The organism is Pseudomonas sp. Pseusp10, from assembly GCF_059492225.1.
Genome location: NZ_CP168528.1, coordinates 2,758,882 through 2,816,552, shown reverse-complemented (window position 1 = coordinate 2,816,552; position 57,671 = coordinate 2,758,882). Strand labels below are relative to the sequence as shown.

The 57,671-nt window shown below is 60.5% G+C and carries 45 protein-coding genes (2 of these 45 only partly in view); 27 read left to right on the top strand and 18 right to left on the bottom strand.

Translation table 11 applies throughout. The features are described 5' to 3' along the window. From ACEN8Z_RS12650 to nuoN, 15 genes are all read left to right on the top strand, one after another. Positions 1 to 116, top strand: the final stretch of a protein-coding gene (locus tag ACEN8Z_RS12650) for a secretin N-terminal domain-containing protein (protein ID WP_495597858.1). Its footprint begins 646 nt before the window's first position; 116 of the gene's 762 nt are visible here — the last part of the coding sequence; the start codon falls outside the window, past its left edge; its stop codon occupies positions 114 to 116. A gap of 476 nt (positions 117 to 592) precedes the next feature. Next, entirely contained in the window at positions 593 to 1,918 is a 1,326-nt protein-coding gene (aceA, locus tag ACEN8Z_RS12645; RefSeq protein ID WP_007970439.1) for an isocitrate lyase, read from the top strand. 643 nt (positions 1,919 to 2,561) lie between these two features. Then, positions 2,562 to 2,975 (top strand): NADH-quinone oxidoreductase subunit A, encoded by a 414-nt coding sequence (locus tag ACEN8Z_RS12640; RefSeq protein WP_003223812.1) that lies wholly within the window; start codon positions 2,562 to 2,564, stop codon positions 2,973 to 2,975. A gap of 10 nt (positions 2,976 to 2,985) precedes the next feature. Beyond that, positions 2,986 to 3,660 carry a NuoB/complex I 20 kDa subunit family protein gene (locus ACEN8Z_RS12635; RefSeq protein ID WP_007970441.1) on the top strand — a complete coding sequence of 225 codons (675 nt, stop codon included), beginning with the start codon at positions 2,986 to 2,988 and terminating at the stop codon, positions 3,658 to 3,660. A 72-nt stretch (positions 3,661 to 3,732) separates the two neighbouring features. Next, the gene (gene nuoC, locus ACEN8Z_RS12630; RefSeq protein ID WP_007981273.1) at positions 3,733 to 5,517 is read left to right on the top strand and encodes an NADH-quinone oxidoreductase subunit C/D; all 1,785 of its coding nucleotides are present in this window, start codon (positions 3,733 to 3,735) and stop codon (positions 5,515 to 5,517) included. A gap of 2 nt (positions 5,518 to 5,519) precedes the next feature. Next, entirely contained in the window at positions 5,520 to 6,017 is a 498-nt protein-coding gene (nuoE, locus tag ACEN8Z_RS12625; protein WP_007970445.1) for an NADH-quinone oxidoreductase subunit NuoE, read from the top strand. Then, complete coding sequence (gene nuoF / locus ACEN8Z_RS12620; protein ID WP_007993847.1) at positions 6,014 to 7,369, top strand: NADH-quinone oxidoreductase subunit NuoF; 1,356 nt, start codon at positions 6,014 to 6,016, stop codon at positions 7,367 to 7,369. The genes nuoE and nuoF overlap by 4 nt, the downstream gene beginning before the upstream one ends. Positions 7,370 to 7,506: 137 nt before the next feature. Next, the gene (gene nuoG, locus ACEN8Z_RS12615) at positions 7,507 to 10,221 is read left to right on the top strand and encodes an NADH-quinone oxidoreductase subunit NuoG (RefSeq protein ID WP_495597857.1); all 2,715 of its coding nucleotides are present in this window, start codon (positions 7,507 to 7,509) and stop codon (positions 10,219 to 10,221) included. Next, the gene (gene nuoH, locus ACEN8Z_RS12610) at positions 10,218 to 11,225 is read left to right on the top strand and encodes an NADH-quinone oxidoreductase subunit NuoH (RefSeq protein ID WP_007981269.1); all 1,008 of its coding nucleotides are present in this window, start codon (positions 10,218 to 10,220) and stop codon (positions 11,223 to 11,225) included. The genes nuoG and nuoH overlap by 4 nt, the downstream gene beginning before the upstream one ends. Before the next feature lie 12 nt (positions 11,226 to 11,237). After that, complete coding sequence (nuoI, locus tag ACEN8Z_RS12605; RefSeq protein WP_007981268.1) at positions 11,238 to 11,783, top strand: NADH-quinone oxidoreductase subunit NuoI; 546 nt, start codon at positions 11,238 to 11,240, stop codon at positions 11,781 to 11,783. Between the two features lie 9 nt (positions 11,784 to 11,792). After that, complete coding sequence (gene nuoJ / locus ACEN8Z_RS12600) at positions 11,793 to 12,296, top strand: NADH-quinone oxidoreductase subunit J (protein ID WP_007981266.1); 504 nt, start codon at positions 11,793 to 11,795, stop codon at positions 12,294 to 12,296. 2 nt (positions 12,297 to 12,298) lie between these two features. After that, positions 12,299 to 12,607, top strand: a complete 309-nt coding sequence (gene nuoK, locus ACEN8Z_RS12595) for an NADH-quinone oxidoreductase subunit NuoK (RefSeq protein ID WP_007946416.1) — start codon at positions 12,299 to 12,301, stop codon at positions 12,605 to 12,607. Next, entirely contained in the window at positions 12,604 to 14,457 is a 1,854-nt protein-coding gene (nuoL, locus tag ACEN8Z_RS12590) for an NADH-quinone oxidoreductase subunit L (RefSeq protein ID WP_495597856.1), read from the top strand. Before nuoK ends, nuoL begins: the two co-directional genes overlap by 4 nt. Before the next feature lie 39 nt (positions 14,458 to 14,496). Next, a complete protein-coding gene (gene nuoM / locus ACEN8Z_RS12585) occupies positions 14,497 to 16,029 on the top strand; it encodes an NADH-quinone oxidoreductase subunit M (protein WP_495597855.1) in 1,533 nt (510 codons plus the stop codon). 7 nt (positions 16,030 to 16,036) lie between these two features. Continuing rightward, a complete protein-coding gene (gene nuoN / locus ACEN8Z_RS12580; protein ID WP_204932922.1) occupies positions 16,037 to 17,500 on the top strand; it encodes an NADH-quinone oxidoreductase subunit NuoN in 1,464 nt (487 codons plus the stop codon). Between the two features lie 379 nt (positions 17,501 to 17,879). On the opposite strand, the gene ACEN8Z_RS12575 is transcribed toward nuoN, so the two are convergent. Genes ACEN8Z_RS12575 through ACEN8Z_RS12550 form a run of 6 tightly spaced genes read right to left on the bottom strand, consistent with a single transcriptional unit; the run spans position 17,880 to position 23,816 of the window. Next, complete coding sequence (locus ACEN8Z_RS12575) at positions 17,880 to 19,622, bottom strand: ABC transporter substrate-binding protein (protein WP_007981252.1); 1,743 nt, start codon at positions 19,620 to 19,622, stop codon at positions 17,880 to 17,882. Positions 19,623 to 19,669: 47 nt separating this feature from the next. Beyond that, positions 19,670 to 19,942 (bottom strand): DUF2160 domain-containing protein, encoded by a 273-nt coding sequence (locus tag ACEN8Z_RS12570; RefSeq protein WP_007981251.1) that lies wholly within the window; start codon positions 19,940 to 19,942, stop codon positions 19,670 to 19,672. Positions 19,943 to 19,952: 10 nt separating this feature from the next. Beyond that, positions 19,953 to 20,753: a carbohydrate ABC transporter permease gene (locus tag ACEN8Z_RS12565; protein WP_007981249.1), complete on the bottom strand. Its 801-nt coding sequence runs from the start codon at positions 20,751 to 20,753 to the stop codon at positions 19,953 to 19,955. 8 nt (positions 20,754 to 20,761) lie between these two features. Continuing rightward, the gene (locus ACEN8Z_RS12560; RefSeq protein WP_007981247.1) at positions 20,762 to 21,628 is read right to left on the bottom strand and encodes a carbohydrate ABC transporter permease; all 867 of its coding nucleotides are present in this window, start codon (positions 21,626 to 21,628) and stop codon (positions 20,762 to 20,764) included. Further along, positions 21,625 to 22,722 carry an ABC transporter ATP-binding protein gene (locus tag ACEN8Z_RS12555; protein WP_495597854.1) on the bottom strand — a complete coding sequence of 366 codons (1,098 nt, stop codon included), beginning with the start codon at positions 22,720 to 22,722 and terminating at the stop codon, positions 21,625 to 21,627. Before ACEN8Z_RS12555 ends, ACEN8Z_RS12560 begins: the two co-directional genes overlap by 4 nt. Further along, positions 22,722 to 23,816: an ABC transporter ATP-binding protein gene (locus ACEN8Z_RS12550; protein WP_495597853.1), complete on the bottom strand. Its 1,095-nt coding sequence runs from the start codon at positions 23,814 to 23,816 to the stop codon at positions 22,722 to 22,724. Before ACEN8Z_RS12550 ends, ACEN8Z_RS12555 begins: the two co-directional genes overlap by 1 nt. Before the next feature lie 373 nt (positions 23,817 to 24,189). Between ACEN8Z_RS12550 and ACEN8Z_RS12545 the strand changes: the two genes are divergently transcribed. Beyond that, on the top strand, positions 24,190 to 26,022 hold the full coding sequence (locus tag ACEN8Z_RS12545; RefSeq protein ID WP_495597852.1) for a sigma-54-dependent Fis family transcriptional regulator: 1,833 nt from the start codon (positions 24,190 to 24,192) through the stop codon (positions 26,020 to 26,022). A 207-nt stretch (positions 26,023 to 26,229) separates the two neighbouring features. Here ACEN8Z_RS12545 and cysS read toward each other — a convergent pair whose 3' ends face one another. Then, a complete protein-coding gene (gene cysS / locus ACEN8Z_RS12540) occupies positions 26,230 to 27,612 on the bottom strand; it encodes a cysteine--tRNA ligase (protein ID WP_310060017.1) in 1,383 nt (460 codons plus the stop codon). A gap of 21 nt (positions 27,613 to 27,633) precedes the next feature. Further along, positions 27,634 to 29,331, bottom strand: coding sequence for a glutamine--tRNA ligase/YqeY domain fusion protein (locus tag ACEN8Z_RS12535; RefSeq protein WP_495597851.1), 1,698 nt, complete (start codon positions 29,329 to 29,331; stop codon positions 27,634 to 27,636). A 251-nt stretch (positions 29,332 to 29,582) separates the two neighbouring features. On the opposite strand from ACEN8Z_RS12535, the gene ACEN8Z_RS12530 reads away from it, so the two are divergent. Continuing rightward, a complete protein-coding gene (locus tag ACEN8Z_RS12530; RefSeq protein WP_008001184.1) occupies positions 29,583 to 30,086 on the top strand; it encodes a peptidylprolyl isomerase in 504 nt (167 codons plus the stop codon). Then, on the top strand, positions 30,083 to 30,835 hold the full coding sequence (gene lpxH / locus ACEN8Z_RS12525) for a UDP-2,3-diacylglucosamine diphosphatase (protein ID WP_008001186.1): 753 nt from the start codon (positions 30,083 to 30,085) through the stop codon (positions 30,833 to 30,835). The genes ACEN8Z_RS12530 and lpxH overlap by 4 nt, the downstream gene beginning before the upstream one ends. 125 nt (positions 30,836 to 30,960) lie before the next feature. Here lpxH and ACEN8Z_RS12520 read toward each other — a convergent pair whose 3' ends face one another. The 7 genes from ACEN8Z_RS12520 to ACEN8Z_RS12490 form a co-directional block, all read right to left on the bottom strand. After that, positions 30,961 to 32,493, bottom strand: a complete 1,533-nt coding sequence (locus tag ACEN8Z_RS12520; RefSeq protein WP_495597850.1) for a DHA2 family efflux MFS transporter permease subunit — start codon at positions 32,491 to 32,493, stop codon at positions 30,961 to 30,963. Positions 32,494 to 32,663: 170 nt separating this feature from the next. After that, the gene (locus ACEN8Z_RS12515; protein ID WP_495597849.1) at positions 32,664 to 33,866 is read right to left on the bottom strand and encodes an HlyD family secretion protein; all 1,203 of its coding nucleotides are present in this window, start codon (positions 33,864 to 33,866) and stop codon (positions 32,664 to 32,666) included. A gap of 15 nt (positions 33,867 to 33,881) precedes the next feature. Then, the gene (locus tag ACEN8Z_RS12510) at positions 33,882 to 35,351 is read right to left on the bottom strand and encodes an efflux transporter outer membrane subunit (protein WP_495597848.1); all 1,470 of its coding nucleotides are present in this window, start codon (positions 35,349 to 35,351) and stop codon (positions 33,882 to 33,884) included. After that, positions 35,348 to 35,821, bottom strand: a complete 474-nt coding sequence (locus ACEN8Z_RS12505) for a MarR family winged helix-turn-helix transcriptional regulator (RefSeq protein ID WP_007999548.1) — start codon at positions 35,819 to 35,821, stop codon at positions 35,348 to 35,350. The genes ACEN8Z_RS12510 and ACEN8Z_RS12505 overlap by 4 nt, the downstream gene beginning before the upstream one ends. 237 nt (positions 35,822 to 36,058) lie before the next feature. Then, positions 36,059 to 39,730 (bottom strand): translocation/assembly module TamB domain-containing protein, encoded by a 3,672-nt coding sequence (locus ACEN8Z_RS12500; protein ID WP_495597847.1) that lies wholly within the window; start codon positions 39,728 to 39,730, stop codon positions 36,059 to 36,061. Next, positions 39,727 to 41,454 carry an autotransporter assembly complex protein TamA gene (locus tag ACEN8Z_RS12495; RefSeq protein WP_495597846.1) on the bottom strand — a complete coding sequence of 576 codons (1,728 nt, stop codon included), beginning with the start codon at positions 41,452 to 41,454 and terminating at the stop codon, positions 39,727 to 39,729. Before ACEN8Z_RS12495 ends, ACEN8Z_RS12500 begins: the two co-directional genes overlap by 4 nt. Before the next feature lie 65 nt (positions 41,455 to 41,519). Next, positions 41,520 to 42,170 carry a GNAT family N-acetyltransferase gene (locus ACEN8Z_RS12490; protein ID WP_150758938.1) on the bottom strand — a complete coding sequence of 217 codons (651 nt, stop codon included), beginning with the start codon at positions 42,168 to 42,170 and terminating at the stop codon, positions 41,520 to 41,522. Positions 42,171 to 42,480: 310 nt separating this feature from the next. Between ACEN8Z_RS12490 and xthA the strand changes: the two genes are divergently transcribed. After that, complete coding sequence (gene xthA, locus ACEN8Z_RS12485; RefSeq protein WP_495597845.1) at positions 42,481 to 43,293, top strand: exodeoxyribonuclease III; 813 nt, start codon at positions 42,481 to 42,483, stop codon at positions 43,291 to 43,293. Between the two features lie 196 nt (positions 43,294 to 43,489). Further along, the gene (locus ACEN8Z_RS12480) at positions 43,490 to 44,830 is read left to right on the top strand and encodes a phosphate ABC transporter substrate-binding/OmpA family protein (protein ID WP_495597844.1); all 1,341 of its coding nucleotides are present in this window, start codon (positions 43,490 to 43,492) and stop codon (positions 44,828 to 44,830) included. A 129-nt stretch (positions 44,831 to 44,959) separates the two neighbouring features. Here the strand turns inward: ACEN8Z_RS12480 and ACEN8Z_RS12475 are convergent, their stop codons facing one another. Next, positions 44,960 to 46,189, bottom strand: a complete 1,230-nt coding sequence (locus tag ACEN8Z_RS12475; protein ID WP_442099772.1) for an acyl-CoA dehydrogenase — start codon at positions 46,187 to 46,189, stop codon at positions 44,960 to 44,962. A 165-nt stretch (positions 46,190 to 46,354) separates the two neighbouring features. Here ACEN8Z_RS12475 and ACEN8Z_RS12470 point away from each other — a divergent pair, with 165 nt between their 5' ends. The 3 genes from ACEN8Z_RS12470 to ACEN8Z_RS12460 all read left to right on the top strand — a co-directional run bounded on the left by ACEN8Z_RS12470 (position 46,355) and on the right by ACEN8Z_RS12460 (position 48,937). Beyond that, positions 46,355 to 47,284, top strand: a complete 930-nt coding sequence (locus tag ACEN8Z_RS12470) for a LysR family transcriptional regulator (RefSeq protein ID WP_007970503.1) — start codon at positions 46,355 to 46,357, stop codon at positions 47,282 to 47,284. Between the two features lie 206 nt (positions 47,285 to 47,490). Beyond that, positions 47,491 to 47,892, top strand: a complete 402-nt coding sequence (locus ACEN8Z_RS12465) for a MerR family transcriptional regulator (protein ID WP_103395451.1) — start codon at positions 47,491 to 47,493, stop codon at positions 47,890 to 47,892. A 145-nt stretch (positions 47,893 to 48,037) separates the two neighbouring features. Beyond that, positions 48,038 to 48,937 (top strand): hydroxymethylglutaryl-CoA lyase, encoded by a 900-nt coding sequence (locus ACEN8Z_RS12460; protein WP_495597843.1) that lies wholly within the window; start codon positions 48,038 to 48,040, stop codon positions 48,935 to 48,937. 692 nt (positions 48,938 to 49,629) lie between these two features. Here ACEN8Z_RS12460 and ACEN8Z_RS12455 read toward each other — a convergent pair. Then, the gene (locus ACEN8Z_RS12455) at positions 49,630 to 51,327 is read right to left on the bottom strand and encodes an AMP-binding protein (protein WP_495597842.1); all 1,698 of its coding nucleotides are present in this window, start codon (positions 51,325 to 51,327) and stop codon (positions 49,630 to 49,632) included. 249 nt (positions 51,328 to 51,576) lie between these two features. Between ACEN8Z_RS12455 and ACEN8Z_RS12450 the strand changes: the two genes are divergently transcribed. The 4 genes from ACEN8Z_RS12450 to ACEN8Z_RS12435 all read left to right on the top strand — a co-directional run bounded on the left by ACEN8Z_RS12450 (position 51,577) and on the right by ACEN8Z_RS12435 (position 57,260). Further along, positions 51,577 to 52,740 (top strand): isovaleryl-CoA dehydrogenase, encoded by a 1,164-nt coding sequence (locus ACEN8Z_RS12450; protein ID WP_495025386.1) that lies wholly within the window; start codon positions 51,577 to 51,579, stop codon positions 52,738 to 52,740. A 12-nt stretch (positions 52,741 to 52,752) separates the two neighbouring features. Further along, complete coding sequence (locus ACEN8Z_RS12445; protein ID WP_495597841.1) at positions 52,753 to 54,360, top strand: carboxyl transferase domain-containing protein; 1,608 nt, start codon at positions 52,753 to 52,755, stop codon at positions 54,358 to 54,360. Between the two features lie 132 nt (positions 54,361 to 54,492). Then, positions 54,493 to 55,305, top strand: coding sequence for a gamma-carboxygeranoyl-CoA hydratase (locus ACEN8Z_RS12440; RefSeq protein ID WP_007999527.1), 813 nt, complete (start codon positions 54,493 to 54,495; stop codon positions 55,303 to 55,305). Continuing rightward, positions 55,305 to 57,260 carry an acetyl/propionyl/methylcrotonyl-CoA carboxylase subunit alpha gene (locus ACEN8Z_RS12435; protein ID WP_495597840.1) on the top strand — a complete coding sequence of 652 codons (1,956 nt, stop codon included), beginning with the start codon at positions 55,305 to 55,307 and terminating at the stop codon, positions 57,258 to 57,260. Before ACEN8Z_RS12440 ends, ACEN8Z_RS12435 begins: the two co-directional genes overlap by 1 nt. A 39-nt stretch (positions 57,261 to 57,299) precedes the next feature. Here the strand turns inward: ACEN8Z_RS12435 and ACEN8Z_RS12430 are convergent, their stop codons facing one another. Next, on the bottom strand, positions 57,300 to 57,671 hold the 3' portion of the coding sequence (locus ACEN8Z_RS12430) for a LexA family protein (RefSeq protein WP_108230168.1). Its footprint extends 276 nt past the window's final position; 372 of the gene's 648 nt are visible here — the last part of the coding sequence; its start codon lies off the right edge, out of view — the gene reads right to left on this strand; it ends in the stop codon at positions 57,300 to 57,302.

The following is a 57,671-nucleotide window of genomic DNA, read 5'->3' as shown; positions in this document are numbered from 1 at the left end:
TGCTGGCCGGGGTCAATGGCCAGACCCAGGCCGACAAACAGGGCCTTACCCGCAGCTACTCGACCCAGAGCCGCAACGACATGACTTTGCGGGTGAAAGTCGACACCCTGGACTAAAGCACCAAAAGCTGACTGGCGAGTCGTATTAGACCAAAGATGTAGTGCCTGAAAAAAAGCACTACAAAACGTTTGACGAGCCAAAAAAGCGAAGGCATGATGGCCTCGCTCCCGCTAATCAGGGGCCCTGGCAAGGGCCTTCGAGGCGACGTTCGCAACCTACCCCCGCGAACCGCTTCGTGTCTGTACCGCCCACAAGGTGTGTTTGACGAGGTTGTCGACTGGAACGAAGTTGTCCCGAGGGACGGAAGCGTAATTAGGTAACCCGGCAGCACACTGATGTTCGTACCAAGGCCCACGACGCCCGAATGCGCCCGCAGTTCGCCTTTACCTGCTCACTTCCCCTCGAGCCCATCGTTCATCCCGTCGCCCTCCCCGCCGAATCCGACTTGACCGCTTAAGCTTCTGGTCAGCGAGCGCAGGAATTTTCCACCGCAGAACAACTTTTCATAAAGACGCGACGAGGTTTATCTCCCATGGCACTGACACGCGAACAGCAAATTGCAGCCCTCGAAAAAGACTGGGCTGAAAACCCGCGCTGGAAAGGCGTGACACGCACTTACTCCGCTGCTGACGTCGTCCGCCTGCGTGGCTCGGTTCAACCTGAGCACACCTTTGCAAAAATGGGCGCCGAGAAGCTGTGGAACCTGGTCACCCAGGGTGCCAAGCCAGCCTTCCGTCCTGAGAAAGACTTCGTCAACTGCATGGGCGCCCTGACCGGCGGCCAGGCTGTACAACAAGTAAAAGCCGGTATCCAGGCGATCTACCTGTCGGGCTGGCAAGTGGCTGCGGACAACAACTCCGCCGAATCGATGTACCCGGACCAGTCACTGTACCCGGTGGACTCGGTTCCAACCGTGGTCAAGCGCATCAACAACTCGTTCCGTCGTGCTGACCAGATCCAGTGGAAAGCCGGCAAGAACCCGGGCGACGCTGGCTACATCGACTACTTCGCACCAATCGTGGCTGACGCCGAAGCCGGTTTCGGCGGCGTACTGAACGCTTACGAGCTGATGAAGAGCATGATCGAAGCAGGCGCCGCCGGCGTTCACTTCGAAGACCAACTGGCTTCCGTGAAGAAATGCGGCCACATGGGCGGCAAGGTACTGGTTCCTACCCAGGAAGCCGTACAGAAGCTGACCGCTGCCCGTCTGGCAGCCGACGTTGCCGGTACTCCGACCATCATCCTGGCCCGTACCGACGCTAACGCTGCTGACCTGCTGACTTCCGACTGCGACCCGTACGACCAGCCATTCGTGACTGGCGAACGTACCCAGGAAGGCTTCTACAAAGTGCGCGCCGGCCTGGACCAGGCGATCGCCCGCGGCCTGGCTTACGCTCCGTACGCCGACCTGATCTGGTGCGAAACCGCCAAGCCGGATCTGGACGAAGCCCGTCGCTTTGCCGAAGCGATCAAGAAGGAATACCCGGACCAACTGCTGTCTTACAACTGCTCGCCTTCCTTCAACTGGAAGAAAAACCTGGACGACGCGACCATCGCCAAGTTCCAGCGCGAACTGTCCGCCATGGGCTACAAGCACCAGTTCATTACCCTGGCCGGCATTCACAACATGTGGCACAGCATGTTCAACCTGGCGCACGACTACGCCCGCAACGACATGACTGCCTACGTGAAGCTGCAAGAGCAGGAATTCGCTGACGCCGCCAAGGGTTACACCTTCGTGGCTCACCAGCAGGAAGTGGGCACCGGCTACTTCGACGACATGACCACCGTGATCCAGGGTGGCTCGTCTTCGGTGACCGCACTGACCGGTTCGACTGAAGAAGAACAGTTCCACTGATCCGCTTCGACTGAGATATCAGCCGCTGCGGACCCGATAGAAAGCTAACCGCAGCGCTGCACATCTGACGCCCCGACTGGTTCGGGGCGTTTTTTTTGCCTGCGATTCAATGAGCACCCCTCTGTAGGAGCGAGCCTGCTCGCGATGAACCTGAGGACGCCGTGGGGTTTCAGGCCCCCCGGCGTCATCGTTGACCACCATCGCGAGCAGGCTCGCTCCTACAGGGAAAGCGGCGATCTGAAAACATTGATCCAGAGCGCTACGACTGTCAGAAAAATCCGCTAAAACGCACACCGCCGCTACTTGCAGTAACGCCCATATAAGACAACTTCCCGAGTATCCGCAGGACAAGCAGTTTAAAAACCGCGCCAAATAATATTGATTATCATTTATCAGCAACTATGTTCGTTACATTCCCTACAAAACATAATTGACGAAATGCCACCCAATGCCCAAGGCGCAAGGCCTGCAGGGGGTTTTAAGCGTGCTATGTCCTTATTCCTATAAATAATTTCGCTATAGGAATTTTACTTGCCGGGTGTTTAGCCATAAAATCAGCAGGATTGATTGCTGCGACATATCGTCACTGCTTTTGTTTCTTTTCAAGCTCAGAGACCCTTGCTCTCTGTTAAGGATTACCAGCATGCCCGAAGCGACAGGACTCATGGCCCATAACTGGGGCTTTGCCATTTTCCTTCTAGGCGTCGTCGGCCTCTGCGCCTTCATGCTCGGTGTCTCCAGCCTACTCGGGTCAAAAGCCTGGGGCCGCAGCAAAAACGAACCGTTCGAGTCCGGCATGCTACCTACAGGTGGCGCCCGCTTGCGGCTCTCAGCCAAATTCTATCTGGTCGCGATGCTCTTCGTGATCTTCGATATCGAAGCCCTCTTTCTCTTTGCATGGTCTGTGTCCGTCCGCGAAAGCGGCTGGACCGGATTCGTCGAAGCTCTCGTTTTCATAGCAATTCTGTTGGCAGGCCTTGTCTACCTATTCCGAGTGGGCGCCCTTGACTGGGCTCCGGAAGCTCGGCGCAAGCGGCAAGCGAAGCTGAAACAATGAGGCTTTGGCAATGCAATACAATCTCACCAGGATCGACCCCGATGCTCCTAACGAGCAGTATCCGATTGGCCAGCGGGAAACCGTTTCCGATCCGTTAGAAGATCAAGTCCACAAAAACATTTTCATGGGCAAGCTCGAAGACGTGCTTAACGGCACGATCAACTGGGGGCGCAAGAACTCCCTGTGGCCGTATAACTTCGGTCTTTCGTGCTGCTACGTGGAAATGACCACCGCCTTCACGGCGCCCCACGACATCGCGCGCTTTGGCGCCGAGGTTATCCGGGCATCGCCGCGTCAGGCGGATTTCATGGTTATCGCCGGTACCTGCTTCATCAAGATGGCGCCGATCATTCAGCGTCTCTACGAGCAAATGCTCGAACCCAAATGGGTCATCTCCATGGGTTCGTGCGCCAACTCCGGTGGCATGTACGACATCTACTCCGTCGTTCAAGGGGTGGACAAGTTCCTGCCCGTGGACGTCTACGTGCCTGGCTGCCCGCCCCGCCCTGAAGCTTTCCTGCAAGGCTTGATGCTGTTGCAGGAGTCGATTGGCCAGGAGCGTCGCCCACTTTCCTGGGTCGTTGGCGATCAAGGCGTGTATCGCGCCGAGATGCCTTCCGAAAAGGAAAAGCGCCGCGAACAGCGTATTCAGGTAACCAACCTGCGCAGCCCCGACGAAGTCTGATCCAGATCTGCTGTTTCAAAGAAACGAGAAGCTGGCTTCATTCTTTACGTTGACCGAAAGCGATAAATAACCATGACTACAGGCAGTGCTCTGTACATCCCGCCTTACAAGGCAGACGACCAGGATGTGGTCGTCGAACTGAACAACCGTTTTGGCCCGGAGGCGTTCACCGCCCAGCCTACCCGCACCGGCATGCCGGTGCTTTGGGTTGCCCGTGCCAAACTCGTCGAAGTCCTGACCTTCCTGCGTAACCTGCCCAAGCCGTACGTCATGCTCTATGACCTGCACGGCGTGGACGAGCGTCTGCGCACCAAGCGTCAAGGGCTGCCGAACGGCGTCGACTTCTCCGTGTTCTATCACTTGATGTCGATCGAACGTAATAGTGACGTAATGATCAAGGTCGCCTTGTCCGAGAGCGACCTCAGCCTGCCGACCGTCACCAGCATCTGGCCCAACGCCAACTGGTACGAGCGTGAAGTCTGGGACATGTTCGGCATCGACTTCAAAGGCCACCCGCACCTGTCGCGCATCATGATGCCGCCGACCTGGGAAGGTCACCCGCTGCGCAAGGACTTCCCTGCCCGCGCCACCGAGTTCGACCCGTTCACCCTGAACCTGGCCAAGCAACAGCTCGAGGAAGAGTCCGCGCGCTTCAAGCCTGAAGACTGGGGCATGAAGCGTTCCGGCCCGAACGAGGACTACATGTTCCTCAACCTCGGCCCGAACCACCCGTCCGCGCACGGTGCGTTCCGCATCATCCTGCAGCTGGACGGCGAAGAGATCGTTGACTGCGTACCGGACGTCGGTTACCACCACCGTGGTGCCGAGAAGATGGCCGAGCGTCAGTCCTGGCACAGCTTCATCCCGTACACCGACCGTATCGACTACCTCGGCGGCGTGATGAACAACCTGCCGTACGTGCTCTCGGTCGAGAAGCTGGCCGGTATCAAGGTGCCCGAGAAGGTCGACGTCATCCGCATCATGATGGCCGAGTTCTTCCGGATCACCAGCCACCTGCTGTTCCTGGGTACCTACATTCAGGACGTCGGCGCCATGACTCCGGTGTTCTTCACCTTCACCGATCGCCAGCGCGCGTACACGGTGATCGAGGCGATTACCGGTTTCCGCCTGCACCCGGCCTGGTACCGCATCGGTGGTGTCGCCCACGACCTGCCGCGCGGCTGGGAAAAACTGGTCAAGGACTTCGTCGAGTGGATGCCCAAGCGTCTGGACGAATACCAGAAAGCCGCACTGGACAACAGCATCCTGCGTGGCCGGACCATCGGCGTCGCCGACTACAACACCAAAGAGGCCCTGGAATGGGGTGTCACCGGTGCCGGCCTGCGTTCGACCGGTTGCGATTTCGACCTGCGTAAAGCGCGCCCGTACTCGGGCTACGAGAACTTCGAATTCGAAGTGCCGCTGGCCGCCAATGGCGATGCCTACGACCGCTGCATCGTGCGTGTCGAAGAGATGCGCCAGAGCATCAGGATCATCGACCAGTGCCTGCGCAACATGCCGGAAGGCCCGTACAAGGCGGATCACCCGCTGACCACGCCGCCGCCGAAAGAGCGCACCCTGCAGCACATCGAAACCCTGATCACGCACTTCCTGCAAGTTTCGTGGGGCCCGGTCATGCCGGCCAACGAATCCTTCCAGATGATCGAAGCGACCAAGGGCATCAACAGTTATTACCTGACGAGCGATGGCGGCACCATGAGCTACCGCACCCGGATTCGTACCCCAAGCTTCCCGCACCTGCAGCAGATCCCTTCGGTGATCAAAGGCAGCATGGTCGCGGACTTGATTGCGTACCTGGGTAGTATCGATTTCGTTATGGCCGACGTGGACCGCTAAGCATGAACAGCACGCTTATCCAGACAGACCGTTTCGCCCTGAGCGAAACCGAGCGCTCGGCCATCGAGCACGAGTTGCATCACTACGAAGACCCGCGCGCGGCGTCGATCGAAGCCCTGAAGATCGTCCAGAAGGAACGTGGCTGGGTGCCGGACGGCGCCCTGTACGCCATCGGCGAGATCCTCGGCATCCCGGCCAGCGACGTTGAAGGTGTGGCGACGTTCTATAGCCAGATCTTCCGTCAGCCAGTGGGCCGTCACATCATTCGCGTCTGCGACAGCATGGTCTGCTACATCGGTGGCCACGAGTCCGTGGTCAGCGAAATCCAGAGCAAGCTGGGCATCGGCCTGGGTCAGACCACCGCCGACGGTCGTTTCACCCTGCTGCCGGTCTGCTGCCTCGGCAACTGCGACAAGGCGCCGGCGTTGATGATCGACGACGACACTTTCGGTGATGTGCAGCCAGCAGGCGTTGCCAAATTGCTCGAGGGCTACGTATGACCCTGACTTCCTTCGGTCCAGCCAACCGCATCAAGCGTTCGGCCGAGACTCACCCGCTCACCTGGCGTCTGCGTGACGACGGCGAAGCCGTATGGCTCGACGAGTACCAGGCGAAGAACGGTTACGCCGCTGCACGCAAGGCCTTCGCCGACATGGCCCAGGACGACATCGTCCAGACCGTGAAGGATTCCGGCCTCAAGGGTCGCGGCGGTGCAGGCTTCCCCACTGGCGTGAAGTGGGGCCTGATGCCAAAGGACGAATCCATCAACATCCGCTACCTGCTGTGCAACGCGGATGAAATGGAGCCGAACACCTGGAAAGACCGCATGCTGATGGAGCAACTGCCCCATCTGCTGATCGAAGGCATGCTGATCAGTGCCCGCGCACTGAAAACCTACCGTGGCTACATCTTCCTGCGTGGCGAATACACCACCGCCGCCAGGCACCTCAACCGTGCAGTGGAAGAAGCCAAGGCAGCAGGCCTGCTGGGCAAGAACATCCTGGGCAGCGGCTTCGATTTCGAGCTGTTCGTCCACACCGGCGCCGGGCGTTACATCTGCGGTGAAGAAACCGCGTTGATCAACTCCCTCGAAGGTCGCCGCGCCAACCCGCGCTCCAAGCCGCCCTTCCCCGCCGCCGTTGGCGTGTGGGGCAAGCCGACCTGCGTGAACAACGTCGAAACCCTGTGCAACGTGCCGGCGATCATTGCCGACGGCGTGGACTGGTACAAATCGTTGGCTCGCGAAGGTAGCGAAGACATGGGCACCAAGCTCATGGGCTTCTCCGGCAAGGTCAAGAACCCGGGCCTGTGGGAACTGCCGTTCGGCGTGACCGGTCGCGAGCTGTTCGAAGACTACGCCGGTGGCATGCGCGACGGTTACAAGCTCAAGTGCTGGCAGCCTGGCGGCGCCGGTACCGGCTTCCTGTTGCCGGAACACCTGGACGCACAAATGTACGCCGGCGGCATCGCCAAAGTGGGCACCCGTATGGGTACCGGCCTGGCCATGGCGGTGGACGACAGCGTCAACATGGTGTCCTTGCTGCGCAACATGGAGCAGTTCTTCGCTCGCGAATCCTGTGGCTTCTGCACCCCTTGCCGCGACGGCTTGCCATGGAGCGTCAAGCTCCTGATGGCCATCGAGAACGGTGAAGGCCAGCCAGGCGACATCGAGACCCTGCTGGGTCTGGTCGGCTTCCTCGGCCCAGGCAAGACCTTCTGTGCTCACGCACCGGGCGCCGTGGAGCCGTTGGGCAGCGCAATCAAATACTTCCGCCATGAGTTCGAAGCCGGTATCGCGCCTGTCAGCGCCACCGTCCCGCCTCTGGCAAGGCCGATCCTGGTCGGCGCGTAAACGCTTAAAAAAGGCGAAGGGTCCGTGCCCTTCGCTTTTCGTGTGATGACGCCTTTAACGGCTGTGTTGATTCACACGGATAACAAGATTCCATTAGCCACGCCCGCTGACACCGGGCCAACGAAGAACTTTGAACCATGGCCACTATCCACGTAGACGGCAAAGAGCTCGAAGTCGATGGGGCAGACAACCTGTTACAGGCATGTCTGTCGCTAGGCCTCGATATTCCTTATTTCTGCTGGCACCCTGCCCTTGGCAGCGTTGGCGCTTGCCGCCAGTGCGCGGTCAAGCAGTACACCGACGAGAACGACACCCGTGGTCGTATCGTGATGTCCTGCATGACGCCTGCCACCGACAACACCTGGATCTCCATCGAAGATGAAGAGTCCAAGGCGTTCCGCGCCAGTGTTGTTGAATGGCTGATGACCAACCACCCTCACGACTGCCCGGTCTGTGAAGAAGGCGGTCACTGCCACCTGCAAGACATGACGGTAATGACCGGCCACAACGAGCGCCGTTACCGCTTCACCAAGCGTACTCACCAGAACCAGCAACTGGGCCCGTTCATTTCCCACGAAATGAACCGCTGCATCGCTTGCTACCGCTGCGTGCGCTTCTACAAGGACTATGCCGGCGGCACCGACCTCGGTGTGTACGGCGCCCACGACAACGTGTACTTCGGTCGCGTTGAAGATGGCGTGCTGGAAAGCGAGTTCTCCGGCAACCTCACCGAGGTCTGCCCGACCGGTGTGTTCACCGACAAGACTCACTCCGAGCGCTACAACCGCAAGTGGGACATGCAGTTCTCGCCGAGCATCTGCCATGGCTGCTCCAGCGGTTGCAACATTTCCCCGGGCGAGCGTTACGGCGAACTGCGTCGCATCGAAAACCGTTTCAACGGCTCGGTGAACCAGTACTTCCTGTGCGACCGTGGCCGTTTCGGCTATGGCTACGTCAACCGCGAAGACCGCCCGCGTCAGCCACTGCTGGCGGGCGGCGCCAAGCTAAGCCTCGACGAAGCGCTGGATAAAGCCGCCGACCTGCTGCGTGGCCGCAACATCGTCGGTATCGGTTCGCCTCGCGCCAGCCTCGAAAGCAACTACGCATTGCGCGAACTGGTCGGTGCCGAGCACTTCTACTCGGGTATCGAAGCGTCCGAACTGGAGCGCATCCGCCTGGTCCTGCAAGTGCTCAAAGACAGCCCGCTGCCAGTCCCGAACATGCGCGACATCGAAGACCACGACGCCGTGTTCGTCCTCGGTGAAGACCTGACCCAGACTGCTGCACGCATGGCCCTGTCCTTGCGTCAATCGGTCAAGGGCAAGGCCGAAGACATGGCCGATGCCATGCGCGTTCAGCCTTGGCTCGACGCCGCGGTGAAGAACATCGGCCAGCACGCGCTGAACCCGCTGTTCATCGCCTGCCTGGCTGAAACCAAGCTCGACGACATCGCCGAAGAATGCGTTCACGCAGCTCCCGATGACCTGGCCCGCATCGGTTTCGCCGTGGCTCACGCCCTCGATGCCAGCGCTCCAGCCGTAGAAGGCCTGGACGCTGAAGCCCTTGAGCTGGCCAAGCGCATTGCCGACGCCCTGCTCGCGGCCAAGCGTCCACTGATCATCGCCGGTACTTCCCTGGGCTCCAAAGCCCTGATCGAAGCGGCCGCGAACATCGCCAAGGCCCTGAAGCAGCGCGAGAAGAACGGTTCCATCAGCCTGATCGTGCCAGAGGCCAACAGCCTCGGCCTGGCCATGCTCGGTGGCGAGTCGGTCGACGCCGCGCTGCAAGCCGTGATCGACGGTAAGGCTGACGCCATTGTCGTGCTGGAAAACGATCTGTACACCCGTACCGACAAGGCCAAGGTCGATGCCGCGCTGACCGCCGCGAAAGTGCTGATCGTCGCCGACCACCAGAAGACCGCCACCAGCGATCGCGCGCACCTGGTTCTGCCAGCCGCCAGCTTCGCTGAAGGCGACGGTACCCTGGTCAGCCAGGAAGGTCGCGCCCAGCGCTTCTTCCAGGTTTTCGATCCGAAGTACCTGGACGCGAGCATCCTGGTTCACGAAGGCTGGCGCTGGCTGCATGCCCTGCGCGCCACCCTGCTGAACCAGCCGATCGACTGGACCCAACTGGACCACGTCACCGCCGCTGTCGCTTCCAGCACTCCGATTCTGAACCGCATTGTCGACGCCGCACCGTCCGCCGCGTTCCGCATCAAGGGCATGAAACTGGCCCGTGAACCGCTGCGCTATTCCGGTCGTACCGCCATGCGCGCCGACATCAGCGTGCACGAACCGCGTACCCCGCAGGACAAGGACACCGCGTTCGCCTTCTCGATGGAAGGTTACTCGGGTTCAGCCGAACCGCGTCAGCAAGTGCCGTTCGCCTGGTCTCCGGGCTGGAACTCGCCGCAAGCCTGGAACAAGTTCCAGGATGAAGTCGGTGGTCACATCCGCGCTGGCGACCCGGGCACTCGCCTGATCGAAACCAGCGGTGACTCGCTGAACTGGTTCGCCAGCGTTCCGCGTGCGTTCAACCCGGCCCAGGGCACCTGGCAGGTCGTGCCGTTCTTCCACCTGTTCGGCAGCGAAGAGAACTCTTCGAAAGCCGCTCCGGTTCAGGAACGCATTCCGGCTGCCTACGTCGCACTGGCCAAGTCCGAAGCCGACCGCCTGGGTGTCAATGACGGCGCCATGCTGAGCCTGAACGTGGCCGGCCAGACCCTGCGTCTGCCGCTGCGCATCAATGAAGAACTGGGCGCCGGTCTGGTGGCCTTGCCTGCGGGCATCGCCGGCATTCCGCCAGCAATCTTTGGCAAATCCGTTGACGGTCTGCAGGAGGCAGCTCAATGACCTGGTTCACTCCTGAGGTGATCGACGTGATCATCGCGGTCCTCAAGGCCGTGGTGATTCTGCTCGCCGTGGTGATCTGCGGCGCCCTGCTCAGTTGGGTCGAGCGTCGCTTGCTCGCCCTCTGGCAGGACCGTTACGGTCCGAACCGCGTCGGCCCGTTCGGCGCGTTCCAGATCGCGGCCGACATGATCAAGATGTTCTTCAAGGAGGACTGGACGCCGCCATTCGCCGACAAAGTGATCTTCACTTTGGCACCGGTCGTGGCCATGAGCGCCTTGCTGATTGCCTTCGCGATCATCCCGATCACCCCGACCTGGGGCGTGGCGGATATCAACATCGGCATCCTGTTCTTCTTCGCGATGGCCGGTCTGTCAGTCTACGCGGTGCTGTTCGCCGGCTGGTCGAGCAACAACAAGTTCGCCCTGCTGGGCAGCTTGCGGGCCTCGGCGCAAACCGTGTCGTACGAAGTGTTCATGGGCCTGTCGCTGATGGGCATCGTGATCCAGGCCGGCTCGTTCAACATGCGCGACATCGTTGAATACCAGGCGCAGAATATGTGGTTCGTCATTCCGCAGATCTTCGGTTTCCTGACCTTCTTCATCGCTGGCGTCGCCGTGACTCACCGTCACCCGTTCGACCAGCCGGAAGCGGAACAGGAACTGGCCGACGGTTACCACATTGAATACGCCGGCATGAAATGGGGCATGTTCTTCGTCGGCGAGTACATCGGCATCGTGCTGATCTCGGCGCTGCTGGTGACCTTGTTCTTCGGTGGCTGGCACGGTCCGTTCGGCATTCTGCCGCAGATCCCGTTCATCTGGTTCGCGTTGAAAACCGCGTTCTTCATCATGTTCTTCATCCTGCTGCGCGCCTCGATTCCGCGCCCACGGTATGACCAAGTGATGGATTTCAGCTGGAAGTTCTGCCTGCCGCTGACCCTCGTCAACATGCTGGTGACCGCTGCGATCGTGTTGCTCAACACGCCCGCCGTCGCGGCTCAGTGAGGATAGAGAATCATGAAGTACATTTTTGACATCGTGCATGGCTTCTTCACCCAGCTTCGCAGCCTGGTGATGATCTTCGGCCATGCCTTCCGCAAGCGCGACACGCTGCAATATCCGGAAGAGGCGGTGTACCTGCCGCCACGCTTCCGTGGCCGGATCGTGCTGACCCGCGACCCCGACGGCGAAGAGCGTTGCGTAGCCTGCAACCTGTGTGCCGTGGCGTGCCCGGTTGGTTGCATCTCGCTGCAGAAAGCTGAAACCGAAGACGGTCGCTGGTACCCGGACTTCTTCCGCATCAACTTCTCGCGCTGCATCTTTTGCGGCCTCTGCGAGGAAGCCTGCCCGACCACCGCGATCCAGCTGACGCCGGATTTCGAAATGGCCGAGTTCAAACGTCAGGACCTGGTTTACGAGAAAGAAGATCTGCTGATCTCCGGCCCCGGCAAAAACCCTGATTACAACTTCTATCGTGTTGCAGGTATGGCGATTGCCGGTAAGCCCAAAGGCTCCGCGCAGAATGAAGCCGAACCGATCAACGTGAAGAGCTTGCTGCCTTAAGGAAGAAAGATGGAATTCGCTTTCTATTTCGCATCGGGTATCGCTGTGGTGTCCACGCTTCGCGTGATCACCAACACCAACCCTGTGCACGCCCTGCTCTACCTGATCATTTCGCTGATCGCCGTGGCGATGACGTTCTTCGCCCTCGGCGCACCGTTTGCCGGTGTACTGGAAGTGATCGCCTACGCTGGCGCCATCATGGTGCTGTTCGTGTTCGTGGTGATGATGCTGAACCTTGGCCCGGCCTCGGTTCAGCAAGAGCGCGTCTGGCTCAAGCCCGGTATCTGGGGCGGCCCGGTCCTCCTCGCCGCGCTGCTGCTGGTAGAACTGCTGTATGTGCTGTTCTCCCACCATAGCGGCCAGGCCGTCGGCCACACCACCGTAGACGCCAAGGCCGTGGGCATCAGCCTGTTCGGTCCTTACCTGCTGGTGGTCGAACTCGCCTCGATGCTGCTGCTCGCCGCAGCCGTCACGGCGTTCCATCTGGGCCGTAACGAAGCCAAGGAGCAATGACGATGCCTGCTATCCCTATGGAGCATGGTCTGGCGGTCGCCGGCATCCTGTTCTGCCTCGGTCTGGTCGGACTGATGGTCCGCCGCAACATTCTCTTCGTGCTGATGAGCCTGGAGGTCATGATGAATGCCTCCGCCCTGGCGTTCATCGTTGCCGGTAGCCGCTGGGCGCAGCCGGATGGACAGATCATGTTCATCCTGGTGATCAGCCTGGCAGCCGCCGAGGCCAGTATTGGCCTGGCGATCCTGCTGCAACTGTATCGCCGCTTCCACACGCTCGATATCGACGCTGCCAGTGAGATGCGCGGATGAACCTTCTCTATCTGACTTTCCTGTTCCCTCTGATCGGTTTTGTGCTGCTGGCGTTTTCCCGGGGACGCCTCTCGGAAAACCTCTCGGCGCTGATCGGCGTCGGCTCCATTGGCCTGTCGGCGATCGTCGCGGCTTATGTGATCTGGCAATTCAACGTGGCTCCGCCGGAAGGCGGCCACTACACCCAGGTGCTGTGGCAATGGATGGCGGTGGAAGGCTTCACGCCGACCTTCGCCCTGTACCTGGACGGCCTGTCGGTGACCATGCTCGGCGTGGTGGTTGGCGTCGGCTTCCTGATCCACCTGTTCGCGTCCTGGTACATGCGCGGTGAAGACGGCTACTCGCGCTTCTTCGCCTACACCAACCTGTTTATCGCCAGCATGCTGTTCCTGGTCCTGGCCGATAACCTGCTGTTCGTGTACTTCGGTTGGGAAGGCGTGGGCCTGTGCTCGTACCTGTTGATCGGTTTCTACTACAGCAACCGCAACAACGGTAACGCCGCACTCAAGGCCTTCATCGTGACCCGTATCGGTGACGTGTTCATGGCCATCGGCCTGTTCATTCTGTTTGCCCAGCTGGGCACGCTGAACGTTCAGGAACTGCTGGTGCTGGCTCCGCAGAAATTCCAGGCCGGCGACTTCTGGATGGTCATGGCCACCCTGATGCTGCTGGGCGGCGCTGTCGGTAAATCCGCGCAACTGCCGCTGCAAACCTGGCTGGCGGACGCGATGGCCGGTCCTACTCCGGTTTCGGCACTGATCCACGCCGCGACCATGGTGACCGCCGGTGTCTACCTGATCGCCCGTACCCACGGCCTGTTCACCCTGGCGCCGGAAATCCTGCACCTGGTGGGCATCGTTGGCGGTGTGACCCTGGTTCTGGCGGGTTTTGCAGCCCTGGTCCAGACCGACATCAAGCGTATCCTTGCCTACTCGACCATGAGCCAGATCGGCTACATGTTCCTGGCCCTGGGCGTTGGTGCCTGGGACGGCGCGATCTTCCACCTGATGACCCACGCCTTCTTCAAGGCCCTGCTGTTCCTTGCTTCCGGTTCGGTAATCGTTGCCTGCCACCACGAGCAGAACATCTTCAAGATGGGCGGCCTGTGGAAGAAACTGCCACTGGCCTACGCCAGCTTCATCGTCGGTGGCGCGGCCCTGGCGGCCCTGCCTCTGGTGACCGCAGGCTTCTACTCCAAGGACGAAATCCTCTGGGAAGCGTTCGCCAGCGGCAACCACGGTCTGCTCTACGCAGGTCTGGTCGGCGCATTCATGACCTCGCTGTACACCTTCCGCCTGATCTTCATCGCGTTCCATGGTGAAGCGAAGACCGAAGCCCACGCCGGTCACGGCATCGCCCACTGGCTGCCACTGTCGGTGCTGATCGTATTGTCCACCGCCATCGGCGCGATGATCGTTCCACCGTTGCACGGCGTACTGCCGCAAAGCGTCGGCCATGCCGGCGGCGAAGCCAAGCACAGCCTGGAAATCGCCTCGGGCGCCATCGCCCTGGCCGGTATCCTGCTGTCCGCGCTGCTGTTCCTCGGCAAGCGTCGCTTCGTCACCGCCATCGCCAACAGCGGCATCGGCCGTATCCTCTCGGCCTGGTGGTTCGCTGCCTGGGGCTTCGACTGGATCTACGACAAACTGTTCGTCAAGCCGTACCTGGCGATCAACCACATCCTGCGCAAAGACCCGCTGGACCAGACCATCGGTCTGATCCCGCGTATGGCCAAAGGCGGCCACACCGCCCTGAGCCGTACCGAGACCGGTCAACTGCGTTGGTACGCCGCCTCGATGGCTGCTGGTGCCGTGCTGGTAATCGGCGCCGTCGTGCTGGTAGCGGTCTGATATGAACCTTGCGAACTTGCGAAAGGAATTGAGCCCGTCATGATTCTGCCTTGGCTAATCCTGATCCCCTTCATCGGCGGCCTGCTGTGCTGGATGGGTGAGCGCTTCGGCGCCACCCTCCCCCGCTGGATTGCGCTGATCACCATGTCCCTGCTGCTCTCCCTCGGCCTCTGGCTGTGGGCCAACGGTGACTATTCATTTGCACCAAAGCCTGGCGCCGATCCGACCTGGGCGCTTGAGTTCAAGCACGTCTGGATCCAGCGCTTCGGCATCAACGTGCACCTGGCCCTCGACGGCCTGTCGCTGTTGATGATCATGCTGACCGGTCTGCTGGGTGTCCTCTCGGTACTCTGCTCGTGGAAAGAGATCCAGCGTCATGTTGGCTTCTTCCACCTGAACCTGATGTGGATCCTGGGCGGTGTCGTCGGCGTGTTCCTCGCCCTCGACCTGTTCATGTTCTTCTTCTTCTGGGAAATGATGCTGGTGCCGATGTACTTCCTCATCGCGCTCTGGGGTCACAGTTCTTCGGACGGCAAGAAAACCCGGATCTACGCGGCGACCAAGTTCTTCATCTTCACTCAGGCTTCCGGCCTGATCATGCTGGTGGCGATCCTGGGTCTGGTACTGGTCAACTTCAACGACACCGGCGTGATTACCTTCAACTACGCCGACCTGTTGAAGACCAAAATGTCGACGACCACCGAGTACATCCTGATGCTCGGCTTCTTCATCGCCTTCGCGGTCAAGCTGCCCGTGGTACCGTTCCACTCCTGGTTGCCTGACGCTCACGCACAGGCGCCGACCGCAGGTTCCGTCGACCTCGCTGGTATCTTGCTGAAGACCGCGGCCTACGGCTTGCTGCGTTTCGCCCTGCCGCTGTTCCCGAATGCCTCGGCCGAGTTCGCGCCGTTCGCCATGACCCTGGGTCTGATCGGGATTTTCTACGGTGCGTTCCTGGCGTTCGCGCAAACCGACATCAAGCGTCTGATCGCCTTCTCGTCCGTTTCCCACATGGGCTTCGTACTGATCGGCATCTACTCCGGCAGCCAACTGGCGCTGCAGGGCGCGGTGATGCAGATGCTGGCGCACGGCCTGTCGGCGGCGGCACTCTTTATCCTGAGTGGCCAGCTGTACGAGCGCACCCACACCCGCGACATGCGCGAGATGGGTGGCCTGTGGTCGAAGATCGCTTACCTGCCGGCCCTCAGCCTGTTCTTCGCAGCCGCGTCCCTGGGCTTGCCGGTTACCGGTAACTTCGTCGGTGAGTTCCTGATCCTGATCGGCACCTTCCCGATCGCCCCATGGGTCACCATCATCGCGACGTCCGGCCTGGTGTTCGGTTCGGTCTACTCGCTGATCATGATCCACCGTGCCTACTTCGGCCCGTCGAAATCGGACGCGGTGCTGCATGGCATGGACGGTCGCGAAATGATCATGGTGGTCGGTCTGGCAGCGCTGCTGATTTACATCGGCGTCTACCCGCAACCGTTCCTCGATACCTCTGCCGCTACGATGCATGGCGTGCAGCAATGGCTCGGCACCGCCTTCACTCAACTCGCTTCGGCCCGGTAAGAGCGCTATGGAATTCACGACTCAACACTTTATCGCGCTTGCGCCGTTGTTGATCACCAGCGCCACGATCATCGTGGTGATGCTGGCGATCGCCTGGCGCCGCAACCACTCCCAGACCTTCCTGCTGTCGGTGGCGGGTCTGAACCTGGCTTTGCTGTCGATCCTGCCAGCCTTGAAGGTCGCGCCATTGGCTGTGACCCCACTGCTGCAAATCGATAGCTTCGCTTGCCTGTACATGGCGCTGATCCTGGTCGCCACCCTCGCTTGTGTCACCCTCGCCCACGCCTACCTCGGCGATGGCGGCACGGGTTACCCGGGCAACCGTGAAGAACTGTACCTGCTGATCCTGATGGCCGCTGCCGGTGGCCTGGTGCTGGTCAGCGCGCAGCACCTGGCCGGGTTGTTCGTCGGTCTGGAACTGCTGTCGGTGCCGGTCTACGGTCTGGTGGCTTATGCCTTCTTCAACAAGCGCTCGCTGGAAGCCGGCATCAAGTACATGGTGCTGTCGGCCGCCGGCTCCGCGTTCCTGTTGTTCGGCATGGCCCTGCTCTACGCTGACGCCGGTTCCCTGAGCTTCAACGGCATCGGCCAGGCCCTGGCGGCCACCGGCCTGCCAAGCTCGCTGGCGCAACTGGGCCTGGGCATGATGCTGATCGGCCTGGCGTTCAAGCTGTCGCTGGTACCGTTCCACCTCTGGACCCCGGACGTGTACGAAGGTGCTCCGGCGCCGGTGGCAGCGTTCCTGGCCACCGCTTCCAAGGTTGCCGTGTTCGCGGTGATGGTGCGTCTGTTCCAGATCTCGCCAGCGGCGAGCAGCGGCGTACTGAGCAACGTACTGACCATTATCGCCATCGCGTCGATCCTGTTCGGTAACCTGCTGGCGCTGACCCAGAGCAACCTCAAGCGTCTGCTGGGTTACTCGTCCATCGCCCACTTCGGCTACCTGCTGATCGCCCTGGTGGCGAGCAAGGGTCTGGCCGTGGAAGCCATCGGCGTGTACCTGGTCACCTACGTAATCACCAGCCTCGGCGCATTCGGCGTGATCACCCTGATGTCCTCGCCGTACAAAGGCCGTGACGCAGACGCCCTGTACGAATACCGCGGCCTGTTCTGGCGCCGTCCGTACCTGACCGCCGTCCTCACCGTGATGATGCTGTCCCTGGCCGGTATCCCGCTGACCGCGGGCTTCATCGGCAAGTTCTACATCATCGCCACCGGTGTCGAGTCGCACCAGTGGTGGCTGGTCGGTTCGCTGGTACTGGGCAGCGCCATCGGCGTCTTCTACTACCTGCGAGTGATGGTCACCCTGTACCTGATCGAACCGAACCTGCGCCGCGTCGACGCTCAACTGCACTGGGAACAACGTGCAGGCGGCGTGATGCTGCTGGCGATCGCGGTACTGGCCTTCTTCCTCGGCCTGTACCCACAACCGCTGCTGAACCTGGTTCAACAGTCGGGTCTGGCGGGTTGATCGCTTGAGCGATACTCGGCAGTAAACGGAAACGGCACCTTCGGGTGCCGTTTTTGCGTTTGATGCTTGAGCTTTTCGAATGCACTAATGGCTGAGGCTTCTGCTCCAGAGGGTTGCCAAGTGCAAAGATCTAGCTGATTGGACCTGACCTGCCCACCGCTGGAAATTAATGACTCATTGAGATGCTTGTTCGGCTAGAGATGCTTTGTGTCTGGTACGCCCTCATCGCGAGCAAGCTCGCTCCCACAGTGACCGAGGATGCCCTCGGATTTTGTGTACGACACAAAACCTGTGGGAGCGGGCTTGCCCGCGAAGGCGTAGGGACAGACTCAAACAAAAACGGCACCTTTCGGTGCCGTTAGCGTTTACGGTTTAGCTGTTATTTACGCGCATCCGCCCACGATTTCAGCAACTGGTTGTAGCTCACGGTTTCGCCTTTCGGCTTCTCGTTTTCCAGTTTAGGTTTCGGCGCGCCCGGCTGGTCGAACCAGTACTGGGCATCGCGCTCGGGATTCATTTTCGGTGCGCAGGTGGCTTGTGCCTTCGAACGCTCCAGACGGGACATGATCGCGTCCTGATCCTTGGCCAGACCGTCCAGTGCCTGTTGCGGGGTTTTGTCGCCGCTGGCGGCTTCGGCGATGTGGCTCCACCACAACTGCGCGAGGCGAGGATAGTCCGGCACGTTGGTCCCGGTCGGGGTCCATTGCACGCGGGCCGGGCTGCGGTAAAACTCCACCAGGCCACCGAGCTTCGGCGCCAGGTCGGTCATCGCTTGCGAGTTGATGTCCGACTCGCGGATGGGCGTCAGGCCGACGATGGTTTTCTTCAGCGACACGGTTTTCGAGGTCACGAACTGCGCATAGAGCCAGGCCGCCAGTTTTTGCTTTTCAGGCGTGGACTTCATGAAGGTCCAGGAACCGGCATCCTGATAACCGAGTTTCATGCCCTCCTCCCAATACGGACCTTTCGGCGACGGCGCCATCCGCCATTTCGGCGTGCCGTCGGCATTCATCACTGCCAGACCTGGCTTGGTCATGTCGGCGGTGAAGGCGGTATACCAGAAGATCTGCTGGGCGATGCTGCCCTGGGACGGCACCGGGCCGGATTCGGAGAACGTCATGCCTGCCGCTTCCGGTGGCGCGTACTTCTTCAGCCAGTCAACGTATTTAGTGGTGGCAAACACCGCCGCCGGGCCGTTAGTGTCGCCGCCACGCGTCACACTGGAACCGACCGGATGGCAATCCTCGACACGAATGCCCCATTCATCCACCGGCAAGCCGTTGGGAATGCCTTTGTCGCCGCCACCGGCCATGGAGAACCAGGCATCGGTGAAGCGCCAGCCCAGGGACGGGTCTTTCTTGCCATAGTCCATGTGCCCGTAGACGCGTTTGCCGTCGATTTCCTTGACGTCTTCGCTGAAGAATTTGGCGATGTCTTCATAGGCCGACCAGTTCACCGGTACGCCCAACTCGTAGCCGTACTTTTCCTTGAACTTGGCCTTGAGGTCCGCGCGCTCGAACCAGTCGGCGCGGAACCAGTACAGGTTGGCGAACTGCTGATCAGGCAATTGATAGATCTTGCCGTCCGGTGCAGTGGTGAACGAGATGCCGATGAAGTCCTTGATGTCCAGAGTCGGCGAAGTGAAGTCCTTGCCTTCATTGGCCATCAGGTCGGTGATCGACTCCGTCTTGCCGTAGCGGAAATGTGTACCGATCAGGTCCGAGTCGTTGACCCAGCCGTCATAGATGCTCTTGTCCGATTGCATCACAGTCTGCAGCTTTTCCACGACGTCGCCTTCTTGCAGCAGGTCGTGGGTGACTTTGATCCCGGTGATCTCGGTAAAGGCCTTGGCCAGTACCTTGGACTCGTACTCGTGGGTGGCGATGGTTTCCGAGACGACTTTGATGTCCATCCCGCGAAACGGCTCGGCGGCCTTGATAAACCACTTCAGCTCCGCCAACTGCTGATCGGCCGTCAGGGTGGACGGCTTGAACTCGCTGCCAATCCATTTCTTCGCGGCGTCTTCATAGGCATCGGCCCAGGCCGAAGCGCTCAAACCGCTGAGTGCCAGCATGGCTGCCAATGAAATGCTATGTCGCAGCTTATTGTTTTTGTCGAACATAGAGACCTCCTTATTGAGTTTCGGAGCAACATTGCCGAGCGATTCGACTAGCCCCAACGCATCACAGCCAACAGCCACACCAGGGACAACGCGAAGGCCACCCAGATGCTCCAGTCGGTGACGCCGATTACCAGCAAATGCAGGTAGGCGCTGCCGAGAAGACCGATAAACAACCGATCGCCACGGGTGGTGGCAATTGGTAGAACACCTCGCCGAAGCACGCTCGGCGAACGCAATTCCCAGGTGGTCATGCCCAGCAGGATCAAGGCAATAACGCCAAAGAACGCCGCCGTGGGGACCGTCCAACTCATCCATTCCATCATCAGCTCCTCATACCCGGCCCAGGGCAAAGCCCTTGGCCACGTGGTTGCGAACAAACCAGATCACCAGCATGCCCGGCAGGATGGTCAACACCCCGGCCGCCGCCAGTACCCCCCAGTCGATACCGGATGCCGAGACGGTGCGGGTCATTACCGCGGCGATCGGCTTGGCGTTCACCGAGGTGAGGGTTCGCGCCAGCAGCAGTTCGACCCAGGAAAACATGAAGCAGAAGAACGCCGTGACGCCGATGCCGGAGCCGATCAGCGGGATGAAAATCTTCACGAAGAACTTGGGAAAACTGTAGCCATCGATGTAGGCGGTTTCGTCGATTTCCTTGGGCACGCCGGACATGAAGCCTTCGAGAATCCACACCGCCAGCGGCACGTTGAACAGGCAGTGAGCCAGGGCCACGGCGATGTGGGTGTCGAACAACCCGATCGAGGAATACAGCTGGAAGAACGGCAACAGGAACACCGCCGGTGGCGCCATGCGGTTGGTCAGCAGCCAGAAGAACAGGTGCTTGTCGCCGAGGAAGCGATAACGCGAAAACGCATAGGCCGCCGGCAGCGCCACGCTCAGGGAAATCACCGTGTTCAGGCTCACGTAGTACAGCGAGTTGAGGTAGCCGGTGTACCAGCTCGGGTCGGTGAAGATCACCTTGTAGTTGTGGAAGGTGAAATCCTGGGGAAACAGCGTCAGGCCACCGAGGATTTCGTTGTTGCTCTTGAAGGACATGTTCAGCAGCCAGTAGATCGGCACCAGCAGGAACAGGATGTAGAGCAGCAGTGGAACCAGCTTTCTCTTGCTCATGACGGGCCTCAGCGGTTGGCGTCGGAGTGAGTCATGGCGGTGTAGAACAGCCAGGACACCAACAGGATGATCAGGAAGTACACCAGCGAAAATGCCGCTGCCGGCCCCAGGTCGAATTGCCCTACCGCCATCTGGGTCAGGGTCTGGCTGAGGAAGGTCGTGGCATTGCCCGGACCACCGCCGGTGAGTACGAACGGTTCGGTGTAGATCATGAAACTGTCCATGAACCGCAACATCACAGCGATCAGCAGCACACTCTTGAGCTTGGGCAACTGGATATGCCGGAACACCGCCCAGGCCGAGGCACGGTCGATCCGCGCCGCCTGGTAATACACATCCGGAATCGCCCGCAACCCGGAGAAGCACAACAGCGCCACCAGCGACGTCCAGTGCCAGACGTCCATCACCAGCACGGTGACCCAGGCGTCCATGGTGTTCGCCGCGTAGTTGTAGCTGATGCCCATGGCGTTGAGGCTCGAACCGAGCAAGCCGATGTCGGCGCGGCCGAAGATCTGCCAGATGGTGCCGACCACGTTCCACGGGATCAGTAGCGGGATCGCCAGTACGATCAACACCACCGAAGACCAGCGGCCCTTGGTCGGCATGGTCAGGGCGATGGCGATGCCCAGAGGGATTTCGATCAGCAGCACACAGGCGGAATAGATGAACTGGCGCAGCAACGAGTCATGCAAGCGAGGGTCGAGCAGCACCTGCTTGTACCAGTCGGCGCCGACGAAATAGCGGCTGGACTGGTCGAAAATGTCCTGCACCGAATAGTTGACCACGGTCATCATCGGGATCACCGCACTGAACGCCACCAGCAGGAACACCGGTAGCACCAGCCACCAGGCCTTGTTGTTCTGCACCTTGTTCATGGCAGCACCTCCAGCAAGTAATCATCGGCGTAGACCATCAGCCACTGCCCCGGGAAACTGATGTACGCCGTGCCGTCGGGCACCGGTTTGTCCTCGGCCAGGCGTACTTTCAGCAGCACGCCGTCGAGGTTCAGGGTCATGATTTTGTAGGTGCCCAGGTCCTCGACGTGTACGACCTTTGCCTGCAACGCGTCATCAAAGGCCTCCTCCCACACATGGACGAACTCCGGACGGATGCCGACCTTCAGGCTTTTCCATTCGCTGTCGGCGATGCGTTTCTGCATCGCGTCGGACAACGGCAAGTGAGTCCCGGCAAAACCCACACCGCCGTCCTGAGGCTGCACCTCGATCAGGTTCATCCCCGGACTGCCAATGAAGTAGCCAACAAAGGTGTGGCTCGGCCGCTCGAACAACTCCCTGGGTGTGCCGAACTGCACGATCTGCCCGCCGTACATCACCGCGATCTTGTCGGCGAAGGTCGAAGCCTCGAGCTGATCGTGGGTGACGTAGACCATGGTGATGTTGAACTGTTCGTGAATCTGCTTGAGCTTGCGCCGCAGCTTCCACTTCAAATGCGGATCGATCACCGTCAGCGGCTCGTCGAACAGGATCGCCGACACGTCATCGCGCACCAGCCCACGGCCCATGGAAACTTTCTGTTTTTCATCGGCGGTTAGGTTTCGCGCCTTCTTGTACAGCAGCGGCTGCAGATCGAGGACTTCGGCGATTTCCTGCACCTTGCTATGCACCTTTGCCTCGGTCAGGCCTTGATTGCGTAGCGGAAAGGCCAGGTTGTCGAACACCGTCATGGTGTCGTAGACCACCGGAAACTGGAAAACCTGAGCGATGTTGCGCTTCTCCGGGGTCAGGTCATTGACCGCTTTGCCGTCGAACAGTACATGCCCCTGGGACGGGCTGAGCAGCCCGGAAATGATGTTGAGCAAGGTTGATTTGCCACAGCCCGATGGACCGAGCAACGCGTAGGCGCCGCCTTGCTCCCAGATGTGGTCCATCTCGCGGATCGCGTAGTCCTCTGGGCCTGCCGGGGTCCTGGTGTAGCTGTGGGCGAGATTCTGCAAACGGATTTCGGCCATCAGGCAACCCTCGCGATACGCCGGCCCGGCGCCTGGACCAGCCGCCCCTGCGTATCGAACACAAACAGTTTATGGGTCGGGATGTAGATACGGATCGGCGCGTCGACGTCGTACTCGTGAACACCCGGCAAGTGCAGCACCAGCAGGAAATGCTCGTTGCGCACGTGAAGAAAGGTTTCCGAGCCGCTGATTTCCGCGACTTCGACAGTCACCGCCAGTTCGAGATCATCATCGTTGCTCGGCACCAGCGAGATATGGCTGGGCCGTACGCCGAAGCGGAACTCGCCCTCGCCCACAGGGCGCAAATCGACGTTCAGCGGGAAGTGCACGAAGTTGGCGAAACTCACTTCGTTGCCGGCAATGCGACCCGGCATCAGGTTGATCGGCGGCTCGGAGAACAGCTCGGCCGCCAGCACGGTTTGCGGCTGGTGATAGACCGAAGAAGACCGGCCGCTCTGGATCACCCGGCCTTCATGAACAATGGTCGTGGTGCCGCCCAGAGCCAGGGCTTCGTTGGGTTCGGTGGTGGCGTAGATGGCAATGGTGTGGTGCGCCTTGAACAACTCGCGCATTTCCTGGCGCAGCTCTTCACGCAACTTGTAGTCGAGGTTGACCAGCGGTTCGTCGAACAGGATCAACTCGGCATCCTTGACCAGCGCCCGGGCCATGGCCGTGCGTTGTTGCTGACCGCCGGAGAGCTCCAGCGGATAGCGCTTGAGAAACTTTTCGATGCGCAGCATCTTCGCGGTTTCCAGCACCTTGCTCTGGATCAGATCATTGGATACACCGGCCTGGCGCAGCGGCGAGGCGATGTTGTCGAACACCGTCATGGTCGGGTAATTGATGAACTGCTGATAAACCATCGACACATTGCGCAAGCGCACCGGCCGTTGGGTAACGTCGACGCCGTTCATCAGGATGCGGCCGCTGTCGGGCTTGTCCAGACCGGCCATGAGGCGCATCAGGCTGGTTTTGCCGGACAAGGTGCGACCCAGCAAAACGTTGAAGGAACCGGGTTCAAAACTCAGGCTGGCATCGTCGATCCAGATCTGGCCCTCGACGGTGCGGCTGACGTGCTCCAGGGTGAGTGACATGGCTCGGCCTTTTATTATTGGAGTCAAGCGACTGGAGCGATAAAGCGACATCCGTGCCAAAAATTCCAAGCCATTGATTCAGCTAGAAATGAGTGAAAACCACAGCCCGTCGACGTTCGTTGCTGAACACAAATGAACAATCTGAAATGAACAATTGAACAGTTCACCCATTGACAGTGAACAATAGTGAACAACACTCTACGGACTGTTCACGGCCCTTGTAGGAGCGAGCTTGCTCGCGATGGACGTTAACGTTGACGAGGGCAGCCTGAATAAACGCGGCGCTCTCACGTGCATCGCGAGCAAGCTCGCTCCTACCGGGATCGGCACTACCCCATAACAACAATAAAAGCCTGTTCAGAGATCGACTGCCATGGCCGCACCCGCATTGCCGCTGTCCCACGACGCCATCATCCAGGACTCCTGGTCCCGTTGCCGCGCGTTCGGCCTCAGTCATCAGAGCACGCCGGCATTCGACCAATTGCCGGCCGCGGGCATCGCGCAATTGCTGGAGAGCCAGCATTCACTGGTGCAAACCACCCATCAGGAGGTGCTGCCCTACTACGAGAACATCCTGAGCAATTCCAATTGCCTGATCATGCTCGCCGACCATCAGGGCCAGGTGCTCACGTCATGGGGCACTCAGCGCTTTATCGAACCCAAACTGGCCCGGGGTTTCAGCGCCGGCGCCAGCTGGATGGAACGTTGCACCGGCACCAACGCCATCGGCACCGCCCTGGCTTGCGAGCAAGCGGTGCACATCGAGCACGACGAGCATTTCCTCAAGGCCAACCGCTTCATGACCGGTTCCGCCGCGCCGATTTTCGATGCCGAGCGCAAGGTGATCGCGGTGCTGGACGTTTCAAGTGACAGTTACCTCCCGCCATCCCACACCCTGGGCATGGTCAAGATGATGAGCCAGACCGTGGAAAACCGGCTGATCCTCAATCTGTTCCATGGTCAGCATTTCCAACTCACGTTCAACACCGGGCTGAACAACCTCGACAGCCAATGGGCCGGTCTGCTGATATTCGATGAAACCGGTCAGGTGCTGTCGGCCAATCGGCGGGCCGACAATCTACTGGGCATCAGCCTGTCGCGGGTCAGTGTCGAGAGCCTGTTCAAGGTCTCGCTGCTGGAATTGCTCAATCAGCCCGAAGGCCTGCCCTTTGCCCTGCAAACCTCCGGGCGCAACCGCTTCCAGTGCCTGTTGAAGCGGCCGAAACAGGCATCCATTCAACCCCGAGTGTTCACCGAGCCGGTTGTAGCTACACCCGCGGCCATCAGCCTCAACTCCCTGCATTTCGGCGACAGTCGCGTGGAAAAAGCCGTGCGCCAGGCCGAGCGATTGCTGGAAAAAGACATTCCACTGCTGATCCACGGTGAAACCGGGGTCGGCAAGGAAGTGTTCGTCAAAGCCCTGCATCAGGCCAGTTCGCGCAGCAAACAAGCGTTCATCGCCGTCAACTGTGCAGCGATTCCTGCCGAACTGGTGGAGTCTGAGTTGTTCGGTTATGAGAAAGGCGCGTTCACCGGCGCCAACCAGAAAGGCAGCATCGGGCTGATCCGCAAGGCGGACAAAGGCACGCTGTTCCTCGATGAAATTGGCGACATGCCACTGCCAACACAGGCTCGACTGTTGCGGGTGTTGCAGGAGCGTTGCGTTCAGCCAGTGGGCAGCAGCGAGTTGTTCCCTGTGGACCTGCGCATCATTTCAGCGACCAATCGCTCGCTACGGGAACAAGTACAACTGGGGCGGTTCCGTGAAGACCTGTATTACCGCATCGGCGGCCTGACCCTGGAGTTGCCGCCCCTGCGCGAACGCAGCGATAAGGATGCACTGTTCAAACGCCTGTGGGAGCAGCACCGCGAACCATCGCAATGGGCCGGTTTGAGCCAGGAAGTGATGGCGTTGTTCGGCCGCCACCCGTGGCCGGGCAACTTGCGCCAGGTCAGCAGCGTGATTCAGGTGGCCCTGGCCATGGCCGAGGAACAGCCGGTGCGACCCGAGCATTTGCCGGATGATTTTTTTGTTGATCTGGAAATGGAACCGGTGGAGACGCCGGAACCATTGGCCGTTGACCTCAACGATGTCGAGGACTTGAACCGACAGTTGCAGGCGGTCGGGGGGAATATTTCGTACCTGGCGCGGCGGTTGGGGGTTAGTCGCAATACCCTGTACAAGCGGTTGCGTCAGGCTGAATGACAAGTTGGCCGAATGGGCCTCTTCGCGAGCAAGCCCGCTCCCACATTGAATTTGCGTCGTACTCAAACTCAAACACACCAAAGATCAACTGTGGGAGCGGGCTTGCCCGCGAAGGCGTCAGTCCTGTCGCCAAAGAACGAACAGCCAACCCCGAAAAACAAAAACCCGCACAAGGCGGGTTTTGTTTTTTAGCCAATACAGCCGCTGTCAGTCAGCCAGACGCCAGGTCGTGCCGCCCTTGCCGTCTTCCAGCACCACGCCCATGGCGGTGAGCTGGTCGCGGATGCGGTCGGATTCGGCCCAGTCCTTGCCGGCACGTGCCGCCAGGCGAGCTGCAATCAGCGCCTCGACTTCAGCTGCATCCACGCGCCCTTCGGCACCGGCCTGCAGGAAGTCATCGGCTTCGAGCTGCAACACACCCAGCACGCTGGCCAGTTCTTTCAAACGGGCTGCCAGACCGGCCGCTGCATCGAGATCGCTCTCGCGCAGGCGGTTGATCTCGCGGACCATCTCGAACAGCACCGCGCAGGCTTCCGGCGTGCCGAAGTCGTCGTTCATCACCTGGGTGAAACGCTCGACGAAGGCTTCGCCGCCCGCCGGCGCCACGTTCGGCAGGCCTTTCAACGCGTGGTAGAAACGCTCCAGTGCGCCTTTGGCGTCCTTGAGGTTGTCTTCCGAGTAGTTGATGGCGCTGCGGTAGTGGCTCGACACCAGCAGGTAACGCACGACTTCCGGGTGGTACTTGTCGAGCACGTCGCGAATGGTGAAGAAGTTGTTCAAGGACTTGGACATCTTCTCGCCATTGATACGGATCATGCCGCAATGCATCCACGCGTTGGCGTAGGTCTTGCCGGTGGCCGCTTCGCTCTGGGCGATTTCGTTTTCGTGGTGCGGGAACTCAAGATCGCTGCCACCGCCATGAATGTCGAAGGTTTCGCCCAGGCAGCAGGTCGACATCACCGAGCATTCGATGTGCCAGCCCGGACGCCCGGCGCCCCACGGCGATTCCCAGCTCGGCTCGCCCGGCTTGGTGGCTTTCCACAGCACGAAGTCCAGCGGGTCCTGCTTGGACTCGTCGACTTCGATGCGCGCGCCGATGCGCAAGTCTTCGATCTTCTTGCGCGACAGCTTGCCGTAGCCCATGAACTTGGCGACGCGGTAGTACACGTCGCCATTGCCCGGGGCGTAGGCATAACCCTTGTCGATCAGGGTCTGGATCATGCTCAGCATGCCCGGGATGTGATCGGTGGCACGCGGCTCCATGTCCGGCTTGAGGATATTGAGGCGTGCCTCGTCCTCATGCATGGCGGTGATCATACGCTCGGTCAATGCGTCGAACGGCTCGCCGTTCTCCCGGGCCCGATTGATGATCTTGTCTTCAATGTCGGTGATGTTGCGCACATAAGTCAGGTTGTAGCCACTGAAGCGCAACCAGCGGGTCACCAGGTCGAACGCGACCATGCTGCGGCCGTGGCCAATGTGGCAGTAGTCGTACACGGTCATGCCGCACACGTACATGCGCACATTGTTGCCATCGAGCGGCTTGAAGACTTCTTTGCTCTTGGTGAGCGTGTTGTAGATCGTCAGCACTTTAATTTCCTTGACGCTGAATCACTGGCCCCACGAATCACGCAGGGTCACGGTACGGTTGAATACCGGCTGACCTGGTTTCGAGTCCTTGAGATCCGCAACGAAGTAACCTTCGCGCTCAAACTGGAAACGGTCTTCCGGCTGTGCATTGCCAAGCGAAGGCTCAGCACGACAACCAGTGAGTACCTGCAGCGAGTCAGGGTTGATGTTGTCCAGGAAACTGGCGCTGTCTTCGGCCTTCTCCGGGTTCGGAGAACGGAACAGACGATCGTACAGGCGCACTTCGCACTCGACGCTGGCAGCGGCCGGCACCCAGTGGATCACGCCTTTGACCTTGCGGCCTTCCGGGTTCTTGCCCAGGGTGTCCGGATCGTACGAGCAGCGCAGTTCGATGATGTTGCCATCGGCGTCCTTGATCGCTTCGTCGGCGCGGATCACGTAGCTGCCACGCAGACGCACTTCACCGGCCGGCTCCAGGCGCTTGTAGCCCTTTGGCGGCTCTTCCATGAAGTCTTCACGGTCGATGTAGATTTCTCGGGCGAACGGCAAAGCGCGCACGCCCATGTCTTCCTTCGGATGACGCGGCAGTTCGAGGTTCTCGACCTGGCCTTCCGGGTAGTTGGTGATCACGACTTTCAGCGGACGCAGCACGCACATGGCACGCGGGGCACTCTGGTCGAGGTCGTCGCGGATGCTGAATTCGAGCATGCCGAAATCGACCACGCCGTCGGAACGGTTGGTGCCGATCATTTCGCAGAAGTTGCGGATCGATTTCGGCGTGTAGCCACGGCGGCGGAAACCCGACAGCGTGGACATGCGCGGGTCATCCCAACCGTTGACGTGGCCCTCGTCCACAAGCTGCTTGAGCTTGCGCTTGCTGGTGATGGTGTAGTTCAGGTTCAGACGGCTGAACTCGTACTGACGCGGGTGCGCCGGAACCGGCAGGTTGTCGAGGAACCAGTCGTACAGCGGACGGTGGCTTTCGAACTCCAGGGTGCAGATCGAATGGGTGATGCCTTCGATGGCGTCCGACTGACCGTGGGTGAAGTCGTAGTTCGGGTAGATGCACCACTTGTCGCCGGTCTGGTGGTGGTGAGCGTGACGGATGCGATACATGATCGGATCGCGCAGGTTCATGTTCGGCGAGGCCATGTCGATCTTGGCCCGCAGCACCCGTGCGCCGTCCTTGAACTCGCCGGCTTTCATGCGCGCGAACAGGTCCAGGTTCTCTTCGACGCTGCGGTCGCGGAACGGGCTGTTCTTGCCCGGTTCGGTCAAGGTGCCACGGTATTCCTTGGCCTGCTCGGGGGTCAGGTCATCGACGTAGGCCTTGCCGGACTTGATCAGTTCAACGGCCCAGTCGTGCAACTGGTCGAAATACTGCGAGGCGTAGCACACTTCACCGGACCACTCGAAGCCCAGCCATTTGACGTCGCTTTCGATCGCGTCGATGTATTCCTGGTCTTCCTTGGCCGGGTTGGTGTCGTCGAAACGCAGGTGCGTGACGCCGCCGAACTCCTGGGCCAGGCCGAAGTTCACGCAGATCGACTTGGCGTGACCGATGTGCAGGTAGCCGTTGGGTTCAGGCGGGAAACGGGTGACGATTTGCGTGTGCTTGCCCGAGTCCAGGTCTGCCTGGATGATCGGCCGCAGGAAGTTGACCGGCACGGCAGGGCCGGTCTTGGCATTCGAGGTAGGGTCGACAGTGGGCTTGCTCATAGGATCCTTGAACGTACAAGTGCGTGGCCGTAATGAAGGCCGGACAAAACAAAGCCGCTATCATAGCCGATGCCGTCAAGTACCTGACAGAGCGCACCCTGTAAACCGTCGTATTTAATAGGCTGCAAATGAAAAAACAGCCTCGAAATTCGCGTCTGGCACGCTAAACTGCGCACCTTGGCCGAGACAGGCTGAACCGGTTGCGGGATGGAATGTCCCAAAACCACGAATTCCTTCATTGAGTAACGATCATGACCCAAGTCAAACTGACTACCAACTTCGGCGACATCGTCCTCGAACTGAACGCCGACAAAGCCCCGATCACCGTGGCCAACTTCGTTGAGTACGTTAAAGCCGGTCACTACGAAAACACTGTTTTCCACCGCGTCATCGGTAACTTCATGATCCAGGGCGGCGGTTTCGAGCCAGGCATGAAAGAAAAGAAAGACAAGCGTCCAAGCATCCAGAACGAAGCTGACAACGGTCTTTCCAACGACAAGTACACCGTCGCCATGGCCCGCACCATGGAGCCGCATTCGGCTTCCGCACAGTTCTTCATCAACGTGGCGGATAACAGCTTCCTGAACCACAGCGGCAAGAACGTACAAGGCTGGGGCTATGCGGTATTCGGTAAAGTGACCGCAGGCACCGACGTTGTCGATAAGATCAAAGGCGTGGCCACCACTTCCAAGGCCGGCCACCAGGACGTACCGGCAGACGACGTGATCATCGAGAAAGCCGAGATCATTGAGTGATATTGCTGATTTCAGACTTGCATCTGGAAGAGGAGCGCCCGGACATCACCCGGGCGTTTCTGGATTTGCTCGCCGGACGCGCCCGCTCGGCGAGTGCGTTGTACATTCTGGGCGACTTCTTCGAGGTGTGGATTGGCGACGACGCCATGACGCCCTTCCAGCGTTCCATCTGCCAGGCCCTGCGCGACCTCAGCGACAGCGGCACGGCCATTTTCCTGATGCACGGCAATCGCGACTTCATGCTCGGCCAGGCCTTTTGCAAACAGGCCGGCTGCACCTTGCTTAAAGACCCGAGTGTCGTGCAACTCAACGGCGAGCCGGTGCTGCTGATGCACGGCGACAGCCTCTGCACCCGCGACGAAGGCTATATGAAGCTGCGCCGCTACCTGCGCAACCCGATCACCCTGTTCATCCTGCGCAACCTGCCCTTGCGCACCCGGCACAAGCTGGCACGCAAACTGCGCAGTGAAAGCCGCGCCCAGGTGCGGATGAAGGCCAATGAAATAGTCGACGTCACGCCCGAAGAGATTCCGCGGATCATGCAGGAGTACGGCGTGAAGACCTTGATTCACGGGCATACCCATCGTCCCGCGATTCACAAGTTGCAGCTTGGCGAGCAAGCAGCCCGGCGCATTGTGCTGGGGGACTGGGATCGTCAAGGGTGGGCATTGCAGGTGGATGAGCAAGGGTTTGCGCTGGCGCCCTTTGATTTCACTCCGCCACCGCAACTCGCCGCACCCGCGAACTGAAGGCTGTAGGAGATCCCTGTGGGAGCGAGCTTGCTCGCGATAGCGGATTAACATTCAACATCTCTGTTGACTGATCCACCGCCATCGCGAGCAAGCTCGCTCCCACAGGAGTTCCACCGTGATTGTCAGTGTCCCGCAGAGGCCGCAGGCCCGGCCTTCGCCGTAAACGGCGGCTTGGCCAGCCACACAATCAGGATCAGCCCCATGAACATCCAGCCCAGCAAGGTGAAGTAATCCACCGTGGACATGATGTACGCCTGGCTGATCACCATTTGATCCAGCTGCGTGTAGGCCTTGGCCCCTGCCCCGCCCAGCTGGGTAATCGCCTCGCGGGTCGCCGGATCGAACCGGGTGATGCTTTCGGTCAGGTACGCGTGATGCTGATCGGCCCGACGAATCCAGATCCAGGTCGTCAGTGACGCCGCAAAACTGCCGCCCAAGGTCCGCAGAAACGTGGCCAGCCCCGAACCGTCTGCGATCTGGCTCGGCGGCAGATCCGAGAGCAGGATGGTCAGGGTCGGCATGAAGAACAGCGCCACGCCGATCCCCATGAACAACTGCACCATCGCGATGTGCTGGAAGTCCACTTCATTGGTGAACCCGGCGCGCATGAAACAGCTCAGGCCGATGGCCAGGAATGCCCCGCCCGCCAGCACCCGCATGTCGAATCGCGGTGCGTACTTGCCGACGAACGGTGACAACAACACCGGCAGGATCCCCAGCGGTGCCACGGCAAAACCGGCCCAGGTCGCGGTGTAGCCCAAGCGCGTCTGCAGCCACTGTGGCAGGATCAGGTTGATCCCGAAGAACCCGGCATACCCCAGAATCAGCACGATGGTGCCGTAGCGAAAGTTGCGATGGGCAAACAGGCGCAGGTTGACCACCGGGTGCTCGTCGGTCATTTCCCAGATGATGAAAAAGGCCAGGGCTACCACCGAAATCACGCTGCCAATCACGATGAAGCTCGATTCAAACCAGTCGGCATCGTTGCCCTTATCGAGCACGATCTGCAGGGCCCCGACGCCGATGATCAGCGCGATCAACCCGACGTAATCCATCGGTTGGCGGCTGGTGACCACCGGGCGTTTTTTCATCTGCTGGGTCACCACCCATGCCGCGAACAAGCCAATCGGCACGTTGATGAAGAAAATCCACGGCCAGCTGTAGCTGTCGGTGATCCAGCCGCCGAGGATCGGCCCGGCAATCGGCGCGACCACCGTGACCATCGCCAGCAACGCCAGTGCCATCCCCCGCTTCGCCGGGGGGTAAACCGCAATCAGCAGGGTCTGGGTCATCGGGTACAACGGCCCCGCCACCACGCCTTGCAAGACCCGAAAGCCCACCAGCTCCGGCATGGACGTCGAAATACCGCACAAAAACGAGGCCAGCACGAACAGCAGCGTGGCCCAGACAAACAGCTTCACCTCGCCAAATCGGCGACTGAGCCAACCGGTCAGCGGCAAAGCGATGGCGTTGCTCACCGCGAACGAGGTGATCACCCAGGTGCCCTGTTCCGAACTCACGCCCAGGTTGCCGGAAATCGTCGGCAACGCCACGTTGGCGATGGTGGTGTCGAGCACTTGCATGAAGGTCGCCAGCGACAGGCCGATGGTGCTCAGTAACAGGCTTGGCGGTGTGAAAGACGCGTTATTGCTCATCGCGAATCCTTTGAAACTGGTCTGGCGCTGCGCCTCACAGACGCAGCTATCCCGGTGGGAGCGAGCTTGCTCGCGAAGGGGCCGTGGCAGTCGACATCATCATTGAATGACCCACCGCATTCGCGAGCAAGCTCGCTCCCACAGGGTCGGTGTGATCGCGGATTGGCGAATCAGCGGTTCGCGGTCTTGCTGACCGCTGCGCTGTTGTCGTGGATCAACTGAGTGATCATCGCGTCGGCCTCGGCCAACTGACGGTCGTAGACGTTGGTGCTGAACGAAGCCTTCTGCGGCGGCTGTTGCGCCAGCACCGGCCCGCTCTGGTCGCGCAGGTTCACATCAACCATGGTCGACAGGCCGACCCGCAACGGGTGTTTGGCCAGTTCTTCGGCGTTGACGTGGATCCGCACCGGCACGCGCTGCACGATCTTGATCCAGTTGCCGGTGGCGTTCTGCGCCGGCAACAAGGCAAAGGCGCTGCCGGTGCCGGCGCCAAGGCTGTCGATGGTGCCGCTGTATTTAACGTCGCTGCCGTAGAGGTCGGTTTCGATCTCGACCGGTTGGCCAATGCGCATGTCACGCAGCTGGGTTTCCTTGAAGTTGGCATCGATCCACAGCTGATCCAGCGGAATCACCGCCATCAGCGCAGTACCCGGCTGCACACGCTGACCCAGCTGTACAGAACGCTTGGCCACGTAACCGGTAACCGGTGCAATCAGCACGCTGCGCGAGTTGTTCAAGTAGGCCTGACGCAGTTGCGCAGCGGCGGCCATCACGTCCGGGTGCGATGAAACCACGGTGTCATCGACCAGCGCGCTGGTGGTTTTGAGTTTTTGTTCGGCGTTGGCCAAAGCGTTTTGCGCCGAGGTCAGGTCGTCGCGGGCGTGGGACAGTTCTTCCTGGGAAATCGCCCCGCCAGCGGCGAGATTCTTGCGCCGGCTGAAGTTGTCCTGGGCTTTTTGCACTTCGGCTTTCTGGGCGTTGACCTGGGCTTTCATGCCATCCACATCGCTGTACAAGCCGCGCACCTGACGCACGGTACGCGCCAGATTGGCCTGGGCATTTTGCAGACCGATTTCGGCGTCATTCGGGTCGAAGTTCACCAATACCTGGCCTTCATGCACCAGATCGCCATCGTCGGCGCCGATGCTGACCACGGTCCCCGTGACCAGCGGCGTGATTTCCACCACGTTGCCGTTCACATAGGCGTCGTCGGTGCTTTCGCTCCAGCGCCCGTAAAACTCGTGGTAGGCCCAGACGCCCGCGCCGCTCAGCACGACGGCGGCAGCCAGGACCAGCAACATGAACTTGCGCTTGCCCGAATTGGGGTTGCCTTGAGTGTTTTCAGGAGGTTGAGTTGTATCGGCAGTGGCCATGACAGGTACCTTGAATTAGTGGGTCAGCGTGGCTGGCGTGGCGTTGGCCGAGGCGATGGCCTCAGGCTGGAAACCGCCGCCCAGCGCCTGCATCAGCTGGATCGACAGGTCGATCTGCTCGGCATTCAGGTTGGCCAGCTGACGCTGGGCCTGGAGCAATTGCTGCTCGATGCTGAGCACGTCCAGGTAGTTGCCGATGCCGGAACCGTAACGCTGGACCACGGTGTTGTAGGAATCCTGGGCGATGTCGGTGGCGTGCTGCTGGGCAGCGATCTGCCGGCCGATATCGCGTAACTGGTTGATGCTGTCGCTGACGTCACCCAGCGCCTTCACCAGGCTTTTGTTGTACTGCGCCACCGCGAGGTCGTAGTCGGCGTCGCGCGAATCGAGGTCGGCGCGCAGGCGGCCACCGTCGAAAATCGGCACAGAGATCGTCGGTGCAATGTTGAAGAAGCGGCTGGCCGAACCAAACATCGCATCGCCCAACAAGGATTCGGCACCGGCAGCGGCGCTGAGGTTCAAGTTGGGATAGAACCGGGTCTTGCCGGCGTCGATACTTTTGCTCGCCGCCTCGACCCGCCAGCGCGCGGCCACCAGGTCCGGGCGACGCCCGAGCAGTTCGGCCGGCAACACCGAAGGTAGCGCTACCGCGCTCGGCTGAAGAATGTTCGGGCGGGCAATTTCATTGCCGCGGTCCGGGCCTTTGCCGAGCAGTACCGCGAGGGTGATTTTCGCGCTGTTCAGGCGCTTTTGCGCATCGATCAGGTTGGCTTGGGAAGTGGCTTCCAGGCTTTCGGTCTGCTGGAACTGGTACTGGCTGTCGATCCCGGCAGTCAGGCGCCGCTGGCTCAGGTCGAGCATTTGTCGGGTGCGCTTGAGGTCTTCACTGGACAGGTCATAGACGATATGCGCCTGCCCCAGATCGCTGTAGGCACGGGCGACGTCGGCGGCCAATGTCAGCTGCGCAGCCTGCTGGTCGACTTCGGCAGCACGGGCCTGGCCGAGGGCGGCTTCCCAGGCATCGCGCTGGCCGCCCCACAGGTCGAAGTTGTAGTTGAAACTGGTGCTGATGTTGCGAACGGTGGCGTAAGCATCGCCCTGCCCGCGCGGGTCCTGGTCCCGGGCCAGGCGCGAGCGGCTGACACCGGCGCTGGCATCCAGGGTCGGCATCCGCGCGGCGTCCGCAGCGTAAGCGGCTGCGCTGGCCTGATGGGCACGGGCGTCGGCGATTTGCATGTCCGGGCTATCGCGCAAGGCCTCGCGGATCAGACCGTCGAGTTGCGGGTCGCCGAGGCTTTTCCACCAGTCGCTTTTCGGCCAGGCGGCCGGCGACAACGTCACGCTGCCGAGGGATTGCCCGGCCTTGAGGTTTTTCGCGTCGAGGCTGACACCTTCGGCTTTCAGGCCGCTGTAGCTGGCGCAACCGGCCAGACTCATGGCCAACAACACCAGGCTCAGACCGGTACGCAAGGGTTTACTGCTCATTTGTCACCTACCCGCAGCAGGGTGATCGAGTCACCGGCTGCTACCAGAATTTTCTTCAGAATCATCTCCAGGGTTTTCAGCTCATCTGGAGTGATGGCACCGGCCAGTTCATTCATGGCTTCGGCACCGATGTGCGGCAACAGCCCGGCAAGCTTCTGCCCTTCTTCCGTGAGTACCAGCTGCACCTGGCGGCGATCCGCCTCGGAGCGCTGGCGGGCGAGGAAACCTTTCTGTTCCAGGCGATCGAGCATTCGGGTCATCGAACCGCTGTCCAGGGACAGGTGGCGGCACAGTTCGCCCGGCGAGTCGACGCCGTACTGGGCCATGATGATCAACACCTTGAACTGCGCGGCGGTGATGCCGTGGGGTTCCATGTGGGTGTCGATGATCCGGTCCTTGAGCAGCGCGGCACGCCCGAGCAACAGGCCGAGATGGCAATTGTGGAAATCGTCTGGAGAGAAATGTTTCATCTGACTACCAATTAGCTGCCTAGGCAGTGAATGTATGTCGAGATGTTACTGCCTAGGCAGCGAATGTCAACGTAATAGTTAGCATGCTTGGTAAATAGTTGATAAATGGTGTCGGGATTTGTGCTGCCCACACGGACGCCATCGCGAGCAAGCTCGCTCCCACAAGGATCGCATTGGACCTTGTGGGAGCGAGCTTGCTCGCGATGGGGGCAACTCGGTTTTAAAGAAAACGCAGGCCTAGAAATCCCGCTTATAGAAGATGTCCAACGAACTGGCCACGCCGCCAGCGGCTTCGAGGTAGACCTTTTTGCTCAGCTTGTAGCGCAGGGCAATGGTGTTGGCCGGTTCGAACACGCCAACGCCATAGCGCAGGCTGAGTTTCTCGGAGAGATTGCCGCTGGCCACCACACTGGTGGCAGTCCCGCTGCCCTGGGTGTCGAGCTGGAAGTCCTGGATGCCCAGGTTCTTGGCCAGACCGCTGGTGACCCCGGAGCTGCCCATCAAGCCCAGACCGAGGGCCGCCTGGGCGAGCATGTTGTTGTCTTCGCCATTGCTGCTCAGCGGACGCCCGAGCACCAGATAGGACAGGGCCTGCTCCTGGCTCATGGCCGGTTCGGAGAAAATCTGCGTGGTCGGCTGCTCGGCGCTGCCACTCAGGCGGATGCCGGCGATGATGTCGTCGGTCTTGCGAATGGCTTCGATGTCCAGGTACGGCTGATCGATGGGGCCGGCAAACAGCAAGCGAGCCCGGCGCACCGAAAGCCGCTGGCCGTAGGCGCGATAACGCCCGTCGTTGAGCCACAGTTCACCACGGGTGTCCATGTTGTCGCCGATGTGCACATGCCCCTGCACATTCGCGGTCAGGCCGAAGCCTGCGAAGCTCAGCTTGTCCTCGCCGACCACCACTTCGATGTCCATCCTCATCGCCAGCGGCGGCTTGCCCTCCTCGGTCTGCTGACCGACGATCACCGTGTCATCGGAGACCTTGACCGTCGACGGCGGCAACTCGCGAATGGTGATTTCGCCCTTGGGCACCAGCACTTTACCGGCGATGGCCAACTCGTCGCCCTGCACCGAGATCTTCAGGTCCGGTGCCACTTCAAGCTTGGCGTAAGGCTCGACGGTGACCGGCAACTGCGAGCCTTTGAGCGCCAGGTCCACCACCAGCGCCTGGCCCCAGGCGATGTTGCCGTTCAAGCTGCCCTGCCCGGCCTTGCCGCTATTCCAGCCGCCGTTCAGTTGTACGCTTTCACCGGCGATGAGCGCTTGAAGGTGCAGGTTTTGCAGCTCCATCGGCAATTCCGGCCCGGAGATCACGCCATCGCTGAGTTGCAGACTGCCATTGACCTGCGGCGCCAATAGCCCGCCGGAAATCGTGCCGCTGCCATTCAAGCGCCCGGCCAGCTTCTCGACCATCGGTACAAATGGCCGCGCCACCGACAGATCCAGCCCGCTCAAACGGAACGAGCCGCTCAACGGTTTGTTCTTCGGCAAGGGATTGAGCTGCGCCTGAACCATCAGTTCGCCGAGTTTGCCACCGACGAAGTTGAGTTCGGTGTCGATGCGTTTGGGCGTGAGTTTGCTGGTGAGTTTCAGGGTCTGGTACGGGAAATCCAGCCACTGGTCCTTTTCCTTGATGCGCAACGTGCCGCCGCCGGCATCGACGCTGATCTGGCCGTTCGGGCCATTGGCCGGCAGGTCCAGTTGCAGGTCGGCATTGAGCCGGCCCTGCCAGGCGAAATCCTTCGGCAACCACTGGGCGAGGCTGTCGATCGGGAATTGCTTGAGGTGATAACGCAGCTTCGGCTCGGGCATCAGGCGCGAGTCCTCACCGCACAGGCTGGCCTCGCCGGAGGCCCAGCAGTGGGCGCCGAAGTTGATTTTGCCGTCGGCCAGGCGTTCGAGTTTCGCCGGCCCTTGCAGCTTCCAGTCCTGGCCACCGGCCTGGATATCACCGCTGGCCAGGCGCCCACGCCAATTGCCTTTGTCCAGCGCACCGTCCAGGCCAAGCGCCAGTTTCAGCTTCGGTCCTTGCAGGTCGAGGCTCAGTTTCTGGTTTTTTATGTCGCCCTGGCCACTGGCGGTCAGCGCGCCCAGTGAAGTGTCGCCCGCCCGGATGCCGCTGCCCTTGAGGTCGATTTTCGCCCGTTGCGCACTGTCCAGAGTGGCGTCCAGGTTCAGGCTTTGCAGGCGATTGTCCTGGAAGGCCAGTTGCGAGCCTTGCAGGTCAAGCTTGCCTTGCGGTGCCTTGAGCGTGCCGGCGACATCCACGCGGCCATTGAGCTGACCGCGCAGTTGTGGCCAGAGTTGGGCCAGGCTCGGCAGCTTGAGATCGATCTGCCCAACGAGTTTCTGTTGCAGGCTACCTTTGCCGCTGATGCTGTTGTCGCCCAGGCGAACTTGCAGGGCGTTGAGGTTCCATTGCTCACCACGCCCATCGGCCTTGGCCTGGATCACCGCCGGTTGACCGCGCAGCTTGCCTTTGAGGTCCAGGTCGGCATTGAGGCTGAGCGTTTCATTCTTCATTTCGCCCTGGCTGCGCAACGGCCCGGCCAGCGTGCCCGGCAGCTCCGCGACCCAGTACGCCGGGTTGATCGCCGACAGGTCCAGCGCGGTGTCCCAGGCAATGCCGTCGGCGAATTGCAGGTTCAGGTGCCCTTCGGCCTTGCCTTGCCCGGCCTGGAGTTGAATCTGTTGCAGGTAGATTTTCGTCAGGTCGCCCGCGAACGGGCTGACCAGGGTGAAGGCCCCGGCCGGACCATCCAGTGCGGCGTCGAAATGACCGAGGTACTTGCCGTCGGTATAGGACACCTCACCGTTGAAGCGGCGCAACGCCACTTCCGGCTCGTCGATCAATGGATAGAGGCGGTGCCAGGGGAAATCCAGCCAGTCGATTTTCGCCTCGGCGCTCAGGCCTTTGCTCCAGTCCACCTGCCCGGTGAGCTTGAGGCTTTGCTGGTCGTTGGCGGTCAAGTCCAGTGCGGCGATCTGCGCACCCTTGGCATCGACCTTGCCTTGCAGCGCCAGTGCGACCGGCCCTTGTTCTGCGGGCAACGTGGCTTTGCCTTGTAGCGCATAGCCGTTTTTCAGGTCACCCGTACCGGTGAGTTCCAGTTGATTGAGTTGCAGGGTGTCCGGCATATCGGCACCGGGTTTGAAGCCGTCGGCGGTGATCCGCAGCTTGGCCGGCAGGTTTTCCACCAGCGGTTGCAGTTCGCCGGTCAGTTGCCCGTTGAGGTAGCCGCTGCTGTCGGCCTTCAGATTCAGGGTTTTCAGCAGGTCGCCGTCGATCTTCATCGCCAGCGCCAAGGGTTCAGGCGTCGATAATAGAGTCAGCTTACCTTCGGCGTTGAGCGGCCAATTACCGCTTGGTTGCAACAGGCCGGACAGGTTCAGGCTCAGGTCATCGCGCTGTAACGATATCGCGTCGATTTTCAAACCGGCCGCCGTCCAGTGCGCCGCCAATTGCAGCCCCTTGAGTTCTTCGCTGCCGTTGAACAGCAGGCGGCCGACCTTGATTTCTCCCAGCTCGATGGCCAACGGTAGCTTGAGCTCCGGGAGCGTGATCGGGCCGCTGTCTGGTTCTTCGGCACCCGGCGGGAACGTCAGGCTGACCTGATCGGCCTGCAATTGCTCGATGCACAAGGTCATGCGGGTCAGGCACATCGGCGACCAGGCAAAAATCACCTTGTTCAGTTCAACCCGGCTGGTGTCCTGCTGCCACAGCACCCGGTCGGCACTCCACTGCCCGCCCAGCCGGCCCTGGAAGTTTTCCAGGGTCAACCCCGGCACAAACCCCAATGCCCAGCGGCTGCCCGTCGCCGTGCCCAACACTGTGGCCAGCGTCAGGATAACCAGCATCAACAGCGCCAGAATCGCCAACAGCGTTACTTTCAAACCACGCTTCACAGCTCGGGCCCCATGGAAAAGTGCAGTCGAATGCCGCCATCGTCGTCCAGCGCATGGGCCAGATCGAGGCGGATCGGCCCCACCGGCGACACCCAGCGCACGCCGATACCGACCCCGGTCTTGAGGTTCGGCAGTTCGAGTGTATTGAAAGAGTTGCCCTGATCGACAAAGGTCGCGACCCGCCATTTTTCGGCGATCGAATATTGGTACTCGGCGCTGGCGGCGACCATGTAGCGCCCACCGATGCGGTCACCGTCGGAATTTTCCGGGGACAGGCTCTGATAGTCGTAACCGCGCACGCTCTGATCGCCACCGGCGAAGAAGCGCAACGATGGCGGCACCGATTTGAAGCCGTTGGTGGCACTGCCGCCGACCTGCACGCGCCCGAGAAAGCGGTGGTTGTCGAACACTGTGGTCAGGCCTTTGACCAATGCCGTGCCGTAGAGCAGGTTGCTATCGGAACCCAAACCTTCCTTGGCCACTTTGGATTCGAATTGCAGCCGATAGCCGTTATGCGGGTCGATGCGGTTGTCACTTTTCAGGTACGAGTAGTTCACACCGGGCATCAGCAGATTACTGAGTCCCGAGTCGTCGCCGAGCTGATAATCCTCGCGCTGCCACTTGAGCGACACCACCCGCTGCCAGCCGCTGGGCAACTTGCTGTGCCATTCGGGGCCGAGGGTCAGCAACTTGCTGTGGGTGTCGGTGCCGGCGATGTCTTCATTCTGATAGCCGCCGGCAAAACGCAGTTTGTCAGTCAGCGGTGGGTCCAGCGGAATATCGTAGAACAGCCCGACGTTTTGCCGAGGCGCCGAGACTTCGGTCTCCCAGCCGTAACTGTGCCCCTGCGCGTTGACCCAGTGCCGGGTCCAGTTGGCCTTGGCCCGTGGGCCGACGTCGGTGGAGAAACCCAGGCCCAGGCCCATGGTCCGCGGCTTGCGGGTCTCGAGTTTGACGTCCACCGGGATCGCATCGTCCCTGGATGCCGTCGGCGCCGCGTCCACCCGCACACCTTCGAAGTAGCCGCTCGATTGCAGGTTCTGATTGAGTTCGGCGATCAGTTCCGAGTCATATGGCGCACCGGCCTTGAACGGCACCATGCGTTGCAGCAGCTCATCGTCGAACGGCGTGTCGCCCTCGAAACTGACTTTGCCCAAGGTGTAACGCGGACCACTTTCATAGATCAGTTCGATATCGGCGACGCCGGCACGCGGGTCGACCGACAATTTTGAACGAGTGAAGTGGCCGCTGAAAAAGCCATAACGCGAAGCCTGATTCTGGATCAGGCGCTTCGCATCCTCGTAATGCCCATGATTGAGCACCGCGCCGGGCTTGAGCGCGTCGCTTTTGGGAACTCGAAAGGATTTGAGGGAGGCTGCCGGGCCGTCGACACGCACCGTGACGTTGCGCAAATGCACCGGCTCACCGGGGTCGACCGTCAGCACCAGGCGCGGGTCCTTGCCCCCCTTCACCTCACTGTCGATGTGCGGCTGGTAATAACCCAAGGCCTGGGCGGCCTTGCGCGCCTGTTCTTCGGCGCCACGGCTGAAGCGCAGCAAGGCCTGCTCGTCACGATCGCCGAGGCTGCCGATATAGCCTTCTATATTGGCCTTCAGCTCATCATTGGACGGTTTGATCCGTACATCCAATTCACTTTGTGCCAGCGCTGCGCAGCTGGTCATCAGCATCAGCGCACCGCTGGTAATTCTTCCTGGAAACTTCATAGGCGCGGATGCTATCACGAGCTTGAGAGCGTGATAGAGCCTGGCACGCAAGGAAAGTTCGCCATTCAGGCCGATGCGGTGTGCAACACCTGGGGATTGGGGTGAAAAAACACGTGCTCGCGAATCGGTCCTACGGCAACTTCACCGATTTCCTCATAGCCCTGACGCTTATAGAACTCCAGATAGCGAGGATTCCCGGTATCGAGGATCACACCCTGTGAGTTTTCATCCACGGCGCACCAGTTGTGCACGGCTTGCAACAGTTGTTCGCCGAAATGTTTGCCCTGGAACTGCGGATGAACCCCCAGCAACGGCAGGACGTGCACCGAGTCGTTCGGCACGCAGGCCTCCACGGCAGCGTGATATTCAAGGTAGCGCCGGGTGCAGCGAAATCCCGTACTGAGCACCATGCGCAGGCGCCAGGCCCAACTTTCGGTGACGCCAAGACGACGTTGCGGCGGCGCGATCAGGGCGATGCCGATCAGGCGATCGTTGACCAGCAGGCCGATGGCAGGCAGGTCCTGGAGAAAATGCTGGGTCACCAGTTCGCGCACAGTGGCGCGAACCCGTTGTTCGTAACCGGGACGCTCGGCTTCGAACAAATAGCCGAAGGTCGGCTCGTGTCGATAAGCCTGATACAGCAGGGAGCGCGCCTCACGGGCGTAGCCGCTGTCGAGCATGTGAATATCGGCGATGGCGGTCGAGGTTTCGGGCATGACGGTTGATCTCCCCGGCACAGCTCGGGTGGCTGCGCTCTTGTTGTTGCGAGCTGATCGGTGCTGACACAGTTCCTTACAGATTCGCAATCAGTGTAGGCAATGAAATCGCCTTCGCGAGCAAGCTCGCTCCCACAGGTTATGCGCCTGCCTTTGCTTTTGTGGGAGCGAGCTTGCTCCGGGCGGCGTTCCGACGATGAGGCCATCACTGCCCACACAAGACTGCCTGGCAAAACCGAATCATCTCACCCCACACTGGCCCGATTCCCACATGTCAGCTAGCATCGCCCTTTTGCCAGGACTGCCGACCATGAAGATCGTCTCCTTCAACATCAACGGGCTGCGCGCCCGTCCCCATCAGCTGGCGGCGCTGATCGAAAAGCACCAACCCGATGTGATCGGCTTGCAGGAAACCAAGGTCCATGACGACCAGTTTCCCCTCGATGAAGTCAGAGCACTGGGCTACCACGTGTATTTTCACGGGCAAAAAGGCCACTACGGCGTCGCCCTGCTCTCGCGCCAGGAGCCGCTGGCCCTGCATAAAGGTTTCGCCACCGACGACGAAGATGCCCAGCGACGATTCATCTGGGGCACCTTCGCCGACGGTAACGGCGTGCCGGTGACCATCATGAACGGCTATTTCCCCCAGGGCGAAAACCGCGACCACCCGACCAAATTCCCGGCCAAGGAACGCTTCTACAGCGATTTGCAGCAACTGCTGGAAAGCCAGTTCAAGAGCGACCAGCCACTGGTGGTGATGGGCGATGTGAACATTTCCCCCGAAGACTGCGATATCGGCATCGGTCCGGACAACATGAAGCGCTGGCTGAAAACCGGCAAATGCAGCTTCCTGCCGGAAGAACGCGAGTGGATGGCCCGCTTGAAGAACTGGGGCCTGGTGGACAGTTTCCGTCACCTGAACCCGGACGTGACCGACACCTTCAGCTGGTTCGACTACCGCAGTCGTGGTTTCGAAGACGAACCCAAACGTGGCCTGCGCATCGACCTGATCCTCGCCTCCCACGGCTTGCTGCCGCGGGTGAAGGCCGCGGGGGTGGACTACGAACTGCGCGGCATGGAAAAACCTTCGGACCATGCGCCGATCTGGCTTGAGTTGAGCTGATCCCTCCCGGCCACCTCAATACCCTGTGGGAGCGAGCTTGCTCCGGGCGGCGTTCCGACGATTGCGGCATAACATTCAACATGATGTTGATTGACCCACCGCCATCGCGAGCAAGCTCGCTCCTACAAGTGTCATTTTTCGGAAACCTTACTGACTTAATCTCCCGACACCTCCTTTGGCTATGTAAGGTGCCGGCATGATGCTGCGCGTGCTGTTCCTGTTGATGCTGTGCATGGGCTTGCCGCAGGTGGCTTCGGCCGGTGGATTACCGACACCCGAACACGGCCCGGTGCTGCGCATTCAGGGTTCCAACACCATCGGCGCGGCATTGGGGCCGGCGCTGGTCGAGGGCCTGCTGAGCGAACAGGGCCTGCGCAAGATTCACCGCGAAACACCGGACACCGCCAACGAACTGCGCATTGTCGGCGAAACCGTTCAGGGCCGTAGGGTCGTGGTGGAGGTGACAGCCCATGGTTCCAGCACCGGTTTCAATGCGCTCAAAGCCGCCAGCGCCGATCTTGCCGCCTCATCGCGCCCGATCAAGGACAGCGAACTGGCCAACCTCCAATCCCTCGGTGACCTGAAAAGCCCAGGCGCCGAACAGGTCATTGCCATCGATGGCCTGGCGATCATCCTTCATCCGGACAATCCGCTGAACCAACTCGACACCGTGCAACTGGCGCGCATCTTCAGTGGCGAGGTGAAAAACTGGGAAGACGTCGGTGGCCGCGGCGGGCCGATTCATCTGTATGCGCGGGATGATCAGTCCGGGACCTACGATACTTTCAAGGAACTGGTCCTCAGTGGCCGAGGGAAAACCCTCGGCAGCGCGGCGAAACGCTTCGAGTCAAGTGAACAACTGTCCGATGCGGTCAGCGCAGACCCGCAAGGCGTCGGTTTTATCGGTTTGCCCTACGTGCGCCAGGCCAAGGCCGTGGCCATTGTCGACGGTCAATCGCAAGCCATGCTGCCGCTCAACAGCCTGATTGCCACGGAAGACTATCCGCTGTCCCGTCGATTGTTCTTCTACCTGCCACCCAACGGAAAAAATCCCTGGGCCGATGCGCTGGTAGCCTTTGCCCAAAGCAACAACGGTCAGGCCATTGTGGCCGCCAACGGTTTTATTGCCCAAACCGTCCAGGCCATGGCCGTTACCCCCAATGCGTTGATGCCCGAGGGTTATCAGGCGCTGAGTCGACATGCTCAACGGCTGTCGGTGAACTTCCGCTTCGAGGAAGGCAGCGCCAGCCTGGACAACAAGGCCCGACAAGACCTGTGGCGGGTGCTCGACTATATAAAGCAGCACGGTAAAACCGAAGGACAGGTCACGCTGGTGGGGTTTGGCGACGACAAGAGCGACCCGGCGCGCGCCGATCTGTTGTCGAAACTGCGGGCCATGGCGGTGCGGCGGGAGCTGGTGAAGAGCGGCGTAGTGTTTCGCGAAATTCGCGGATTCGGCGCCGAAATGCCGGTGGCGGCCAATAGCGCCGATGAAGGGCGGATCAAGAATCGGCGGGTTGAGGTTTGGGTGTATTGAGTCTGAAGTTGACAGGTTGAATCGGCTGATGCCATCGCGAGCAAGCTCGCTCCCACAGGGATCACACTGAGCCTGTGGGAGCGGCGGTGCGGCGATCCGGCTTGCTCGCGAATGGCAGGCGCCGCGGTCTTACTGCCCGCTACGCATCATCTCTTTCGGCACATATTTGCCGATTTCAAACTTGCCGATCGCCGCGCGGTGCACTTCGTCCGGGCCGTCGGCCAGGCGCAGGGTGCGCTGCATCGCGTACATGTAGGCCAGCGGGAAATCGTTGGAAACCCCTGCCCCGCCATGGATCTGGATCGCCCGGTCAATCACCCGCAACGCAACGTTTGGCGCGACAACCTTGATCTGCGCGATCTCGCTGCGGGCCACTTTGTTGCCGACCGTGTCCATCATGTACGCCGCCTTCAGTGTCAGCAGGCGTGCCATGTCGATCTCCATCCGCGAGTCGGCAATCTTGTCGACGTTGCCGCCCAGGCGTGCCAGGGGCTTGCCGAACGCCGTACGGCTCACCGAGCGCTTGCACATCAGTTCCAGCGCACGCTCGGCCATGCCGATCGAACGCATGCAGTGGTGAATCCGGCCCGGGCCAAGGCGACCTTGAGCGATTTCGAAGCCGCGTCCTTCGCCCAACAGGACGTTTTCGTACGGTACCCGGACGTTTTCGAACAGCACTTCGGCGTGACCGTGAGGAGCGTCGTCATAGCCGAACACCGGCAGCGGACGCAGGATTTTTACCCCGGGGGTGTCCACCGGCACCAGAATCATCGAGTGCTGGGCGTGACGTGGCCCGTCCGGATCGCTCAGCCCCATGAAAACCAGGATTTTGCAGCGCGGGTCGCAAGCACCCGAGGTCCACCATTTCTTGCCGTTGATCACCCACTCGTCGCCATCGCGCACTGCACGGGCGGCCATGTTGGTGGCGTCGGAGGACGCGACATCCGGTTCGGTCATGGCGAATGCCGAGCGAATCTCGCCACGTAGCAATGGCTCGAGCCAGCGTTGCTTCTGCTCTTCGTTGGCGTAACGCACCAGCACCTCCATGTTGCCGGTGTCCGGTGCCGAGCAGTTGAAAGGCTCCGGCCCCAGCAGCGAGCGGCCCATGATTTCCGCCAGCGGCGCGTATTCGAGGTTGGTCAGACCGGCACCGAGTTCAGACTCAGGCAGAAACAAATTCCACAGACCTTCAGCCTTGGCCTTGAGTTTGAGTTCTTCCATGATCGCCGTCGGCTGCCAGCGGTCGCCCTCGGCGACCTGACGCTCGAACACGGCTTCGGCGGGATAAACGTAAGTATCCATGAACGCTGTTACGCGCTCACGCAGTTCCTGAACCTTGGGCGAATAAGCGAAATCCATGAGCGAGATACCTTCTTGGGGGAGGTTGTTTAGATCATGCAATCGATGCTAGAACAGCCATGAAAATTTACCTAGCCTATTCTCGGCGTGTATAAACATTCATCACCGATATATGATCGGCTGATCATCAGGATCAGCCCGCCCACACAATAAGAGAGCCGCGTAATGAATCTGAGCAAGGTCGATCTCAACCTTTTCATCGTCTTCGACGCGATCTACACCGAAGCCAACCTGACTCGCGCCGGGCAGATTGTCGGCATCACCCAACCGGCGGTGTCGAACGCCCTGGCCCGCCTGCGCGAGACCTTCAACGATCCGCTGTTCGTACGCACCGCCCAGGGCATGGTGCCGACGCCCATGGCGCAGAACATCATCGGCCCGGTGCGCAATGCGCTCTCACTGCTGCGCGTGTCGGTGCAGGAAAGCCGCATTTTCAACCCGCAGCAAGCGGTCAAGACCTATCGCATCAGCATGACCGACCTCACCGAAGCGGTGATCCTGCCGCCGCTGTTCCAGCGCCTGCGCCGCCTGGCGCCGACGGTGATCATCGAGAGTTTTCTGTCCAAACGCCGCGAGACCACCAAGGAGCTGGCAGCCGGCCGCCTGGACTTTGCGGTGGATGCGCCGCTCAACACCGACCCGCAGGTGCGTCACGTCAAGTTGATGGAAGACCGCTACGTGTGCGCCATGCGCAAGGGGCATCCGCTGGCGGGAAAAGAGAAACTCACACTGGATGATTACCTGAGCCTGACCCACATCCATATTTCCAGCCGCCGCAGCGGCCTCGGCTATGTCGACCTGGCGCTGGGCAAGATGGGCATCCAGCGCAAGATCGCCCTGCGTTCCCAGCATTACCTGATGGCCTCGCAAGTGTTGCAACAGACGGACATGGTCATGACCGTGCCGGAACGTTTCGCCCGCCGTAACGACCTGCACGCCTTTTATCTGCCGGTCAACGATGTGCCGCCGGTGGAAACCCACCTTTACTGGCACGAAAGCACTGACCAGGACCCGGCGAACCGCTGGATGCGCGAGCAGATGATCGAGCTGTGCCAGCAGGTGACGGCGCAGGAGAAAAAGCTCGAGAAGGTGTAAGGCTCGATACCGGGGTACCCCTATCGCGAGCAAGCTCGCTCCCACATTGGATCTGCCGTGAACACGAAATCTGTGTACTACGAAGATCCCCTGTAGGAGCGAGCCTGCTCGCGATGGGGCCAGCAAGAGCAGCAGAAATCGCTGCCCCTTGACGTAAACGTCAACCTGCCATTAGCTTAGCGCCATGACCTTTTGCGAGCGCTTCCATGAGCAGCCAGACCTACAGTATTTCCGATCTCGCCCGCGAGCTCGACATCACCACCCGCGCCATTCGCTTTTATGAAGAGCAAGGCCTGCTCAGCCCCGAGCGCCGTGGCCAGGAACGCATTTACTCGCCCCGCGACAAAGTCAGCCTGAAGCTGATCCTGCGGGGCAAACGCATCGGTTTCTCGCTGGCTGAATGCCGCGAGCTGATCGAGCTCTACGACCCGTCCAGCGGTAACACCAAACAGTTGCACAGCATGCTGGCGAAAATCAGCGAGCGCCGTGAGCAGCTTGAACAGCAGTTGCTGGACATCGAACAGATGAAACTGGAGCTGGATACTGCCGAAGAGCGTTGCGTGCAGGCGCTGGAGCAGACCCTCAAAAGCCAGGAAGTCATTCAGTAAAACCCGCCCCTTGTAGGAGCGAGCCTGCTCGCGATGGTCGTTAACGATAACGCGTGTTTGCTGGATAAACGCGGTGCCTGAGAACCCATCGCGAGCAGGCTCGCTCCTACAGGGTTCTCCGAACAATCAGCACAGGTCGAAGCCCATGTCCCTCCCCACCCACGTACGCATTGTCGAAGTCGGCCCACGCGACGGCCTGCAAAACGAAGCCCGGCCCATCAGTGTTACCGACAAGGTGCAACTGGTCGATGCACTGACCGCAGCCGGGCTCGGCTATATAGAAGTCGGCAGCTTCGTGTCACCCAAGTGGGTGCCGCAGATGGCCGGCTCCGCCGAGGTCTTCGCGCAGATCCGGCGCAAACCGGGCGTGGTCTATGGTGCGCTCGCTCCCAACCTGCGCGGCTTCGAAGATGCCCTCGCCGCCGGGGTCAAGGAAGTGGCCGTGTTTGCGGCGGCGTCTGAAGCGTTTTCCCAGCGCAACATCAATTGCTCGATCAGCGAAAGCCTGACGCGTTTCGTACCGATCATGGAGGCCGCCAGACAACATGGGGTGACCGTGCGCGGTTACGTGTCGTGTGTGCTGGGATGCCCCTATGAAGGTAACGTCGCCCCGGAGCAAGTCGCCATGGTCGCCCGCGAGCTCTACGCCATGGGCTGCTACGAGGTCTCGCTGGGGGACACCATCGGTACCGGCACCGCTGGCGCGACCCGGAAAATGTTCGAAGTGGTATCAAAGGATGTACCCCGTGAAAAACTCGCCGGGCACTTCCACGACACCTACGGTCAGGCTGTGGCCAACATCTACGCCAGCCTGCTGGAAGGTATCTCGGTGTTCGACAGCTCCATCGCAGGTCTCGGCGGCTGCCCCTATGCCAAGGGCGCCAGCGGTAACGTCGCGACCGAAGACGTGGTTTACCTGCTAAACGGCCTGGGCATCGACACCGGAATCGATCTCGACGCCCTGATGCTCGCCGGTCAGCAGATTTGCACCGTATTGGGCCGCCCTACCGGTTCCCGCGTGGCCAAGGCCCGTAGCGCACAGTGAGTGCGCTGAGTGTGTCCGGGTGTTACCGCTGTGTCTGAAACGTGGGTGCAAGCGAGTAACACGGAAACAAAATGTGGGGTTTTGCCTGAGGCGAAAAAACCTAAAAAACTCCAAAGCATTGATTTTAAAGGCTTTTAAAAAACTGGCACGGCTCCTGCTATATCTATCGCACAACAAGAATAAAAAAATTGCGGCAAACCTAATAAAAACAAGACGTAACGACTCTGACATAACAAAAACAACACGGCAGAGACGCAGCTAACAGATTTTTTTGGAGAAGATGTGCTTTTCAGGGTGCTTTTCGGAGTTACCCGCAACCGGACAGAGAATAATAAAACTACCTTCAGGTAGCTCCCGAATCGGTTGGATCGCTTGGCGAGAAAGTAGATCAGCGCTCAAAAAAATACGTTTGCTCTTGATCCCGGTTGGGGATCGCCAAAAACAGCGGTAAAGGGCAACGGTTGCCAAAAACAACAACAGACCGACCCTCAATAATAAAAAAAGAGCACGCGCAACGAAAATTAAAGGGGAGCTTCGGCTCCCCTTTGTGCTGTCTGGCATTTGAGATTTCCGCAGCCCTTTGTAGGAGCGAGCTCGCTCGCGAAGAACACAAGGACACCGCGTATTTCCAGACTGCACGCATTATCGTTGACGTTCTTCGCGAGCAAGCTCGCTCCTACAGTCGGCCTTCGTCAGACCTGCTTGCTACGCAACTCCTCGATACTGATCTCGCGCATCCGGAACTTCTGGATCTTGCCAGTAACGGTCATCGGAAATTCCTCGACGAACTTGAAGTAGCGCGGCGTCTTGAAGTGCGCGATGCGCTCCTTGCACCAGGCTTGCAGTTCCTGCTCAGTGGCGCTATGGCCTGGATGGAACTTGATCCAGGCAACAATCTCTTCGCCGTAGCGCGAGCATGGAATCCCTATCACTTGCACATCCGCAACGGCCGGATGGGTGAAGAAAAACTCTTCCAGCTCCCGCGGGTAAATATTCTCACCGCCACGGATGATCATGTCCTTGTTGCGCCCGGCAATGCACACATAACCCTCGTCATTCATGCTCGCCAGGTCGCCGGTGTGCATCCAGCCTGCCTGATCGATGGCTTCTGCGGTGCCTTCGGGGTTGTTCCAGTAACCCAGCATCACGCTGTAACCACGAGTGCACAGCTCACCGATGGTGCCCCGCGGCACCAGGTTGCCCGCTTCGTCGATGATCTTGCTTTCAAGCTGCGGCTGGGTACGGCCGACGGTGGTCACGCGCAGTTCCAGGTCGTCCGACGGACCGGTCTGCAACGACACCGGGCTGGTTTCCGTCATGCCGTAGGCAATCTGCACTTCGCTCATGTGCATTTCGCTGATGACCCGGCGCATCACTTCGATAGGACAGGTCGCGCCCGCCATGATCCCGGTGCGCAGGCTCGACAGATCGAATTCGGCACGTTGTGGTTGATCGAGCATGGCGATGAACATGGTCGGCACGCCGTACAGCGCCGTGGCTTTTTCGTCAGCCACAGTGCTGAGGGTCAGCAACGGATCGAACGCATCGTTTGGATAGATCATCGTGCTGCCATGGGTGATGCAACCGAGGTTGCCCATGACCATGCCGAAGCAGTGATACAACGGTACCGGGATCACCAGGCGATCGGCTGCCGTCAGCCCCAGGCTTTCGCCGACCATGTATCCGTTGTTGAGAATGTTGTAGTGACTGAGGGTCGCGCCCTTGGGGAACCCGGTGGTGCCGGAGGTGTACTGGATATTCACCGGCTGATCGAAATGCAGGCTGTCCTGGCGCTCATGCAACTGCTCGACCGTGACGCTGCCAGCCAGATCGGCCAGTTGCGACCATGGCAGGAACCCCGATGGCGGCTGCGCATCCAGGCTGATGACGCCACGCAACTCCGGCAACCGCTCGCTGTGCAACTTGCCGATGGATTGCTCGGCCAACTCCGGCACCAGCCCTTGCAGCATGGAGTGATAGTTCGAGGACTTGAAAGCCCCGGCACACACCAGCCATTGGCAGCCGGACTGCTTCAACACGTATTCAAGTTCGGAACTGCGATACGCGGGATTGATGTTGACCAGGATCACGCCGATTTTCGCGGTGGCAATCTGGCTGATGCACCACTGCGCGCAGTTCGGCGCCCAGATGCCGAGGCGGTCCCCGGCTTGCAGCCCCAGCGCCAGCAGTGCTCTGGCGTGCAGGTCCGCGGCCTCGGCCAATTGCTGCCAGGTGTAACGCAGCTGTTGATGACGCACCACCAGCGCCTCCCCGTCCGGGTATTGCGCGACCGTGTTGTCGAACGCCTGGCCGATGGTCATCGCCAGCAAGGCTTTGTCCTGGGAACCACGGGTGTAACTGCGTTGCGGGCTTGCACTGGGTTGATCCATGACGACCCCTATTGTCTTTATTTTGTAGGAGCGAGCTCGCTCGCGAAGAACGTCAGGGCACCGCGTTTATCCAGACAACACGCGTTATCGTTGACGTCCTTCGCGAGCAAGCTCGCTCCTACAGAATCACCCAAGTTGACGTTAACGTAAAGGGTGATTGACAGCCATTCGTCACAGGCTTACGTTAACGTAAAGGTGAGAACCCAATCACGGCCCTCCCCACCCTACAAAAAAGCCAAAAGGTGACCCATGAGCTATCCATCCCTGAACTTTGCCCTCGGTGAAACCATCGACATGCTGCGCGATCAGGTCCAGTCCTTCGTCGCCAAGGAGATCGCCCCGCGCGCCGCTCAGATCGACATCGACAACCTGTTCCCCGCCGACCTGTGGCGCAAATTCGGCGACATGGGCCTGCTGGGCATCACCGTACCGGAAGAGTACGGCGGCGCTGGCCTGGGTTACCTGGCCCACGTGGTGGCCATGGAGGAAATCAGCCGTGGCTCAGCCTCGGTGGCCTTGTCCTACGGCGCGCACTCCAACCTGTGCGTCAACCAGATCAACCGCAATGGCAATCACGAACAGAAATCCAAATACCTGCCGAAACTGATCAGCGGCGAGCACATCGGCGCGCTGGCCATGAGTGAGCCGAATGCCGGTTCCGACGTCGTCTCGATGAAACTGCGCGCCGACAAGCGCGGCGATCACTACGTGCTCAACGGCAGCAAAACCTGGATCACCAACGGCCCGGACGCCAACACCTATGTGATCTACGCCAAGACCGACCTGGAAAAAGGCCCCCACGGCATCACCGCCTTCATCGTCGAGCGCGATTGGAAAGGCTTCAGCCGCAGCAACAAGTTCGACAAGCTCGGCATGCGCGGTTCGAACACCTGCGAGCTGTTTTTCGATGACGTCGAAGTGCCGGAAGAAAACATCCTCGGCGTGCTCAATGGCGGCGTGAAAGTGCTGATGAGCGGCCTCGACTACGAGCGTGTTGTCCTTTCAGGTGGCCCGACCGGGATCATGCAGGCGTGCATGGACCTGATCGTGCCGTACATCCACGACCGCAAGCAGTTCGGCCAGAGCATCGGCGAATTCCAGCTGATCCAGGGCAAGGTCGCCGACATGTACACCCAACTCAACGCCGGCCGTGCCTACCTTTATGCAGTCGCCCAAGCCTGCGAGCGCGGCGAAACCACACGCAAAGACGCCGCCGGTGTGATCCTCTACACCGCCGAACGCGCCACTCAAATGGCCCTCGACGCGATCCAGATTCTCGGCGGCAACGGCTACATCAATGAATTCCCGGCCGGTCGTCTGCTGCGTGACGCCAAGCTGTACGAAATCGGCGCGGGCACCAGTGAGATCCGTCGCATGCTGATCGGTCGCGAACTGTTCAACGAAACCCGCTAAACGGAGCTGTCCATGGCTACCCTGCATACCCAGCTCAACCCCCGTTCAGCGGAGTTCGCCACCAACAGCGCGGCGATGCTCAAACAGGTCGACGCCCTGCACACCCTGCTCGCCCAAGTGGCGCAGGGTGGCGGGCCGAAGGCTCAGGAACGCCACACCTCGCGGGGTAAATTGCTGCCTCGCGAGCGCATCAACCGTTTGCTGGATTCGGGCTCACCGTTTCTGGAAATCAGCCAACTGGCGGCTTACGCAGTGTATGGCGAGGATGTTCCGGCGGCGGGCGTGATTGCCGGGATCGGCCGTGTGGAAGGCGTCGAATGCATGATCGTCGCCAACGATGCCACCGTGAAAGGTGGGTCGTACTACCCGCTGACGGTGAAAAAACACCTGCGCGCACAGACCATCGCCCAGCAGAATCGCCTGCCGTGCATCTATCTGGTGGACTCCGGCGGTGCCAACCTGCCGCGTCAGGATGAAGTGTTTCCGGACCGCGAACACTTCGGCCGGATCTTTTTCAACCAGGCCAACATGAGCGCCCTGGGCATTCCGCAGATTGCCGTGGTCATGGGTTCCTGCACCGCTGGCGGCGCGTATGTACCGGCGATGGCCGACGAAGCGATCATGGTCCGCGAGCAGGCGACGATCTTCCTCGCCGGCCCGCCGCTGGTGAAGGCCGCGACCGGTGAAGTGGTCAGCGCCGAAGACCTCGGCGGGGCCGATGTGCACTGCAAGATTTCCGGTGTAGCTGACCATTACGCCGAGAGCGACGAACACGCCCTGGCCCTGGCACGCCGCAGTGTCGCCAACCTCAACTGGCGCAAGCTGGGTGAGGTTCAGCAACGCGCTCCGGTCGCCCCGCTCTACAGCAGCGACGAGCTGTACGGCGTGGTCCCGGCCGACGCCAAGCAACCGTTTGACGTGCGCGAAGTCATTGCGCGGTTGGTGGACGGTTCGGTGTTCGACGAGTTCAAGGCGCTGTTTGGCACCACACTGGTGTGCGGTTTTGCCCACCTGCACGGTTACCCGATCGCGATCCTTGCCAACAACGGCATCCTCTTCGCTGAAGCGGCGCAGAAAGGCGCGCACTTCATCGAACTGGCGTGCCAGCGCGGCATCCCGCTGCTGTTCCTGCAGAACATCACCGGTTTCATGGTCGGCCAGAAGTACGAGGCTGGCGGCATCGCCAAGCACGGCGCAAAACTGGTGACTGCCGTGGCCTGCGCCAAGGTGCCGAAATTCACCGTGATCATCGGCGGCAGTTTCGGTGCCGGTAACTACGGCATGTGCGGCCGCGCCTACGATCCGCGATTCCTGTGGATGTGGCCGAACGCACGCATCGGTGTGATGGGTGCCGAACAGGCGGCCGGCGTGCTGGTGCAGGTCAAGCGCGAACAGGCCGAACGCAGCGGCCAGGGTTTCAGTGCCGAGCAGGAAGCCGAGATCAAGCAGCCGATCCTTGACCAGTACGAGGAACAGGGTCACCCCTACTATTCCAGCGCGCGCCTGTGGGACGACGGTGTCATCGACCCGGCCCAGACCCGCGACGTACTGGCACTGGCCTTGTCCGCGTCGTTGAACGCGCCAATCGAACCGAGCCGCTTCGGCGTGTTCCGGATGTGATTTTTTTGTTGTAGGAGCGAGCTTGCTCGCGATGGACGTTAACGATAACGCGTGTTTTCTGAAAAACGCGCCGCCCTGTAGCCCATCGCGAGCAAGCTCGCTCCTACACAAGAGCCGTGGAGACGGACGAATATGAGCGACTTCAACACCCTCGAACTGCTGAGCGATCCAAGGGGTTTTGCGACTCTCTGGCTCAGCCGTGAAGAAAAGAACAACGCCTTCAATGCCGAAATGATCCGCGAGCTGATCCTCGCCCTCGACAAAGTCGCTAGCGATGCCAGCCTGCGATTTTTGATCGTGCGCGGCCGTGGCAAGCATTTCAGCGCCGGCGCCGACCTGGCCTGGATGCAGCAATCGGCCGAACTCGATTACGCCACCAACCTCGATGACGCCCGGGAACTGGCGGAGTTGATGTACAACCTGGCCAAACTGAAAATTCCGACCCTGGCAGTGGTGCAAGGCGCAGCTTTTGGTGGCGCATTGGGCCTGATCAGTTGCTGCGACATGGCCATCGGTGCCGATGACGCGCAGTTCTGCCTGTCGGAAGTGCGCATCGGCCTGGCGCCGGCGGTGATCAGCCCGTTCGTGGTGCAAGCCATTGGCGAGCGCGCGACACGTCGCTATGCCTTGACCGCTGAGCGCTTCGGCGGGCAACGGGCACGGGAAATCGGATTGTTGTCGGAGAGCTATGCAAGTGCCGAACTGGAACAGAAAGTCGGGCAGTGGATCGACAATCTGCTACTCAATAGTCCGGCAGCGATGCGCGCCAGCAAGGATCTGTTGCGCGAAGTCGGTGACGGCTCACTGACCCCGGCATTGCGCCGCTACACCGAAAACGCCATCGCCCGCATCCGCGTCAGCCCCGAAGGCCAGGAAGGCTTGCGTGCTTTCCTGCAAAAACGTCCACCGAGCTGGCAAGCTGAAACCACCAAGGAGCCCCGCTGATGAGCGCACCTGTCCTCACCACCCTGCTGGTGGCCAACCGTGGCGAAATCGCTTGCCGGGTGATGCGTACCGCCAAGGCGCTGGGCCTGACCACCGTGGCCGTACACAGCGCCACCGACCGTGACGCCCGGCACAGCCGCGAAGCTGACATTCGTGTCGATCTCGGTGGCAGCAAAGCCGCCGACAGCTATCTGCAGATCGACAAACTGATCGCCGCCGCCAAGGCCAGCGGCGCCCAGGCGATTCACCCCGGCTACGGCTTTCTGTCGGAGAACGCCGGATTCGCCCGCGCCATCGAAAACGCCGGCCTGATATTCCTTGGCCCGCCCGCCTCGGCCATCGACGCCATGGGCAGCAAGTCCGCCGCCAAAGCCTTGATGGAAACCGCTGGCGTGCCGCTGGTGCCCGGTTATCACGGCGAAGCCCAGGACCTCGAAACCTTCCGCGACGCCTGCGAACGCATCGGCTACCCGGTACTGCTCAAGGCCACTGCGGGTGGCGGCGGCAAAGGCATGAAAGTGGTCGAGGACGTCAGCCAACTGGCCGAAGCCCTGGCCTCGGCCCAGCGTGAAGCGCAATCGTCGTTCGGCGATTCGCGGATGCTGGTGGAGAAATACCTGCTCAAGCCACGTCACGTGGAAATCCAGGTGTTCGCCGATCAACACGGCAATTGCCTGTACCTCAACGAACGCGACTGCTCGATTCAGCGGCGGCACCAGAAAGTCGTCGAAGAAGCGCCGGCACCTGGCCTGACCCCGGAGCTGCGGCGTGCCATGGGTGAGGCCGCCGTGCGTTCGGCGCAGGCCATCGGTTATGTCGGTGCCGGCACCGTGGAGTTTCTGCTGGATGCGCGGGGCGAGTTCTTCTTCATGGAGATGAACACCCGCCTGCAAGTCGAACACCCGGTCACCGAGGCCATTACCGGCCTCGACCTGGTGGCCTGGCAGATTCGCGTGGCCCGCGGCGAAGCATTGCCGATGACGCAGGATCAGGTGCCGCTGGTGGGTCATGCAATCGAAGTGCGGCTGTATGCCGAAGACCCGGGCAATGATTTCCTGCCAGCGACCGGTCGACTGGAGTTGTATCGCGAATCCACGCAGGGGCCAGGGCGTCGAGTGGACAGCGGTGTTGAAGAAGGCGACGAGATCTCGCCGTTCTACGACCCGATGCTCGGCAAGTTGATTGCCTGGGGCGAAGACCGTGAACAGGCGCGTTTGCGCCTGCTGAGCATGCTCGACGAATTCGCCATTGGCGGGTTGAAGACCAACATCAATTTTCTGCGGCGCATCATCGGTCACCCTGCGTTCGCCGCTGCCGAGCTCGATACCGGCTTCATTCCGCGCTATCAGGAACAGTTGCTGCCGACGCCAGCGCAACTCAGCGATGATTTCTGGCAAGCCGCCGCCCAGGCGTTTGCCCAGAGCCAGCCGCCTGCAACCCGCGCCGATGACCCGAGTTCGCCATGGGCAGCGCATAGTGGGTTGCGTGCCGGCTTGCCGAGAGAAATCACCCTTCACCTGAGTTGTGAAGGCCAGGACCAGGCGTTGACGCTCGGCGACATCAATGCCCACAGCGCTCGGCTCAAGGGCGAGCAGCTGCTGACCGAGCAGGCTGGCGTGCGCCGTCAACACCGGGCAATACGCCGTGGCGAACATGTGTATTTGCAGTGGGATGGCGAGTTGCGTCGCATCGAGTCTTACGACCCGATCAGCGCCGTCGAGGCCAGCCACAGCCATCATGGCGGGCTGACCGCCCCCATGAACGGCAGCATCGTCCGCGTGCTGGTGGAGGCCGGACAATCGGTCGAAGCCGGAGCGCAATTGGTGGTGCTGGAAGCGATGAAGATGGAGCACAGCATTCGCGCGCCCCATGCCGGGGTGATCAAGGCGCTGTATTGCCAGGAAGGCGAGATGGTCAGCGAAGGCAGTGCGCTCGTCGAACTGGAAGAAGCGTGAAATGAAGATCGGTCCTACGCATCGCAAGGACCGATCTGATCAGAACCTGGCTGTTGCCTGAACCACTACGCCGATGATTCGACATTCTTCGGCGTACAAGGCTTTCGGATACGTCGGATTGAGCGGGACCAGATAACGCTGCCCGCCCTCTTCGATGAGCTTGCGGAACGTGGCTTCGGCGCTGTCCGGCCACTGGGCAATGACCAGTTTGCCAGGCACCGCTTCCACCGCCGGGTCCACCAGGATCAACATGCCTTCCGGAATGCTGATGCCATTGGGTGCGGTCATCGCATCGCCTGCCACCCTCAACCAGAATGCCGGCCCCCGGGCGTGGTAATCGGACAGTTCATAGCGCTCCTTGCCGTACACCGGGACCTCGCCGTCGCGCACTTCGGCAGGTTCGCGCCAGCC

What these genes read in the sequence shown, in the direction of transcription:
- aceA (WP_007970439.1), top strand. Translation starts at nt 593, where the DNA reads ATGGCACTGACACGCGAACAGCAAATTGCAGCCCTCGAAAAAGACTGG.
- ACEN8Z_RS12640 (WP_003223812.1), top strand. Translation starts at nt 2,562, where the DNA reads ATGCCCGAAGCGACAGGACTCATGGCCCATAACTGGGGCTTTGCCATT.
- ACEN8Z_RS12635 (WP_007970441.1), top strand. Translation starts at nt 2,986, where the DNA reads ATGCAATACAATCTCACCAGGATCGACCCCGATGCTCCTAACGAGCAG.
- nuoC (WP_007981273.1), top strand. Translation starts at nt 3,733, where the DNA reads ATGACTACAGGCAGTGCTCTGTACATCCCGCCTTACAAGGCAGACGAC.
- nuoE (WP_007970445.1), top strand. Translation starts at nt 5,520, where the DNA reads ATGAACAGCACGCTTATCCAGACAGACCGTTTCGCCCTGAGCGAAACC.
- nuoF (WP_007993847.1), top strand. Translation starts at nt 6,014, where the DNA reads ATGACCCTGACTTCCTTCGGTCCAGCCAACCGCATCAAGCGTTCGGCC.
- nuoG (WP_495597857.1), top strand. Translation starts at nt 7,507, where the DNA reads ATGGCCACTATCCACGTAGACGGCAAAGAGCTCGAAGTCGATGGGGCA.
- nuoH (WP_007981269.1), top strand. Translation starts at nt 10,218, where the DNA reads ATGACCTGGTTCACTCCTGAGGTGATCGACGTGATCATCGCGGTCCTC.
- nuoI (WP_007981268.1), top strand. Translation starts at nt 11,238, where the DNA reads ATGAAGTACATTTTTGACATCGTGCATGGCTTCTTCACCCAGCTTCGC.
- nuoJ (WP_007981266.1), top strand. Translation starts at nt 11,793, where the DNA reads ATGGAATTCGCTTTCTATTTCGCATCGGGTATCGCTGTGGTGTCCACG.
- nuoK (WP_007946416.1), top strand. Translation starts at nt 12,299, where the DNA reads ATGCCTGCTATCCCTATGGAGCATGGTCTGGCGGTCGCCGGCATCCTG.
- nuoL (WP_495597856.1), top strand. Translation starts at nt 12,604, where the DNA reads ATGAACCTTCTCTATCTGACTTTCCTGTTCCCTCTGATCGGTTTTGTG.
- nuoM (WP_495597855.1), top strand. Translation starts at nt 14,497, where the DNA reads ATGATTCTGCCTTGGCTAATCCTGATCCCCTTCATCGGCGGCCTGCTG.
- nuoN (WP_204932922.1), top strand. Translation starts at nt 16,037, where the DNA reads ATGGAATTCACGACTCAACACTTTATCGCGCTTGCGCCGTTGTTGATC.
- ACEN8Z_RS12575 (WP_007981252.1), bottom strand. Translation starts at nt 19,622, where the DNA reads ATGTTCGACAAAAACAATAAGCTGCGACATAGCATTTCATTGGCAGCC.
- ACEN8Z_RS12570 (WP_007981251.1), bottom strand. Translation starts at nt 19,942, where the DNA reads ATGGAATGGATGAGTTGGACGGTCCCCACGGCGGCGTTCTTTGGCGTT.
- ACEN8Z_RS12565 (WP_007981249.1), bottom strand. Translation starts at nt 20,753, where the DNA reads ATGAGCAAGAGAAAGCTGGTTCCACTGCTGCTCTACATCCTGTTCCTG.
- ACEN8Z_RS12560 (WP_007981247.1), bottom strand. Translation starts at nt 21,628, where the DNA reads ATGAACAAGGTGCAGAACAACAAGGCCTGGTGGCTGGTGCTACCGGTG.
- ACEN8Z_RS12555 (WP_495597854.1), bottom strand. Translation starts at nt 22,722, where the DNA reads ATGGCCGAAATCCGTTTGCAGAATCTCGCCCACAGCTACACCAGGACC.
- ACEN8Z_RS12550 (WP_495597853.1), bottom strand. Translation starts at nt 23,816, where the DNA reads ATGTCACTCACCCTGGAGCACGTCAGCCGCACCGTCGAGGGCCAGATC.
- ACEN8Z_RS12545 (WP_495597852.1), top strand. Translation starts at nt 24,190, where the DNA reads ATGGCCGCACCCGCATTGCCGCTGTCCCACGACGCCATCATCCAGGAC.
- ACEN8Z_RS12535 (WP_495597851.1), bottom strand. Translation starts at nt 29,331, where the DNA reads ATGAGCAAGCCCACTGTCGACCCTACCTCGAATGCCAAGACCGGCCCT.
- ACEN8Z_RS12530 (WP_008001184.1), top strand. Translation starts at nt 29,583, where the DNA reads ATGACCCAAGTCAAACTGACTACCAACTTCGGCGACATCGTCCTCGAA.
- ACEN8Z_RS12520 (WP_495597850.1), bottom strand. Translation starts at nt 32,493, where the DNA reads ATGAGCAATAACGCGTCTTTCACACCGCCAAGCCTGTTACTGAGCACC.
- ACEN8Z_RS12515 (WP_495597849.1), bottom strand. Translation starts at nt 33,866, where the DNA reads ATGGCCACTGCCGATACAACTCAACCTCCTGAAAACACTCAAGGCAAC.
- ACEN8Z_RS12510 (WP_495597848.1), bottom strand. Translation starts at nt 35,351, where the DNA reads ATGAGCAGTAAACCCTTGCGTACCGGTCTGAGCCTGGTGTTGTTGGCC.
- ACEN8Z_RS12505 (WP_007999548.1), bottom strand. Translation starts at nt 35,821, where the DNA reads ATGAAACATTTCTCTCCAGACGATTTCCACAATTGCCATCTCGGCCTG.
- ACEN8Z_RS12495 (WP_495597846.1), bottom strand. Translation starts at nt 41,454, where the DNA reads ATGAAGTTTCCAGGAAGAATTACCAGCGGTGCGCTGATGCTGATGACC.
- ACEN8Z_RS12490 (WP_150758938.1), bottom strand. Translation starts at nt 42,170, where the DNA reads ATGCCCGAAACCTCGACCGCCATCGCCGATATTCACATGCTCGACAGC.
- xthA (WP_495597845.1), top strand. Translation starts at nt 42,481, where the DNA reads ATGAAGATCGTCTCCTTCAACATCAACGGGCTGCGCGCCCGTCCCCAT.
- ACEN8Z_RS12480 (WP_495597844.1), top strand. Translation starts at nt 43,490, where the DNA reads ATGATGCTGCGCGTGCTGTTCCTGTTGATGCTGTGCATGGGCTTGCCG.
- ACEN8Z_RS12475 (WP_442099772.1), bottom strand. Translation starts at nt 46,189, where the DNA reads ATGGATTTCGCTTATTCGCCCAAGGTTCAGGAACTGCGTGAGCGCGTA.
- ACEN8Z_RS12470 (WP_007970503.1), top strand. Translation starts at nt 46,355, where the DNA reads ATGAATCTGAGCAAGGTCGATCTCAACCTTTTCATCGTCTTCGACGCG.
- ACEN8Z_RS12465 (WP_103395451.1), top strand. Translation starts at nt 47,491, where the DNA reads ATGAGCAGCCAGACCTACAGTATTTCCGATCTCGCCCGCGAGCTCGAC.
- ACEN8Z_RS12460 (WP_495597843.1), top strand. Translation starts at nt 48,038, where the DNA reads ATGTCCCTCCCCACCCACGTACGCATTGTCGAAGTCGGCCCACGCGAC.
- ACEN8Z_RS12455 (WP_495597842.1), bottom strand. Translation starts at nt 51,327, where the DNA reads ATGGATCAACCCAGTGCAAGCCCGCAACGCAGTTACACCCGTGGTTCC.
- ACEN8Z_RS12450 (WP_495025386.1), top strand. Translation starts at nt 51,577, where the DNA reads ATGAGCTATCCATCCCTGAACTTTGCCCTCGGTGAAACCATCGACATG.
- ACEN8Z_RS12445 (WP_495597841.1), top strand. Translation starts at nt 52,753, where the DNA reads ATGGCTACCCTGCATACCCAGCTCAACCCCCGTTCAGCGGAGTTCGCC.
- ACEN8Z_RS12440 (WP_007999527.1), top strand. Translation starts at nt 54,493, where the DNA reads ATGAGCGACTTCAACACCCTCGAACTGCTGAGCGATCCAAGGGGTTTT.
- ACEN8Z_RS12435 (WP_495597840.1), top strand. Translation starts at nt 55,305, where the DNA reads ATGAGCGCACCTGTCCTCACCACCCTGCTGGTGGCCAACCGTGGCGAA.